We start from the raw sequence: 57,671 nt of genomic DNA on the forward strand, positions 1-57,671 counted from the left end.
ATAGCCATCTAAAATAAAAAATACCGCCAAAACAATTGCGATGATAATAAACCAAAATACTTCCATAATTAATGTGTTTGATGTTTAGGTCCTTGATGAATTGTTTTTCCAACCAATACTAAAAATAAGATACCGAGTAACAGGTATAAGGCTACAAATCCTAAAAGGGTAAATAAGGTATTTCCTGATGAAACTGTTGGCGATATTCCGTCACTTGTTTTTAATAATCCGTAGACTAAATACGGCTGTCTTCCGAGTTCGGCAGTGTACCAGCCTGTAATATTTGCGATATAAGGAAAAGGAACTAAGAACAATATTGTCCATAATAAGGGCTTAAAAGTGTATAATTTTTTTCGATATAAAAAGAAAACTGCCAATCCCATAATACCGATAAAAATCGTTCCTAAACCAACCATAATATGATACGAATAATAAAGCGCAGGAACATTGTCGGGTAATTCTTCTTTTTTAAATTTATCCATTCCTGGCACTTGTTTGTCCCATTCTTGATAGGTTAAAAAGCTTAAAATATTAGGAACTGCAATTTTATTATCGAGTTTTTTTTCGACCATATTGGGTTGTCCGATTAAAACAATTTCGGCACCAGCTTCTTCGGTTTCAAAAATCCCTTCCATCGCCGCAAAAGATGCAGGCTGATATTTCGCAACATTTTTAGCGTTTAAATCTCCCGTAGGGAATGCTAATAATAAACTGGCAATAAATCCAAAAATAACGCCTGTTTTTAAAAATAATTTACCGTATTCTATATTTTTATTCCTCAAAATATAAAAAGCACCAATACTTGCCACCACAAAAGCAGAAGTGGTAACAGAAGCAACTTGATTGTGTAAAAAAGCAGGCAATAACCAAGGATTTGTAAATAAATCGCCAAAATTTTCTAGGACGAATTTTCCATTTGCTAAAACTTCATGCCCTACGGGATGTTGCATCCAAGCGTTGGTAGCTAAAATAAACCAGCCACTTGCCCAAGAACCTAAAAAGACTAAAAAAGCGGTTAAAAGATGGAGTTTTTGCCCCATTAATTTTTCACCAAAAATAAAAAGTGCTAAAAAGGAAGATTCTAAAAAGAACGAAAACATACCTTCCATTGCTAAGGTTTGCCCGATAATTCCACCTGTTAATTCTGAAAATTTTGCCCAGTTAGTACCAAATTGAAATTCCATCGGAATTCCTGTAACCACGCCCATGGTAAAATTCACAGCAAATATTTTCATTAAAAATTTTGCCGCATTGTTATATTTTTCAATATTATTTTTTAAGTATTTCCACTTAAAATACACGATTAGTAAGGATAATCCCATCGTTAATTGTGGGAATATATAATGAAACGTGATTGTAAATGCAAATTGCAATCGGTCGTAAAATAGCATATCTTCCATCGGAAAGTAAATTTTTAAACAAATTTAATCCATATTTTTAGATATTTATGTCACATTTGTCACATAATTTTTTAGGTATGCCGTCTGAGAAATAAATCAAAATATTTTAGCATGAATAAAGGGTTTTAATAGTGCTTAATTTTATTATTTTGTTTGGTAAAAAGTGTCTTCATTCCATTTTGAAGGGTTATTTATAATGTAATCTGAAATGTTGTGGTATGCTTTATTGTTGCGAATAATATGATCGTGATAATTGGGTTGCCATGAGAAATTAACAGTTGTTTTTCGTGCATTTACTGTTACACCTGTTTTAAATCCACGTATTATGGATGCCAAATTTTTTGATTGTGATCCGAATTTATTACTCGGGTTCGCAATGCATTTATTACTGGGATCCGCAATGCATTTATTGGTTGTAGAGACGCAATACATTTATTGGTTGTAGAGACGCAATACATTGCGTCTCTACGGGTGGTATTATAACTGTTTTTACCAATGGTTATTATGGCATGAAAATGATTCGGCATAACAATATATTCGCCTGTTTGTAAATTCATATCAGGACGCATTTCAAATGTTTTTATCCATTGTGTTTCAACAATTTTTCCTATTTCTGATAAGATCATTTTTCCATTGATAATATCACCAAAAAAACATTCCTTGTTTTTACAGCAAATCGTAACAAAATAAATAGCATTGGAACCGTAATCTCAACCTTTCAATCTATTGGATTCTATGCGATATTTTCCTTTGAATTTTGTCATTTTATATCGTTTATTGCTGGTAGAGACGCAATGCATTGCGTCTCTACGTTGTGCGTTTGTGCATTCTATTTCAATAATATCACAAAAAATACGTTTGTTTTACATCAAATATAATAGATTTCAAATAAAATTTAAACCCCAAATCCAAAACCCCCAACATAAAAAACCAACCAAAATTTTCAACCGCTATTTCTAAATCAGATGGTATCTTTGCGGTTCATTTATATTTATGGCAATTAATACACTTTTAATAACACCACCTTTCACACAATTAAATACGGCATATCCCGCAACGGCGTACATCAAAGGATTTTTAAATTCTAAAGATGTAAAGGCTACGCAAATGGATTTAAGCATCGAGCTTTTTACCGCTGTATTTGCCAAAGAATTTATAGACGCTATTTTTAAGCAAGCCGAAATGCTTGGCAATAACGATTTTCCGTTGGTAGGAAATCAGCAAGAAAATTATATAGATAAAGTAGATTTTGTGATGAATTATTTGCGAGCGCAAGAAGTTACGGCGGCGTATCAAATAGTGCATAAAGATTTTTTACCCCACGGACACCGACGCATCAAATTAGCGAAAGATTTAACCACCGAATTTGGTAAATTAGGAATTTTAGACAAAGCAAAACATATTGCAACCTTATTTATCGAAGAATTGGGCGATTTTATAAATGCCAATGTCGATGAGTTTTTTTCATTCACACGCTACGCCGAGCAATTAGGGCGGTCAGCATCTAGTTTTGATACTATTGATGAGTTTCTAACCTACGAAACTACTTTAATTGAAGATGAAATGCTGTATCTTTTAGATGAAAAAATAAAAGAGCAAATAACATCAGAAACACCCGAAAAACCGTATGATTTAATTTGTTTTACCGTGCCATTTCCAGGGAATTTATTTTCCGCTTTGCGATGCGCTCAATTTATAAAACAAGAATATCCAAAGATTAAAATAGCGATGGGCGGCGGATATTGTAACACTGAATTAAGGCGTTTATCCGATCCTCGAATTTTTAATTTTGTCGATTTTATTACGTTGGATGATGGGGAATCTCCATTGTTAAGAATCACCGAATTTTTAGATGGAAAAATAAATGAAGATGCTTTAGAAAGAACTTTTATCTGTAGAAATAATGAAGTTATTTATGCCAATAAAATTCCAAATACGATATTTCATCATCGAAATTTACCAGCTCCGAGTTACATCGGCTTGCCGACAAATAAATATTTATCGTTTTTAGATGTAATGAATCCAATGCACAGAATGTGGTCGGACGGAAAGTGGAATAAACTCACCATTTCCCACGGATGCTATTGGAAACAATGTTCTTTTTGTGATGTTACGTTGGATTATATCGGTAATTACGAAAACACAACGGCAGATGATTTGGTGAATAAAATTGAAAAAATAATATCAGAAACAGGCGTTACAGGATTTCATTTTGTAGATGAAGCAGCGCCGCCAAAAATGCTAAAAGCTTTAGCAAATAAATTACTAGAACGAAAAATATTTATTACCTGGTGGACAAATATTCGTTTCGAAAAAACCTTTACACCTGAGATTTGTTCGTTGTTATCAAAATCGGGATGTATTGCGGTAACAGGCGGTTTAGAAGTGGCTTCCGATAGGTTATTGGCTAGAATGAAAAAAGGCGTAGATATTGGACAAGTGGCACGAGTAACCAAAGCTTTTTCTGATGAAAATATTATGGTGCATGCCTATTTAATGTTTGGTTTTCCTACTGAAACCGATCAAGAAACTATTGATTCGCTAGAGGTTGTGCGTCAATTATTTCAACATAATTGTATTCAATCGGCTTTTTGGCATCAGTTTGCTTGTACAAGTCATAGTCCCGTAGGAAAAAACCCTGATGCTTTTGAAATTAAAATTACAGGACCAGAATTTAAAGGGTTTGCTGAAAATGATTTGTATCATGAAGATCCAACAGGGGCGGAGCATCATTTGTATAGTCAAGGATTAAATACGGCGTTAAATAACTACTTAAATTACAAAGGATTTGAGATTCCTTTACAAGATTATTTTGATTTTAAAGTGTTAAAAACAACGCAAAAACCGAATTTAATTCAAGGTTTTTTGAATGTGTAAAAGTTTAATTTTGATAAAATCATAAACAAAAAAATCATGTTACTTTTACGGTAACATGATTTTTAAGATTTAAATATAGTTGAATGTTAAAATCATAAAATTAAGGCTATTTATTTTTGATAAAAGCATCAATATTATCATAAATAGCAGGGATTATTTCTTTTCCAGATTTGTCAATAAATCCATATTTAGTTTGACGAAGTTTATTGGTTACTGAAACCTTTGCCCAACCTTTTTTGTAGATATCAAACATACCGATTTCTGTATATTTAATTCGTACAATGGTGTTTCCTTTATTATTGATAAAACCACTTTTATCTTTAATTCGAACTAACGCCCATCCTTTTCGATATACGTCAAAAGCTTGGATTTCGTCAAATTTAGTATTGATAACTTTTTTACCATTATTATTAATAAATCCTAGATAACCGTTTTCTTTTATGATAGCCCATTTTTTTTGGAACATTCCAAATTTACCGATAGAATCATAAACGGCTTCTACGACTTCATTTCCATATTTATCAATAAATCCAAATTTATTATCAAGATTTACTTTTGCCCAACTTTTTCTTTCCTGATTATAGGGTGCTATTGTATCATATTTTGGAGGTGCAATTTCGATTCCTTTACTGTTTACGACTCCGTAAAATTCTTTATTTTTGACAATGAAAAAGTCTTGAGCATTGGCATAAAAACTTGTTAAAATGATAAAAACTACTGTTACTTTAAATTTCATGATATTAATTTAGGGGGTTAAAAAAAAACGCAAATATACGCTGTTTTACTCGTTAAATAAATTTTTAAAGATGTTAAGGTATTAAGTTTTGTGTGATTTTTTTGATATAAAATAAGGAGTATAAATACAGTGAAAAAGGCATCTATAATGATTATAATAATGCCTTTTATTGAATTATAAAATATTTTGTGTACGTTTAAGAGCCTGTTTAAATTTCATCAAAAAAAATTTTTATAGCAGGAAAACAGAAAATCGAATCCGTCAAACTGAATTTATTTCAGTTTCACATCCTGATTTGCCGTAGTTCTTTCCTTTTTTTTGATGATTCTTGTCAATTCGAGTGATTTTAATGACTAAAAGGAATTAAAATTGTATCGAGAATTTGAATTCTTTTATATTAATGAATTTTATACTAAAAAAGTTCTCGATACAATTTTTTTGAAGGAAAAAAATCACTCGAACTGACAGTTTCTTTAATTTTTAAACAGGCTCTAAATAATTGCAAATTATCCTTTTATCGTTTCAGGATTGTAGCCTAAATACGGAACTTTTTTCTCGACAAAAATAATTCCATAGTTTTCTAACTCCTTTAAAATTGGTTGATATACTTCTTTTTTAATTGGTAATTGTACACCAGGCGTTGTAATATCGCCATTTAAAATGCGTAAAGTTGCCATCGCCACAGGCAATCCGACCGTTTTTGCCATAGCGGTATAAGTTTGATCATCACCTTTAATAACCATACTGCTTTCTATCTGATATTTTTGCTTATCAAGCTCATATCCAAATTTATGTTGCATCACAATCATATCTTTATCATCGGCTTCAAGCGTCCATTTTTCAGAAAGTATCTTTTGAAGTATTTGTGCAGGCGTTGCATTTTTGAGTCCTGTTTTTTTAGTCGGATTAAAAATATCTAACTCTAAGAATTTATCCCACATGATATCATCTTGTTCAATTTTAAGGTAAGAACGGAATTTTAATTCGACAGAATCGGTAGGAGAGTAGGCTAAAAATAAGTTCGTAAAATCACGATAACTTAAATTTTCAGAATTTTCAATAGTATAAGAATCATCGGTCATTCCTAATTGAACAAAGACATTCCAAGCTCTTGAAAAACCAACTTTTCGAATCGTTCCACGATACATTGTTGGTACATTTTCTAAATTATAAATACTTCTATATTGTAAGGAATCTCGATTTGCATACGCTTCGAATTTACCATAACCATCAATGGTTAAAAATTCGGTTCGTCTAAATAATTTATGATACGGAATGTATTTATAGGTGTTCTCTTGAATAAACATCGCCGCACCTCCTTGTCCTGCTAATACTACGTTTCTAGGATTCCAAGTGAATTTATAATTCCATAAATTGGTATCACTTTCAGGAGCAACTAAACCACCACAAAATGATTCAAAAAGCAACATTTTACCACCTTTTTCATGAATTTCATCAATAATTTGCATCGCACTCATGTGATCAACTCCAGGATCTAAACCAATTTCGTTCATAAAAACCAAACCTTTTGCTTTTACATCAGTATCTAAGGCTTTCATTTCATCCGAAATATAAGAAGCTGTTACCAAATGTTTTCCATAGATAACACAATCTTTAGCAACTTCGATATGAAAACGAGCAGGTAACATCGATATAACAATATCTGAATTTTGAACCGCTTGCGAACGTTGATCCGCATTAAAAACATCTAATTGTACTGCCGTTGCATTTTTATGATTATTGATAATTGCTTCTGCATTTGTAAGCGAAAGATCACCAATGGTAATGTGTAAATTTTCTGAAGTTGATTTATCTAATAAATATTTTATAAGAGATGAACTAGATCTACCAGCGCCGATAATTAATATATTTCTCATATATAATGTGTTTTTGTTTTCTTAAATTTGAAATCACAATATCCGCAAAATAAATTACAATAAATCAAAATAAAGTTTAAAATTAAACAAAATCAATCAAAATGTATAAAAATTTAACAATTACGGCTGTGTTCGGCGTTATTGCAGTCGTTTTAGGAGCCTTTGGCGCACATGCTTTAAAATCGAAATTAAGCCCGGAAGCCTTACAAAGTTTTGAAACTGCTGTTCGATATCAATTTATACACGTGCTCGTTTTACTTTTTATAAACACGTTTCAGGAGTTCAGTTTGCAACAAAAAAATAGGATTAGTCGCTTTTTTATAGCAGGAATTGTGCTTTTTTCAGGTTCCATTTATTTAATTCAACTCGCTGGAATATCGGCAAAATCGATTTGGTTTATCACACCTTTAGGAGGTGTTTTATTAATAATAGGTTGGTCTTTAATGATTTTTGAGTTTATCAAAAAGATATCAAAAAAAACTATTTAATTTAGAAAAAAATAATAAAAAAATAATAAAAAAAATCAATAAGTAAGCAGTTTACGCAAAAAATCCTATTTTTGTGTGAACTTAACACAACTAAATTATTTTAAGATGACAAATCTTGATAAGAAAACGATATCATTAGAGAACTTAGGAATTAAGGACGCGATGGTTCGTTATCAGTTAACTTCAGACGAGTTACACGATATAACGATTGAAAAAAAACAAGGAAAAACCACTGATTTTGGCGCATTAGCTGTTGAAACAGGTGAGTTTACAGGACGTTCACCAATGGACAGATTCATCGTAAAAGATGATATTACAAAAGATGAGGTTTGGTGGGGAGATATCAATATTCCTTTTGATTCAGCAAAATTTGATAAATTATATGATAAAGTAACAGCGTATCTTTCAGGGAAAGAGGTTTTTGTACGTGATAGTTATGCTTGTGCCGATGAAGATTACAAGCTAAATATTAGAGTCGTAAACGAATATCCTTGGAGCAATATGTTTGCTTACAACATGTTTTTACGCCCAACGGTTGAAGAATTAAAAGATTTTTCTCCAGAATGGACGGTTGTAAATGCTCCAGGTTTTATGGCAGATCCTGCGGTTGACGGAACACGTCAGCACAACTTTGCTATTTTAAACTTCGAGAAAAAAATTGCTTTAATTGGTGGAACTGGATATACTGGTGAAATTAAAAAAGGAATTTTTTCTGCTTTAAACTTTATTTTACCTGTCTTTAAAAATACGTTGCCAATGCACTGTTCGGCAAATGTTGGTAAAGATGGTGATACCGCTATTTTCTTCGGATTATCAGGAACTGGAAAAACAACGTTATCTACTGACCCTAATCGTAGTTTAATTGGAGACGATGAACACGGTTGGACATCAGAAAATACCGTTTTTAATTTTGAAGGAGGTTGTTACGCTAAAGTAATTGACTTATCTCAAGAAAAAGAACCAGAAATTTATGCCGCGATTAAAAAAGGAGCAATTCTTGAAAATATCGTAATGGACGAAAACGGTAAGGTTGATTTTAACGATACCTCTATTACACAAAATACCCGTGTAAGTTATCCGATACATCATATTGAAAACATTCAAACGCCATCAACAGGGAAAAATCCGAAGAATATCTTTTTCTTAACTGCCGATGCTTTTGGAGTATTACCTCCGATATCTAAATTAACACCAGGACAAGCAGCCTATCATTTTATCTCAGGATATACCGCAAAAGTTGCAGGAACGGAAGCAGGAGTTACCGAGCCATTACCAAGTTTTTCAGCGTGTTTTGGAGCACCATTTATGCCATTACATCCAACGCGTTATGCAGAAATGTTAAGCGAAAAAATGAAAGAAACAGGTGTAAATGTTTGGTTGATAAATACTGGTTGGACAGCAGGTCCTTACGGAATTGGTCATCGAATGAAATTAAAATACACTCGTGCAATGATTAATGCCGCATTAAACGGAGATTTAGGGGAAGTAAAGAATGAAAATTATCATACACATTCTGTATTTGGATTGGCACAACCAAGAAAATGTCCAGGAGTTCCTACCGAATTATTAAGCCAACGTCAAGCTTGGAATAATGATGAAGAATATTATAAAACAGCAAACAAATTAGCAGATTCATTTAGAAAAAACTTTAAACAGTTTGAAGAAAATGCAAACGCTGAAATTTTAGCAGGAGGACCAACTCTATAATCTTTTTTATTCTAAAAAAAGATTCATGAAATATTAAAAAAAGCATCCGAAAGGATGCTTTTTTTATGCCTAAATACTGTCTATTTTTGTTGTATTAAATTGTTAAATTAAATTTTTTAACGAAACTAAAAAAGATGATTGTAAAAGGAAATATTGTCGATATACAAAATAATCGAATTTATAAAGGACAAATTCAGATTGAAAATGGTAAAATAAAAAGTATTCAAGAAATAAATCATTCAATCATAAATATAAAAGAAAATAATTTTGAAAATTATATTATTCCTGGTTTTGTCGATGCTCATATTCATATTGAAAGTTCGATGTTAGTGCCATCAGAATTTGCTAAAATTGCAGTTACTCACGGTACGGTTGCAACGGTTTCTGATCCGCATGAAATCGCCAATGTATTAGGTGTAAAAGGCGTTGATTTTATGATTGAAAACGGAAAAAAAGTCCCGTTAAAATTTAATTTCGGAGCGCCAAGTTGTGTGCCAGCAACCTCTTTTGAAAGTGCTGGAGCAATTATAGATTCCGAAGACATTAAATTGATGATGCAAAACCCAGATATTAAATATTTAGCTGAAATGATGAATTATCCAGGCGTGTTATTTGATGATGCTGAGGTTTTGAAAAAAATTCAGCATGCAAAAGATAATAATAAACCTGTTGATGGTCATGCGCCAGGTTTACGAGGTGATGATGTTTCAAAATATATTTCCGCAGGAATAACCACGGACCACGAATGTTTTTCTTATGATGAAGCTTTAGAAAAACTTCAAAAAGGCATGAAAGTAATTATTCGTGAAGGAAGTGCTGCTAAAAACTTTGAGGCTTTAATTGATTTATTACCAAATCATTTTGAAAATATGATGTTTTGTTCTGATGATAAACATCCTGATGATTTATTAGTAGGACACATCAACGAATTGTGTGAACGTGCCGTTTCAAAAGGAATTGATGTTTTTAAAGTGTTAAAAGTTGCCTGTATAAATCCTGTAAAACATTATAATTTAGATGTTGGTTTATTACAAAAAGGTGATGCTGCTGATTTTATCATCGTTGAAAATTTAAAGAATTTTAAGGTATTACAAACGTATATAAATGGTGAATTAGTTGCTGAAAATGGAAAATCGTTTGTAAAATCGGTAGCTTTTGAGGTGTTGAATAATTTTAATACAGATAAAAAAATTATTGCTGATTTTGAGTTTAAATCATCCGCAGAAAAAATAAGAGTTATTGAAGCCTTAGATGGCGAATTAGTAACGAATCAAATTGAAGTAAATTCTTTAATTAAAGATGGAAACTTAGTATCAAACACTCAAAACGATGTGTTAAAAATGACGGTTGTAAATCGGTATAAAAATGCCAAACCATCGATAGCATTTATTAAAAACTTCGGATTAAAAGAAGGCGCAATTGCAAGTTCCGTTGGACACGATTCTCATAATATTATCGCTATCGGTGTTTCTGATGAAGCAATTTGCAAGGCAGTAAATTTATTAATCGAAAATAAAGGCGGAATTTGTGCGGTAACAACATCCGAAGAAAAAATAGTTTCCTTACCCGTAGCAGGAATTATGTCTGATAAATCAGCCGTAGAAATTGGAAAATCATATGCCGAATTAGATGCGATGGCAAAACAAATGGGAAGCAAATTAAGAGCGCCTTATATGAGTTTATCGTTTATGGCATTATTGGTTATTCCGTCGTTAAAATTATCAGATAAAGGTTTATTTGATGGAAATACGTTTAAATTTACATCATTAGAAGTTGGATAAATTTACCGAATAATAATTGATTAGTTTTGTATTTACAGAAATTGTTATAAAATTTGAAGACAGAAAAAATAATATTAGGCGTTGATCCAGGAACGAGCATCATGGGTTTTGGAATTATAAAAGTGGTAGGAAAAAAAATGGAATTTGTTCAAATGAACGAGTTAATTTTAAAAAAATACGACAATCATTATATAAAATTACGCTTGATATTTGAGCGAACACTCGAGTTAATAGACACCTATCATCCTGATGAAATAGCGTTAGAAGCACCCTTTTTTGGTAAAAATGTACAATCGATGTTAAAGCTAGGACGCGCTCAAGGTGTAGCGATGGCAGCAGCATTATCACGAGATATTCCCGTAACAGAATATGCGCCTTTGAAAATAAAAATGGCAATCACAGGAAGCGGAAAAGCAAGTAAAGAACAAGTCGCTTTAATGCTGAAATCATTATTAAATTTAAAAACATTACCCAAAAATTTAGACGCAACCGACGGTTTAGCAGCTGCAGTTTGTCATCATTATAATTCAGGAAAAGTGGTAGGCGGTAAAAATTACTCAGGCTGGGCTTCGTTTGTGAGTCAGAATGAAAAACGTGTTAAAAAATAGATAAAAGATGAGTTTAAGTGATTTACCAATTGGAAAAAACGGAGTAGACCTTTTTAATTTTGAACATTATGCTAAAAAGGTTCAAAAAATAATTCAAAATAATTCCAATAATTCTGAACCTTTAACTATCGGTATTTATGGTAAATGGGGAGAAGGTAAAACATCATTTTTAAATTTAATTGACAAGGGAATTGATTCAGGAGAAAAAGAAGAAGGACAAAAAGGTATTTTAAAATATCATTTTAATCCTTGGAGATATAGCACCGAAGAAGAAATGCTTTTTGATTTTTTTGATGGACTTTCTAAAATGATGTTTGTAAATAAAGATACTACACTTCAAAAAGTAGGAAAACAGCTTCTAAAATATAGTAGATATACAAAAGCCGTTAAGCTTTCTGCATCTGTAGGGTTTTCTTCAAATAAAGCGGGAGCTACGTTTGATGTAAGCGAAATAATGAAAGCTTTAGGTGAAGATTTTATAGGTAAGGAAGTTACATTAGAATCTTTAATTCAAAATATAAACGATAAATTAAAGGCTTCTAAATATAAAATAGTGGTGTTTATTGATGATATTGACCGCCTTGATAAAGATGAAATATATACTATTTTAAAGCTGATAAAATTAAATGCGAATTTTAATAATTTTGTATATATCGTTGCTTTAGATGAAAATCATGTTGCTAAGGCAATAGGGCAACGTTATGGTGTAGATACCAAAGATGGAGAATTATTTTTAGAAAAAATCATTAATATTCCAATTCATTTACCAAAAATTGAATCAGCAGATTTTAAACAATTTTTTGAAATAAAGCTAAAAGAAGTATTTGATAATTTAGGTTTTTCAGATGAAAATGATAATGAAAAAGAAGCTTTTTCAGAGATAATAAGAGAATTTAGAGTACAATATTTTAAAAATGGTAGAGAAATAATACGAGTTCTTAATAGTTTTTTTGTGGGTGCTTTTGCTATTGGTGAAGAAGTTAATTTAAGAGATTTATTTTGGATTGAATATTTGAAGGTTACGGATAATATTGCTTTTAATGTTATAAAAAAATATGATTCACCTAATATAGAAGAAGAATTAATTACTAATAGTACTATAATTAAGTATTCAACAGATATTTTAAATAAAGATGAAATATTCAAAGAGTATTCCAAAGAAATTCTGGTAATATTATTTTCAGAGTCTAAAGGTTTTATGACGAGAGTAAAATCTAATAATGGTAAAAATGCTATTGAAATTTCAAAGTTTAATTTAAAAATTAATCATCCTAATCATTTTGATAAATATTTTTCATATCATACAATTGGTAAAGTTTCTGAAATTAATAAGAAATTAATAATTCAGAATATAATTGATGAAAATAAAGATGAGTTAAAAATGAATTTTATTGATTTAAGAAATAAAGATAATTTAAAAATTCATCGTTTTTACAGTGTTATAGAAGATTTAATTAATGATGAAAATATAAATTACCTGTTTTTTTATGATTTTTTATTTTCAAATTTAGATTTATTATCCGAAAGTGAGAAAGACAGTTTTGGGGCAACGTATCAATCAAAAATGATAAAGTTAGTAGCTTTTAATTTGGAGAAAAATAATAGTACTAATGATGATATTATTCAATTAGCAAAAAAGCTAAGTATTAACCAATCATGTTATTTTACGAAGGCAATATATATCAACATAGAAGTGAAAAATAAATTAGAGGAGCTGATTGTAAAAAGAGTAAAACAAGAATATATAGGTAAACCAAAACCTTTTTTTTATGATTTTATAGGTAAGGATTTTCACGGTTATACTATTATGTCATATTGGAATAAGAATGAAGAAGATTTATTTATTGAATATATTGATAATAATATTAAATGTTTTGATAATGTATTAAAATTGATAAGAAATTTTCCTAATTGTGGTAATGATTCCTATGGTGAGTTAAAAAAAGAAAATTTTGTTTCTGTAAAAGACTTAATAGATGTTGATATGATTTATGCTAGAATTAAAGAATATGAACCTGAATTAATAAATAAAATAGATGTAAATTATAAAGTTCCTTACTCTTTAAAACATAGTTTTTCTGAATTAGAAAACGTAGAGCAATTTATTTATCACTATAAAAAAGACAAAAATTTAATAAACTAATTTGGCAGGAATCTACATACATATACCGTTTTGTAAACAAGCATGTTTTTATTGCGATTTTCATTTTTCGACTTCTTTAAAAAAGAAAGACGAACTAATTTCGTGTTTAATAATAGAATTAGAAATCCGAAAAAAAGAATTACAAAACGAAATAATTGAAACTATTTATTTTGGTGGTGGAACTCCTTCGTTATTATCATCCGAAGAAATAACAAGCTTACTAAATGCGATTTATAAGCATTATAAAGTTATCGAAAATCCTGAAATTACACTAGAGGCAAATCCTGATGATTTATCCGAAGAAAAAATTTTAGAACTCGCAAATTCGCCAATTAACAGATTAAGTATTGGAGTGCAATCTTTTTTTGAAGAAGATTTAAAAAGTATGAATCGTGCGCATAATTCAAAAGAAGCAAAAGAATGTTTATCAATAGCAACTCGTTATTTTGATAATATTACGGTCGATTTAATTTATGGCGTTCCGAATATGAGTAATCAACGATGGAAAGAAAATTTGCAAATTGCTTTCGATTTTGGTGTTAATCATATTTCGAGTTACGCCTTAACTGTTGAGCCAAAAACGGTTTTAGATAGCTTTGTTAAAAATGGAAAATATCCCGAACCTGACGAAACAGAAGCCAAAGAACATTTTGATATTTTAGTAGCAGAAACCGCTAAAAATGGATTTGTACATTACGAAATATCAAATTTTGGAAAACCTGCTTATTTTTCAAAACATAATACATCGTATTGGTTGGGTAAAAAATATATCGGAATTGGTCCTTCGGCACATTCGTTTAGCAAAACACATCGCAGTTGGAATGTTGCCAATAATGCAAAATATATAAAGGAATTACAAGAAGGAAAGCTATCTAATGAAACAGAGAAATTATCTGAAGAAGACCAATTTAATGAATATTTAATGACGGGTTTACGAACTATTTGGGGTGTTTCATTAGATGAAATTAAAGCTTCTTTTAAAGATGATTTTAAAGAAGAATTATTAAAATCATCAAAGAAATTTATTGAGGAAGGTTTGTTAATTATCGAAAATAATACACTTAAAACAACTCCAAAAGGAAAGTTTTTAGCAGATGGTTTAGCATCAGAATTATTTAGAATTAAATAAAAAATATGATTGCAGAAATAACACATAAATCAGAAAAATATAAAATAGATTTAGCAAAACCTTTAGATATTTCAATTGCAATTGATGTATCAAAAGAAAGTGTAAATGCTTGGTATATTGATGATCCAAAAATTACGCCTGTGGTTGCTGAAAATTGGGTCGGAAGCGTTGAAAAAGGTGCCGTTGTAAATTTTAATACGATTAATTTTAACCCGCATTCACACATTACACATACCGAATGTGTAGGACATATTACCAAAAAAGTACATTCTGTAAATGAACATTTAAAAAAATTTTTCTTTTTGGCTGAAGTGATAAGTATTTATCCGAAGAAATTAGAAAATGGCGATTTTGTGATAACAAAAAAGCAATTAGAAAAAGTTTTAAAAGATAAAAAAATAGAAGCCATAATTATTAGAACTTTACCAAATATATCTGATAAAAAACAACGCCGATATTCAAATACAAATCCGCCATATTTATTAGAAGAAGGAGCGATTTATCTGAAAGAAAAAAATATTAAGCATTTATTAATCGATTTGCCTTCGGTCGATAAAGAAAAGGATGCGGGTAAATTATTGGCTCATAATGCTTTTTGGAATACAGGAAATAAAAAGAATAATGAAAGTGAAATCCGCTTTGAAGCAACAATTACAGAATTTATTTATGTCGATAATTCCATAGAAGATGGCGCTTATTTCTTAAATTTAATGATTGCTCCTTTCGAAAACGACGCCACACCAAGTAAGCCTGTTTTATATAAAATAAAATAGAATCAACTAAAATAAAAAACAAGCGAATTGTAAAAGCTATTCTTTTTTTTAATAGCTTTACATCTTTAATTTCTTATTTACTTATAGAATTTTTTAAAAATCCGAGTAACTATAATTATGAAAATTTATACGACATATAAAGATTATGAATATGCTGATACCAGTATGTTTAGGACTTTTTATGTAATATGATTTTTTAAGTATAAATAGATCAATTAAAAAAAGTCCGACTTCACAGTCGGACTTTTTTCCTTTTAGATAAATTTCAACAATAAAAAATAACGCATCAAATTAATATATTATGAGAAAATTGTATTTTAACTACCTGAATACTTTTAAAGGACTTTCAAGAGAAGTTTGGTGGTTGGCGCTAATCACCTTAATTAACAGAGCAGGTACGATGGTTATTCCATTTTTATCGTTGTATTTAATTAAAAGTTTAGATTTTACCTTAAAAGATGTTGGCTGGATTATGACCTGTTTTGGATTAGGTTCTGTCCTTGGTTCTTGGGTTGGTGGAAAATTAACCGATAAAATCGGCTTTTATAAAGTGATGAAAGCAAGTTTATTATTAACAGGTTTCTTTTTTATCGCCCTGCAATTTGTAACTTCTTTTATAGGATTTTGTATCGGAATTTTTTTAGTAATGTTAGTTGCTGATGCCTTTAGACCCGCGATGTTTGTAGCGTTAAATGCGTATAGTAAACCTGAAAATAAAACACGTTCGGTAACCTTAATTCGATTGGCAATTAATTTAGGGTTCTCCGCAGGACCTGCTTTAGGTGGATTAATTATCACTTCTTTAAGTTACAGTGGTTTGTTTTGGGTCGATGGAATTACCTGTATTTCTGCCACTTTTTTATTGATGAATGTCTTAAATCCGAAGAAAGTAACGCCTTTAGATGAACTAAAAGTAGCAAATCCAGTATCTATTTTTAAAGACAATGCTTTTTGGATATTTTTTGTAGGAATGTTCATTTTTGCATTCGTATTTTTGCAGTTATTCTCAACAATTCCGTTGTATTATAAAGATGCACATCATTTATCAGAATTACAAATTGGTTTGTTAATGGCAATGAATGGTTTTATTATTTTTGCGTTAGAAATGCCCCTAATTAAATGGTTGGAAGAAAGTAAATATTCAAACACATTTTTAATTTTTATAGGATTATTATTAATGGGGTTAAGTTTTTTTGTATTAAATTTAACAAGTTGGTCTGGTATTTTGGTGTTAGGAATGTTATTTATGACCGTAGGTGAAATGATTGCGTTTCCTTTTTCAAATGCTTTTGTTATCAATAGTGCAAAAAAAGGAAATCAAGGAGAATATATGGCGTATTATAGTATGGCATTTTCCTTAGCACATATTTTTGGACACAATTCAGGAATGCGATTAATTGATGCGTATGGTTTTGATACGACTTGGGGTATCATGACGATTATCGCTGTTGTTGGCTTGGTAATTTTTTTACTATTGATGCGTGTTCTTAAAAAATCTGCCTTGGCAAATTAATTGCCTAAAAGAAATATTTATATTTGAATTTAAAATATCACTATAAAATATCACTATAAAATATCATTATAAAAATGAATATACAAAACGCCCAAAAAGAAGTCGATAATTGGATTAAAAATCATGGAGTTCGATATTTTAACGAACTTACAAACATGGCACAATTAACAGAAGAAGTAGGCGAAGTTGCTCGAATTATTGCCCGTCGTTATGGAGAACAAAGCGAAAAAGAAAGCGATAAAAATAAAGATTTAGGCGAAGAATTAGCCGATGTTATGTTTGTTGTTTTATGTTTGGCAAATCAAACGGGAATTAATTTGCAAGATGCTTTTGATAAAAAATTAGATATCAAAACAAAACGAGATCATGACCGTCATCATAATAACGAAAAATTAAAATAATTAAATACAAATAAATATAAATGAGTTTAAGTAAAAATATACAAAAAGGAAGTTTTTGGATTAATGTACTGAAAGTTAGTGTGCCTTTTTTAGTTTTTGTAACCTTATTTTCATTGCTGGTAAATAGTGGAAGTGCGTTGTTTTCTGGGGATTTTGAAACCGTAAATACAATTAATTTTTCACAAGGAAAATGGCAACGTTTTTGGCTAACAAAAGTAACGGTTAGTGTTTTATATGCCATTTATGTGGTGAATAAAAAAACAAAGTAATCGTAAAAAAATCGTAAAATAAACGAACTACGCTAGCACTAACACTAACTATAATAAGGTTTTTAAAAACCAAGTTTACAGATGAATTTAGAACTTAGTATCCCAAGAAAAAATAAAATTAATACTGAAATTATTATTTCAGGTTCAAAAAGTGAGTCGAATCGATTGTTGATTTTACAACAATTATTTCCAAGTATCACTATTGAAAATTTATCAGATTCTGATGATACACATCATTTACAAGATGCTTTATCCAAAGAAAATAACGCAACTGAAATTGCCGATATCGGACATGCAGGAACAGCAATGCGTTTTTTAACCGCCTTTTTTGCTACGCAAGAAGGAGTTATCAAAATATTACAAGGCTCGGAGCGAATGCACAATCGACCTATAAAAATTTTGGTTGATGCACTTCGTGATTTAGATGCCGATATTCAATATCTTGATAAAGAAGGGTATCCGCCGATAAAAATTACAGGTAAAAAAATAGAAAAAGATACCGTTACTATTGATGGAAATGTAAGTAGTCAATATATTTCAGCATTGATGTTAATTGCTCCTAGTCTAAAAAACGGACTCACAATTGAATTAAATGGGACAATAACTTCCGTTCCATATATTAAAATGACGCTCTCTTTGTTGCATAAAATAGGTGTTGTTGCAATATTTGAAAAAAATAGCATTAAAATAAATGCTTTAGAAACTGTTTCAGAACAAAATATTGTTGTAGAATCGGATTGGAGTTCCGCTTCTTATTTTTATTCGATAATTGCTCTGAGTGAAATTGGCGCATCTGTAACGTTATCGGCTTATAAAAAAGAGAGCTTACAAGGCGATAATTGCTTGGCTGAAATTTACAAACATTTTGGCGTTACAACGATTTTTAAAGAAAATATGATTGTCTTAACCAAGCATGAAAAACATAGTAACGCTATTTTATCCGAAGATTTAAAAAATGCACCTGATATTGCACAAACTATCGCTGTTACTTGCTTCGGATTAGGAATTGCTTGTGATTTAACAGGACTTCATACTCTGAAAATTAAAGAAACTGATCGTCTAGAAGCACTCAAAAATGAACTAACCAAATTAGGCGCAAATATTAGTGTAACGAATAATAGTTTGCATTTAAAAGTAGCAAATACTATTAATAGAAATATTAAAATTGCAACCTATAATGACCATCGAATGGCAATGGCTTTTGCACCGTTAGCACTCAAAACAACCCTCGTTATTTTGGAAGCTGAGGTGGTTTCTAAATCGTACCGAAACTTTTGGCAAGACATGCAACAAGTAGGTTTAGAAATGATTAAAGAAAAATAAAGAACGAATCACTTGACAAGGCGTATCTCGAAATTGTATATTTGCATACGTAATAAAAAAATAGTAATGAAATTATCAAATTTTAGTTTTGAATTACCAGAAGAATTATTAGCAGAATATCCTTCAGAACATAGAGATGAAGCACGTTTAATGGTGCTACATAGAGATACTCAAAAAATTGAACACAAATTATTTAAAGATGTAATCAATTATTTTGATGAAGGTGATGTGCTGATGTTAAACAATACCAAAGTTTTTCCTGCTCGTATGTACGGGAATAAGGAAAAAACAGGCGCTCGTATTGAAGTATTTTTACTACGTGAACTAAATGCGGAAAATCGTTTGTGGGACGTTTTAGTAGATCCTGCAAGGAAAATCCGTATTGGAAATAAATTGTTTTTCGGAGATGATGAAAGCTTAGTTGCCGAAGTTATTGACAATACCACTTCAAGAGGAAGAACCTTACGTTTTTTATACGATGGACCTTACGAAGAATTTAGAGAAAAATTATTAAAATTAGGTGAAACACCTTTGCCTAAATATATTAAACGTGAGGTAGAAGATTCTGATGAAGATCGTTATCAAACTATCTATGCCAAAGAAGAAGGAGCAGTAGCTGCACCAGCTGCAGGATTGCACTTTTCAAAGCATTTAATGAAACGTTTAGAAATTAAAGGAGTCGATTTCGCTGAAACTACTCTACACGTAGGTTTAGGTACTTTTAATCCTGTTGAAGTAGAGGATTTATCGAAACATAAAATGGATTCTGAAAAAATTAAAGTATCCAAAGAAAGTGCCGAAATGGTAAACAATGCACTTGCTAATAAAAAAAGAGTGTGTGCCGTTGGAACTACTGTTATGAGAGCTGTAGAATCTTCAATCACTTCGAAACGAAAATTAAAAGAATTTGAAGGTTGGACTAATAAATTTATTTTTCCTCCTTTTGATTTTAGCGTGGCAAACTGTATGATTACTAATTTTCATACGCCAAAATCTACCTTAATGATGACCGCTTCTGCCTTTGCAGGACACGATTTTTTAATGGAAGCGTATCAAGAAGCAATTAAAGAAAAATATAAATTTCACTCGTATGGAGATGCGATGTTAATTTTATAATTAAATAACCAACTATTAATCGCCAAACCTCACAAGGATACTTGTGAGGTTTTGTGTATTTTTGCACCCGATGGAAGTAAAGAAAAAAGACATACGCGCATTATCAAAAGAAGAACTTCGTGATTTTTTTGTTACTAATGGAGATAAAGCATTTAGAGGAAATCAGGTATATGAATGGTTATGGACAAAATCTGCCCATTCTTTTGATGATATGACAAGCTTATCAAAAGATACACGTCAGATGCTTGACCAAAACTTTGTAATTAACCATATCAAAGTGGATACCATGCAACGAAGTAAAGACGGAACGGTAAAAAATGCAGTTCGTTTACACGATGGATTGGTGGTAGAATCGGTTTTGATACCTACAAAAACAAGAACGACAGCCTGTGTTTCGAGTCAAGTTGGTTGTAGCTTAGATTGCCGATTTTGTGCAACATCACGCTTAAAAAGAATGCGAAATCTAAATCCTGATGAAATTTACGACCAAGTAGCAGCGATTAATAAAGAGAGTTTATTATATCATAATAGAAAACTGTCGAATATCGTTTTTATGGGAATGGGAGAGCCTTTGATGAATTATAATAACGTGATTAAATCCATAGAAAAAATAACGTCTCCAGAAGGTTTAGGAATGTCGCCTAAGCGTATTACGGTATCAACTTCAGGTGTGCCAAAAATCATCAAAAAAATGGCAGATGATGATGTTAAATTTAATTTAGCTGTTTCATTACATTCTGCTATTGATGCCGTTCGTACCTCAATAATGCCTTTTAACGCTACGTTTCCGTTAAAAGATTTGAAAGAATCATTAGAATATTGGTACGAAAAAACACAACGAATGATTACTTATGAATATGTCGTTTGGGGAGGAATTAATGATAAAAAAGAGGATATCAATGCTTTAATTCAGTTTTGTAAATATGTGCCTTGTAAGGTGAATTTAATTGAATATAATCCGATTGATGATGGCGAATTTCAACAAGCAAGCCCAGAGGCAATTAATAATTATATTTCTAATTTAGAAATGCACGATATTGTGGTAAATGTTCGTCGTTCACGAGGAAAAGATATTGATGCTGCTTGCGGACAATTAGCGAATAAATCATAATAAATACAGCTATTTTAGTTAAAGTCTAAAATATGTTGATAAAGATAGTCGTATTATAAAACGTCTTATTATTTAGAATAATAAGACGTTTTTTTATTTTTAATTAAAAGTTTTAGTGGCTATTTTTTGACCAACTTTATACGTGATTTCTTTTTTTAAGTCTCCAGCTAAATCGTAATGTTTCCAAACACCATCTTTATTATTATTGCTATAATTACCTTCTATGGAAATTGAAACTGCTTCATTGTATTTTTTATAAAGTCCATGTTTAGTATTGTTTGCGTATGTTATTACTTGTGCTAAACGTCCTTTTTTAGGTTCGAAAAACTCCCATAAACCGTGTTTGTATTTTTTGAAATAAGTTCCTTTTTTTACTAAGATACCATTATTATTATATATTTCAACAGTTGCATTGTCTGATTTTCCAATTCTTTTTACGACTTCTTTTTTATTTCCATTTTCAAAGTAAGATTCTAAATTAATCGGTTTTCCATTTTCATAAAATCGTTTTATTAACAGTACATTATTTACGTTATATTTAAAATAATCTCCCGTTAATTTACCTTTTTGATACGTACCAGATTCTTTAATATTTCCATTGATGTGATATTTTTTATAGGTATAATCTTCGGGATTTACATATGATTTTTCAAAAAATATAGTTCCATTTTCATCTTTTTTGTACCAATTTCCAGTAGGTTTTCCAGCATCATATTCTTCTAATATGATGTTTCCATTACTATATTTTCGAAACCATTTACCGTGTTTTTTATTATTCTTATAAAATTCTGATATTGTTTTTTCACCTTCTTTATTGTAACGAATATACTCACCATCGATACGTCCATTTTTATATTTTTTTTGATATTGTAAGATGCTGTTTTTGTGATATCTTTTTTCGGTATATTCGTTATTTGAGGTATATTTTTTTTCCCATTTTAAATCACCTTCTTCATTTTTTTCAAACCAATTTCCAAAATATTGATTATTTTTATATTCCTTACGATTTTTAATCGTTCCATTTTTATGGAAATTTTTTAAAACATAATTTTCAGGACTACTATATTTTTTTTCCCAAATAAGGTTGTCATTATTTTTAGCAAACCAAGTTCCTTTAGGAACTCCGTTTTTATATTCTTTTTGGCTTACTATATTTTTTTCTGGGTTCATTTTTGAAGTAAAACGCTCCCAAAAAACACCATTCTTAACATCATCTTTATAATTTTCAACGCCAATTTCTTCACCTTTTTTATTATAGGTTGTCCATTTTCCATTTTTATTTCCAACAATATATGTACCTTTTCGTTTGATAGATTTATCAGTATAATAAATGGTAAAGTCACCATCTTTAAGGCTGTTTTTATAATTTATTTCAGAATATAAAACGCCATCACTATCGTAATTTAATTTTGAATTTGAAATTAAACCATTCGTAAATGTAATTTTAGAATAAGCGCCATTGCGTTCTGCTATTTTAAAATCGCCATCTAAAGTTTCTCCTTTTAAATTTTTATAAATAGTTTCTTTTCCAAATTTTTGAATATCAACATCTCTCCAAAGCATTGTTTTTTGAGAAAAAATGGCATTTTGAGATATAAAAAAAAGAAGTAAGAAGTTGAATACTTTATTCATAGTATTTTAGTGGTAAAAAAATTAAATTATTGAGTGTGAAATTATTGTTTTTATCATTATTATTCTAGTACTTTTACTTTTAAATTAATTTTTTTATTGAAATATGAAGCCTGTAGAACAAATTAAACTTCCTATTCAAAATGAAATGGAACTCTTTGAAACAAAGTTTAAAGATTCGATGTTGTCAAAAGTTCCATTATTAAATAGAATTACGTATTATATCGTTCGAAGAAAAGGGAAACAAATGCGTCCGATGTTTGTTTTTTTAGTTGCCAAAATGGTTTCTGATGGTGGTTTTGATGAACGAACTTACAGAGGTGCATCCGTAGTTGAATTAATTCATACGGCAACTTTAGTGCATGACGATGTCGTGGATGATAGTAATCGCCGTCGCGGATTTTTCTCTGTAAATGCTCTTTGGAAAAATAAAATTGCCGTTTTAGTAGGCGATTTTTTACTCTCAAAAGGTTTGTTACTTTCTATTGATAATGAAGATTTTGATATCTTAAAATTGATTTCTATCGCTGTTCGAGAAATGAGCGAAGGGGAGTTGCTTCAAATAGAAAAAGCACGAAAATTAGATATTACTGAAGAAGTTTATTTTGAAATTATCCGCCAGAAAACAGCCACTTTAATTGCGGCTTGTTGTGGAATTGGAGCGGCATCGGTAGGAGCAAATACTGAAATTGTGCAGCAAATGCGAAAGTTTGGCGAATATATAGGAATCGCTTTTCAAATTAAAGATGATTTGTTTGATTATACTGAAGAAAAAATAGGAAAGCCAACAGGAATTGATATCAAAGAACAAAAAATGACGCTTCCGTTAATTTATACGTTAAATAATTGTTCTAAAAAAGAAAAATCTTGGTTGATAAATTCGGTAAAAAAATACAATACGGATAAAAAACGTGTTAAAGAAGTTATTAGTTTTGTTAATAAAAATGGTGGGTTAGAATACGCATCTACTAAAATGGAAGGGTATAAAAATAAGGCATTGGCGATATTAGAAAACTTTCCAGCATCTGCCTATAAAGATTCTTTAAAGTTAATGATTGATTACGTTGTTGAACGAAAAATATAATGAGATAATACGTCTTATCTATTATCGTCATGCTGAATTTATTTCAGCATCGCATCAATAGGAGAAATGGCAAATCAGGATGACATCAAAAATCATATAAAAGTAAAAACCTCGAAAAAATTAATTTTCGAGGTTTTTTTATGCTTGTCTGTGGCGACTCGCCACCATTACATCATTCCTGGCATACCACCACCCATTGGAGGCATAGCAGCAGCTTCTTCTTTAATATCAATTAAAGCACATTCGGTAGTTAAAATCATTCCTGCAACAGATGCTGCATTTTCTAAAGCTACACGCGTTACTTTTTTAGGATCGATAATTCCAGCTTCTAACATATCTACATATATTTCAGCTTTAGCATCATAACCAAAATCTTTTTTCCCTTCTAAAACTTTATTGATAACAACAGAACCTTCGCCACCTGCATTTTCAACAATCGTTCTTAAAGGCGCTTCAATGGCTTTATTTACAATTTGGATTCCTGTAGTTTCGTCTAAATTATCGGTAGTTAATGATTTTAAAACCTTTTTAGCACGAACTAAAGCAACACCACCACCAGCAACAATACCTTCTTCTACAGCAGCACGAGTTGCATGTAAAGCATCATCAACACGATCTTTCTTTTCTTTCATTTCAACTTCAGAAGCAGCACCAACATATAAAACGGCAACACCACCCGCTAATTTCGCTAAACGTTCTTGTAGTTTTTCACGATCGTAATCAGAAGTAGTTGTTTCAATTTGAGCTTTAATCTGATTTACACGCGCTTTAATTTGCGTTTCATCACCAGCACCATTAATAATAGTTGTATTGTCTTTGTCGATAGTTACTGTTTCAGCAGTTCCTAATAAATCTAAGGTTGCATTTTCTAATGAAAATCCTCTTTCTTCAGAAATAACAGTTCCGCCAGTTAAGATAGCGATATCTTCTAACATTGCTTTTCTACGATCACCAAAACCTGGTGCTTTTACAGCAGCAATTTTTAAACCACCACGTAATTTATTAACTACTAAAGTTGCTAATGCTTGTCCGTCAACATCTTCAGCAATAATTAATAAAGGTCTTCCAGCTTGAGAAACAGGTTCTAATATTGGAAGAATTTCTTGTAAGTTTGAAATCTTTTTATCAAATAATAAAATATAAGGATTCTCTAAAGTAGCAATCATTTTATCGGCATCGGTAACAAAATATGGCGATAAATAACCTCTATCGAATTGCATACCTTCCACAACGTCCACATACGTTTCCATTCCTTTGGCTTCTTCGACAGTAATTACCCCTTCTTTACCAACTTTACCAAAAGCTTTAGCGATTAAATCACCAATAACTTTATCATTATTTGCAGAAATAGAGGCTACTTGTTGTATTTTTTCTGATGAATTACCAACTTCTTTTGCTTGTTTTGCTAAATCTTTAGTAATTGCACTAACTGCTTTATCAATACCACGTTTTAAATCCATAGGATTCGCGCCCGCAGCAACATTTTTTAATCCTTCTTGTACAATAGCTTGTGCTAATACAGTTGCTGTTGTAGTTCCGTCACCCGCTAAATCGTTGGTTTTAGAGGCTACTTCTTTCACCATTTGAGCTCCCATATTTTCTAAAGGATCTTCTAATTCAATTTCTTTAGCAACGGTAACACCATCTTTTGTAACATGAGGAGCACCGAAAGCTTTTGAAATAATTACATTACGTCCTTTAGGACCTAAGGTTACTTTTACTGCATTTGCTAATGCATCTACGCCACGTTTTAAACCGTTACGAGCATCTACATCAAATTTTATATCTTTTGCCATTTTTAGATTTTTTTATTTATGAATAATAAACTTATCGTAATAAATTTGATTAAATAATTGCGAAAATATCGCTTTCTCTCATTATTAAATAATCTTTTCCTTTATGTTTTAAGTCAGTACCAGCATACTTTCCGTATAAAACAGTATCACCAACTTTTACGGTTAAAGGTTGTTTTTTTGTTCCATTTCCTACGGCAACAACAGTTCCTTTTTGAGGTTTTTCCTTTGCGTTATCAGGAATAATAAGTCCAGATGCGGTAGTTGTTTCTGCGGCAGCGGCTTTTATAAGAACTCTATCTGCTAAAGGTTTTATTTTTAATCCCATTTTGTATAAATTATGATTAACGATTTGTTTTACTGTTTATTTTTGTATTTATTTTTAATGCTTATAAATAGTCAGAAATTATGCCATTAAAAAAATTATGACATTTTTTCTAAATTCCTTAAAATTAAGCATAAAAAAAATGCCAACGTGTCATTTACGTTGGCATTTTATATTTTATATCGAATTGATTATTGTACGCTATCTTTTGTTGCAGGTGTTGCAGGAGGTGTAGGCGTTGTTACTTCTACATTTTCTAAAGCACTATCTAGTTGCGGTGCATCTGCAGATGTTCCTCTAGGAATTGCAAAATTTGAAATTAAAATTAAAGCAAACATACTAATTGCTAAAGTCCACGTAGATTTGTCTAAAAAACTATTGGTATTTTGTACGCCTCCAATGTTTTGAGCTCCAGCTCCAAAAGAAGAAGATAATCCGCCACCTTTAGGGTTTTGAACCATAACAATTAAGATTAATGCTATTGCAACAATCAATATTAATACTAGAAGTAACGTATATGTTGTCATTATTTATTTTTTTTGATTTATTTTTTCTTGATTTTGCATTCTTTTATTGGTCTGCAAAGTAACTACTTTTTTCTGAATATTTCAAACTTAATCTTTTATAAGCTTTATTTAAACCTTTTATTTGAAATAATTAGTTAATTTTATAGCTGTTTGATGATTTTTTTTACCATTTAGCAACCGATTCATTAAAAATATCTTGTGTTATTCTTTCTAAAATAGTATTTAAAGCTGTTTCAAGTACGGCACCTGTTAATTGTTGCGTAGCGCCATAATCATAGTAAAAAGAAAAGCGTTTTTCAAAATCATCTTTTTCGGTTAATTTATTTTCAAAAATTACGTTTACGGTAATTGTTAGCCTGTTTTGTGCGGCTTTTTGGTCGGAAGTAGCACTCATCGGATTAATTCGATAATCAACAATTTCACCAGAAAAATGCAATTCTCCATTGGTATTTACCAGCGTTAAATTTGTTTGACGTGTAAATAAATCTTGTAAATCTTGGGTAAATTTTTGGCTCAATGTTGGTTCAATTAAAGGTGCTTGATTTGCAAAAAAATCAACCTGAATTGTTTTTGCATTTCCTGTATTTCCACCTGTAAATGAATAGGCACCACAGCCTATCAGTATAAATAATGTGATTATCGAAAGTAAGAAAATATAGCTATTATTTTTCATGAGTTACTATTGATTATAAGTCGTATTGTTTTATTTTTCGATATAAAGTTCGTTCAGAAATCCCTAATTCTTTGGCGGCTAATTTTCGTTTATTGCTGTTTTTTTCTAAGGATTTACGAATCATTTCAATTTCTTTTTCTTGTAATGATAAATTTTCATCTTCTTCAATGGTTTCAGCATATTCGTAATTATTTTCAGCATTTTTTATGGAAGCTGTTGTTGCTGTTTGTTGAATTTGGACAACTTCAAAATTTTCATTTTTGGGTTGTTTTTGTTCTTGATAAATACGTTCAATTAAACCATGATTTTCTTCTTTTACTTCTTCGGAATTTCCATTTTGCATTAAATCGAGCGTTAATTTTTTCAAATCATTGATATCATTTCGCATATCGAACAAAATTTTATACATAATATCTCGTTCGTTTGCAAAATCGGAATTACCATTTTGTTTGTCGATAATTGCGGGTAAGTTTCCATTATTTTTAGGAAGATATTGTACTAATTTTTCGGCAGTAATGAGTCTACTTTCTTCTACTACGGAAATTTGTTCTGCTAAGTTTCTTAATTGACGAATATTTCCTGGAAAACGATAATTCAATAATATTTTGATCGCATTATCATTTAAACGAATTGTTGGCATTCGATATTTTTGAGCAAAATCCGAAGCAAATTTTCTAAATAATAAATGAATATCTTCTCCTCGTTCTCGCAGAGGTGGTAATTCAATATCAATGGTACTTAATCTATAATATAAATCTTCTCTAAATTTTTCTTTAGAAATGGCAAGTTGCATATTCACGTTGGTTGCGGCAACAATACGAACGGTTGTTTTTTGCACCTGTGATGATCCTACTTTTAAAAATTCGCCATTTTCTAAAACACGTAATAAACGAACTTGGGTTGTTAAGGGTAATTCGCCTACTTCATCTAAAAAAATAGTTCCTCCATCGGCAACTTCAAAATAGCCTTTACGAGCGGTTGTTGCTCCTGTAAAAGCGCCTTTTTCGTGTCCGAATAATTCACTGTCAATAGTTCCTTCAGGAATTGCGCCACAATTTACAGCAATATATTTAGCGTGTTTCCTGTGCGATAATTGATGAATTATTTTAGGGATACTTTCTTTTCCAACCCCACTTTCTCCGATTACTAAAACTGAAATATCTGTAGGCGCTACACGAATCGCTTTTTCAATAGCACGATTCAATTGTGTGTCGTTACCAATAATTCCAAAACGTTGTTTTATAGCCTGTAAATTTTCCATGTTTTATGTATTGCAAAGTTTTTATAGCGCGTTAAAACTTATTTTTTAAGCTTTTTAAGCTGATTTTAATTGTTATCAGAATATCCAATAGCAGTTCCTTTTAAGGTTGCTGAGGTACAATCTTCAACTTTAACATTAACAAAATCACCTAATTTATAAGTACCTTTATCAAAAACAATAACGGTATTTTGTGTGTTCCTAGCTTTCCATTGATTTGGGTCTTTTTTAGAAGTTCCTTCAATTAGAAATTCTTCAATTTTACCTAAATGTTGTTGTGTTCTGTATAAGCTGTGTTCTTGTTGTAGATCGATAATTTCTTGTAATCGGCGTTTTTTAATTTCCTGCGGAACATCGTCAGGCATTTTATTTGCTGCTAAAGTTCCGGGTCTTTCAGAATAGGCAAACATAAAACCGAAATCATATTTTACGTATCGCATTAATGCTAATGTATCTTGATGATCTTGTTCTGTTTCGCCACAAAAACCTGTAATCATGTCTTGTGATAAAGACATTTCAGGAATTATTTTGAAGATATTATCGACTAATTCCATATATTCTTCACGTGTATGCTGACGGTTCATGGCTTTTAGCATATTGTTACTACCACTTTGCACAGGCAAATGAATGTATTTACAAATGTTTTTATGTTTTGCCATAATATGGATAACATCTAAACTCATATCCTGCGGATTAGAGGTTGCAAAACGGAATCTCATTTTAGGAAATTCTGTGGCTGCCATGTCTAATAATTGGGCAAAATCAACGGCGGTAGCTTGTGCCATTTCGGTAGCTTTTTTAAAATCTTTTTTCAATCCGCCACCGTACCATAAATAACTATCTACATTTTGTCCTAATAATGTAATTTCTTTAAAATTCTGGTCATGCATTGATTTAATTTCTTCCAAAACACTCTTCGGATCTCGACTTCGCTCACGTCCACGAGTAAACGGAACTACGCAAAAAGTACACATATTATCGCAACCACGAGTAATGGATACAAATGCTGAAACTCCGTTCGAATTTAAACGAACAGGCGCCACATCGCCATAGGTTTCTTCTTTAGATAAAATAACGTTTATAGCATCTCTACCTGCATCAATTTCTTCTAATAGATTTGGTAAATCTCGGTAGGCATCAGGTCCTACAACTAAATCAACGATTTTTTCTTCTTCTAAAAATTTTTCTTTTAAACGCTCTGCCATACAGCCTAAAACACCAACTTTCATAGTTGGATTTACTTTTTTAACAGCATTGTATTTTTGTAAACGTTTACGAATGGTTGTTTCTGCTTTTTCTCGAATCGAGCAAGTATTTACTAAAACCAAATCAGCTTCTTCCAAAACTTGCGTGGTATTAAAACCTTGTTCGGCTAAAATAGCAGCTACAATTTCGCTGTCGTTCATGTTCATTTGACAACCGTAACTCTCTATAAATAATTTTTTAGAATTTTCGTTTTTATGTGTTGTTACAAGTGCCTGTCCTTGTATTTTTTCATCGATAACCTTCTCTGTATGCTCCATATTGATAATAAAAATGATGGCAAAGATACAACCAAAATATCAACCTTATGACAAATTGGCAGAATTTTATGGTTTCTTAAAACACCTTTAATACTTCTTTAAAATTTCTTTAACACTTCTTTTTAATGCTAAAATCAAACAAAAAGTTTTTATTTAAAAAAAACATTCTACTTTTGCAAAATAAAAGCATGGATGAATAATTTGAATAAAATGAATCATCAAATGTAAAAGAGATACTTGAAAAGAGAGTTGAAAAGAAATAATTGAAAAGAAATAATTGAAAATAATATGGCAAAGAATTTAGTTATAGTTGAGTCACCTGCAAAGGCAAAAACGATTGAAAAATTCCTAGGAAAAGATTTTCAAGTAGCATCAAGCTATGGTCATATTGCAGATTTGCCATCAAAAGAATTAGGAATTGATGTAGAAGGCGATTTTAGCCCAAAATATATCGTTTCTGATGATAAAAAATCAGTTGTTAAAAAATTACAAACCCTAGCTAAAAAAGCCGAAACAGTTTGGCTTGCAAGTGATGAAGATAGAGAAGGAGAAGCAATCGCTTGGCATTTAAAAGAACAATTAAAATTAAATGATGATAATACAAAACGTATTGTTTTTCATGAAATTACTAAAAATGCCATTCTAAAAGCAGTAGATAATCCAAGAGATATCGACTATAATATGGTAAACGCACAACAAGCACGTAGAGTTTTAGACAGGCTTGTTGGATACGAATTATCACCAGTTTTATGGCGAAAAGTAAAAGGAGGTTTGTCGGCAGGAAGAGTGCAATCGGTAGCGGTTCGTCTAATTGTTGAACGTGAACGAAGTATTCTTGATTTTAAAGCAACCACACATTATAAAGTAATTGCACAGTTCGCTAACGATAAAGGAAAAACATTTAAAGCAACGATTCCAAAGAATTTTGCCTCTAAAAAATCCGCAGAAAATTTCTTGAAATCATGTGCAAATGCCGATTTTTCAATCGCTGATTTAACCAAAAAACCAGCGAAAAAATCGCCAGCAGCACCTTTTACAACATCAACATTACAACAAGAAGCATCTCGTAAATTAGGATTTCCAGTAGGAAAAACAATGCAAGTCGCACAGCGTTTATACGAAGCAGGTTTAATTACCTACATGAGAACCGATAGCTTAAATTTATCCGAAGATGCTAGAAATGCAGCCGAAGAAGAAATAAGTAATTATTACGGAAAAGAATATAGCAAACAACGTGTTTTTAAAACCAAGGCAAAAGGTGCACAAGAAGCACACGAAGCTATTCGTCCTACAAATATGAAAACCCACAGTATTGATACTGAATACGATCAAACCAGATTGTACGATTTAATATGGAAAAGAACACTCGCTTCTCAAATGAGCGACGCACAATTAGAACGTACCAATGTGAAAATTGCTAATTCTGAAAATGATAAAATTTTTACCGCAAACGGTGAAATGATCAAGTTTGATGGTTTCTTAAAAGTGTATCTAGAAGGAACAGATAACGAAGAAGAAGAACAAGCAGGAATGTTGCCAAATTTAAAAAATGGCGAAAACTTACACTATAATTTTATCAATGCAACACAGCGTTTTACCAGTTCACCATATCGTTTTACAGAAGCATCTTTAGTAAAACAATTGGAAGAATTAGGAATTGGAAGACCATCAACCTATGCACCAACAATTTCTACCGTACAACGTAGAGGATATGTTGAAAAAGGAGAAAATGAAGGCGTAGAACGAAACTATGAACAACTAATTTTATCAAAAGGAATTGTTGAAAGCCAACTTTTAACAGAAAAAACAGGCTCCAATAAAAATAAATTAGTACCAACCGATATTGGAAATATTGTCAACGATTTCTTAGTGGCAAATTTTTCAAATATCCTAGACTTTGGCTTTACCGCTAATGTTGAAAATTCATTCGATGATATTTCTGAAGGAAATAAAGATTGGATCGAAATGATAAAAGAATTTTACACGAACTTCCATAAAACAGTCGAAGACGTAAAAGAAAATGCCGAAAGAGAAAGCGGAGAACGTATTTTAGGAAAACATCCTGAATCAGGAAAAACAATTTTAGTGCGTTTAGGAAAATTTGGCCCAATTGCTCAAATCGGTGCGCCAGATGATGAGGAAAAACAATTCGCATCGTTAAATAAAGAACAACATTTAGGAACAATTACGCTTGAAGAAGCTTTAGAATTATTCTTACTTCCTAAAAAATTAGGCGTTTATGAAGATGAAGAAGTAATCGTATCGAACGGACGTTTTGGTCCTTATATCAAGTTTGGAACCATGTTTGTTTCCTTGGATAAAGGAGAAAATCCGATGGAGGTAGATTTGCCAAGAGCTCAAGAATTAATCGTTGCAAAGCAAAAAGCAGATGCACCAATTTATTTTTATGAAGAATTGCCCGTGCAAAAAGGTGTAGGACGTTTCGGACCTTATTTAAAATGGAATTCAATTTTTATCAACGTAAATAAAAAATACGATTTCGATAATCTTTCAGATGCCGATATTATTGAACTAATAGAAGCTAAAAAACAAAAAGAAATCGATAAAGTACTTCATAATTGGGAAGATGTCGAAATTCGTGTGGAAAAAGCGCGTTGGGGACGTTTTAATGTTATCAAAGGTAAAATTAAAGTAGAATTGCCTAAAACTACCGAAATTGAAAAGATGACCAAAGAAGAAGCTATCAAAATAATTGAAGCAAAAACACCTAAAAAAAGAGTCGCCAAAAAGAAACCAGCCACAAAAACTACCAAAAAAGTAGTCAAAAAAAAAGTAGTCAAGAAAAAATAAACTAAATATTCAAAAAAATAGTTAGTATATTGCAAACATCTTAACCCCCCTAAGAAAAAATAATGGATTTCAATTTTTTTACGCCTATAGAAGATTCTTTAGTTGCACATTTAATGGCGCAGTCTACAAAATCTATTGGCCGAAATATTGACATACACTCCAAAAATAATGGATTTCCAGATTTAAAAGGAGTAAATATCGCCATCTTAGGAATAAAAGAAGGTCGAGGAGCTCCTGATAACAAAGGATGTGGCGATGATTTACAATATATTCGTCAAAAATTATATCAACTATTTCCTGGTAATTGGGAAACTAAAATAGCCGATTTAGGAGATATTGCACAAGGGGATACCCTTAAAGACTCTTATTTTGCAGTGAAATCTTCTGTTGAATATTTGTTAAAACAAAAAATAATTCCCATATTAATAGGAGGTAGTCAAGATATCACATACGCAAATTATAGAGGATACGATTCTTTAGGGCAAACCGTAAATTTAGTATCCGTAGATAGTAAGTTCGATTTAGGTGCCATGAATGAAAATTTGCGCTCTAGTTCTTTTTTAAGTAAAATTATCATGGAACAACCGAATAATTTATTTAATTATTGTAATATAGGGTATCAAACATATTTTAATTCGCAAGAAGAAATTGAACTGCTAGATAAATTATATTTTGACGCCTTTCGATTAGGAGAAGTAAAAGATGTAACTTTAGTAGAACCAATAATGAGAGATGCTGATATTGTAAGTATCGATATCGGAGCTGTTAGGCAAGCAGAAGCTCCAGCAAATAAAAAAGCCGCTCCAAACGGATTTTATGGCGAAGAAATTTGTGCCATTACAAGATATGCCGGAATTAGCGATAAAGTAAGTTCTTTTGGTATTTATGAATATAATAGTACCTTCGACTCGAACTATCAAACAGCAAGCTTAATTGCTCAAATGATTTGGTATTTTATAGAAGGTGTTAATGCTAGAGCGAAAGATTATCCGTTTGTATCAAAAGAAAATTATCATAAATTTACCGTATTGTTAAATGATGATGATCCTATAAATTTTTACAAAAGCGATAAAAGTGGGCGTTGGTGGATGGAAATAAATATTATTTCTAATAATAAACATAAAAGACATACGTTAATACCTTGTAGTTATAAAGATTATCAACAAGCATTGCAACGAAAAATGCCCGATAGATGGTATAAAGCATTACAAAAAATGATTTAAAAATAGAAGGTTTTCTGAAAAGTTTTTAAAAAAGTTTTTGAAAAAAACACAACGGTAATTGTTTTTTAATGAAAAATATAATAGGTTTACGACCTCTTTTATAAGAAAGATGAATATGAAAAAAGTAGTACTATTTACATTGTTAGTGTCTCTAATTTACGCTTGTGGTTCAAGTGGCGACAGAGGTGAGTTAGTAGGAGATAAGTCTAATAGAAAATGGTTTGCAGAAAAACCATTTGGAATGGCTAAAATTCCTGGTGGCTCTTTTACAATGGGAAAACAGGATGAAGACCCGTTAGGTGCCATGAACGCACCCACTAAAACGGTTACCGTACAGCCGTTTTATATGGACGAATCTGAAATAACAAATAGTGAATACAAGCAATTTGTGTTTTGGGTAAGAGATTCTATTACTAGAACAAAATTAGCATATCAAGCTGAATTTGCTTCAGGTGGTGGCGAAGATTCTGAAAGTACTGGTAAAAATGCAGAAGGGATTCAATTATATGCCTTTGCTTCAACCGATACCGTAAACGAATCTCCTTATGCAAAATATATGCGTGAAAATTATTACGAACTAGGAGAAGGATTAGATTCTTTAAAACCCCTAAACTGGGAAGAAGAACTAGCTTGGGAACAACAAGAATATCCTGACGCAGATTACGTAGAAGTGATGGATTCTTTATATCTTAAAAAAGACGAATCGTTAAACGGAATAAGAACATTTAATACCAAGTTTTTAAATTACAGATATTACTGGTTTGATAATGAACAAGCCGCTAAAACAGGTAAGAATAGAAAAGATTTTATGAAAGATGAGGTAATTAATGTGTATCCAGATACTACTGTTTGGATTAAAGATTTTAACTACTCTTATAATGATCCAATGCACCAAGAGTATTTTGCTCATAAAGCCTATGAAGACTATCCAGTAGTTGGAGTTACTTGGAATCAAGCAAAAGCATTTTGTCATTGGAGAACACAAACTAAAAATAATTTTCAACGATCTAAAAAGAAATTAGGGTTAGTTCCTTCTTTTAGATTACCTACCGAAGCAGAATGGGAATACGCCGCCCGTGGTGGTTTAAATTTTGGTAAATATCCTTGGGGTGGACCAAGTACTACAAGTGATAGAGGTTGTTTTTTAGCAAACTTTAAACCTGTACGTGGAGATTATGCCGCTGATGGTGCTTTATATACTGTGGAAGCAAATTCTTTTAATCCAAATGAATATGGATTGTTTAATATGGCAGGTAATGTTTCTGAATGGACAAATACTGCCTATAATCAAATGTCTTACTACATGGGATCGACTATGAACCCGAACGTGGAAATTAAAGAAAATAGAAGGAAAATTATCCGTGGAGGTTCTTGGAAAGATGTAGCATACTTTTTAGAAGTAAGTTCTCGTGATTGGGAATATGCAGATACCGCAAGAAGTTATATCGGATTTAGAACCGTACAAGATTATTTAGGTACAAGCAAAAATAAATAAACAAGAATAATAACAATAATAATAAATAATCCCCAAAAACAAACAATCAAATTATGGCACAGTCAAGAACAAAAAAGAAATTAACCAACATGGCGTATGGTTTAGGAGCATCTGTAGTAATACTAGGAGCTTTATTCAAAATTATGCACTTTAAAATCGGTCCTTTAACAGGAGGGGTAATGTTAACTGCAGGTTTGGTGGTAGAAGCACTTATTTTTGCAATGTCTGCATTTGAACCGATTGAAGAAGAATTAGATTGGTCTAAAGTATATCCTGAATTAGCAGGAGGTGAAGCGTCTGTGAAAAAAAGTAAAAAAGTTGAAGCAGCACCAGAACAAGTACAGAGTATGTTATCTGAAAAATTAGATAATATCTTAAAAGAAGCAAAATTAGATGCAACTTTAATTTCTAGCTTAGGAGACAGTATTAAAAATTTCCAAGGTGCAGCAGAAGGATTAACAGCAACTTCTACAACAGTATCTTCAACAAATCAATATAACGAGCAAATGTCTATGGCTGCTGCTAAATTAGAATCTTTAAACGGATTATATACTACGCAAGTTGAAAACGCTAGCAAGCAATCTGAATTAAATTCTTCTTTAGTTGAAAATTCTCAACGTTTACAAGAACAAATGCAATCATTAGCAACTAACTTATCTTCTTTAAACGGAGTATATGGAGGAATGTTAACGGCAATGTCAACTAAATAATTAATTAGTTTATCTAATTTTTATTAACTAAACAAACTAATTAAAATGGCAGGAGGAAAACAGTCACCAAGGCAAAGAATGGTAAACTTAATGTACCTTGTATTTATATCGATGTTAGCGATGAATATGAGTAAAGAAGTTTTATCTGCTTTTGGATTAATGAATGAAAAACTTTCGGAATCTAATGTTAGAGCTACCGAAAAAAATGCAGCAGCATATGCAACTTTAGCTGAAAAAGCAAGTCAGCAAGCAAAGCAATATGGTGAGGCAAAAAAGAAAACAGATGCGCTTAAAGTAAGTGCAGATAATCTTTTTTCTTACATTGCTGATTTGAAAACTAAAATGACCAGCGAGGTAAAAAAAGAAGATATGAAGAAATATGAATCTATGGACAAGTCAGGGTTCTTAGATCAATATTTTTTTGCTAGCGGGAAAATAACCCCTAAAGGAAAAGAATTTGTAGATAATATAAATAATTTTAGAAATCAATCGTTAGCTACTTTAGGAGATTCTGAATTATCAAAAGTAGTTGCTGCTCGTTTTAGCACTAATGATGTTAAAGGACAAGATGGTGTTACTAAAAAATGGTTAAGCTATAATTTTGAAGGATTTCCTTTAATTGCATCTTTAACAAAATTAACACAAATTCAAGCAGATATTAAAACTACAGAAGCAGATGCTTTAACAGCCTTATTACAAGGAGAGTTAGAAAGTGCTGTATCTATGAGTAATTATGATGCAATGATTGTTTTTGAGAAAAACGCATATTATCCAGGAGAAAAATTATCAGGGAAAATCGTTTTAGGTAAAAATGATCCAAATTTAACAGCTGAAAAAGTTATCTTAAACGGTAAAGAAATGGCTGCTGATAAAATTCAAGCAGGACAAGTTATTTTAGATGGACCAGCAGGTTCAGTAGGAGATAAAGAATTAAAAGGAGAATTTCAATTTAAGCAAGGAGATTCTATCGTTACTATTCCTATTTTAGGAGGGTATTCAGTAATTCCTAAACCGAATGAAGCAGTTGTTTCAGCAGATAAAATGAATGTTGTATATCGTGGATTATCAAATCCTTTAACAATCTCTGTACCAGGAGTTTCAGGAAATAAAGTTTCTGCATCAGCACCAGGTTTAAGAAGAGTAAAAGGAGATAGTTATATGATGAGTCCAGGTAGTGGAAATGAAGTAACTATTAGAGTTTCTGCAACATTACCAGGAGGAGGAAAAATTAGTACTCCTAAAAAATATAGAATTAAAGACATACCACCAGCTGTTGGTATGGTAAGAGGTCAATACGGTACTGTAAAAATGCCAAAAGCAAGTTTAGCTAGAATTAGTATTGCTGCTGGTTTACCAGATTTCTTATTTGATTTAAAATTAAATGTAGCTAGTTTTAAAATTAAAGTTCCAGGTCAGGTAACAATTCCTGTGTCTGGTAGAACTTTAAATGCTAGAGCAAAACAAGCACTTGCAAAGGCTAGAAGAAATGATGTAATTACTATTTATGATATTAAAGCATCTGTTTCTGGATCGAACTATAAGATCAAGAAAGTATTGCCTGTAAGTATTGAAATTACGAATTAATAAGTAAAAAATTTAAAGTATGAATTGGAAGCGTTTTTATATGGTTTTATTTGCCCTTGTAACTACAAGTTATGTAGGTGCTCAAGCTAACCTCTTAAATTCTAAAAAGGTCGAAGAGATTGGATTTAAATCGGAAGCCCAAATTGCTTCAGAAGATGACAAACCACTTCCTTATGGCTATATTAGCGATAGAGATGTGTTATGGTCTAAAGTGGTGTGGGAATATGTTGATATAAATCAAAAAATCAATTTACCTTATTATTATCCAGTTGATACTACAAATGCAGGTTTAACAAGACGTTCATTATTTGATACTTTATTAAAAGGTATTAAAAATGGTGAAATTACAGAGGTGTATAGCGATTCTTATTTTACAACTAAAATAGGAATGGAGGAAATTCAATCAATGACCTACAACGAACGTGATGATGGTTATGGAAACATGGATCCTTATTCTGTACAATCTGCTGATATTAAAGGATACTTGTTAAAAGGGCTTTGGTATTTTGATAAACGAGGAGGAGAATTAAAGTACCGTATGTTAGCGTTATCGCCGATGGGACCAGATGTTCAAGTTCTTGGAGTAGAAGGAATTGATGATTCGGAAAGCGCATATGAATTATTCTGGGTCTTTTTTCCAGATGCCAGAGAAACATTACACGCCTCTAAGGTTTTTAACCCTATAAATTCAGCAAAACCGTTGTCGTATGATAACTTGTTAAATGCTAGAAGATTTAATTCAACAGTAGTAAAAGAAGAGAATATTTATGGAGATAGATCTATTAAAGATTATGTTCGAGGAAATTCTTTATTTCAATTACTAGAAGCTGATAGAATTAAAGAAGGTATCCGTGATCGTGAAATGGATATGTGGAATTATTAATGCTATAAAATCTAATAAAACTTTATAGTTTATAAAATTAAAAAGAGTTTGCAATAGCAAGCTCTTTTTTTTTGCGATAAATAATACTATTTTTGTTCTATGAATATTGAGGTAGATTATATTATTGTAGGTTTAGGATTGGCAGGAATTGCTTTTACAGAGCAATTATTAAAAGAAAATAAAACATTTGTAATTTTTGAAAACAACTCACAAACCTCTTCTTTGGTTGCTGGAGGTGTTTATAATCCTGTTATTTTAAAGCGTTTTAATGCGGTTTGGAATGGACATCAGCAAATACAAACGGCACTTCCTTTGTATAAAAAATTAGAAAAAAAATTAAACATCAAACTTGATTATAAGTTCTCAATAAAAAAAGCTTTTACAAGTATTGCTGATGAAAACAATTGGTTTTTAGCCTTAGATAAACCAACACTATTAAACTATATGAATCCTAAAATCAACAAAGAAAAAATAAACGGCATTGTTGGCGATTTTGGCTTTGGAACACTTGATAACACAGGGCGTATAGATACTACTTTATTGGTGAAATCATACCGAAAATATATTCAAAGTTTAGGCTGTTTATTTTTATCGTCATTTGAATATGATGCTTTACATATTTCAGATGATATTGTAAAATATCAACATATAAAAGCCAAAAAAATAGTTTTTTGTGAAGGTTTTGGAATTACAAAAAATCCATTTTTTAATTATCTACCTTTAAATGAAGTGAAAGGAGAATCAATAAATATTCATGCTCCTGAATTGGATATTGATTTTTTATTAAAAGCCAGTATTTTTGTAATGCCATTAGGAAATGATTGCTATAAAGTAGGAGCAACCTTTAATTGGACGGATAAAACCTGTAATCCAACGCAAGAAGCTCGTCAGGAATTAGAAGATAAACTGAAAAAAATAATTACGGTTCCTTATAGCGTTATCAGTCATACCGCAGGTATTAGACCTACGGTAAACGATAGAAGACCCATGGCTGGTGTTCATCCAAAACACAATGCGTTAGTCGTTTTAAACGGGCTAGGAACACGTGGCGTAATGATTGGACCAACGGTTGCTAAAAATTTATTTAATCACTTAGAAAAAGGAGAAAAATTAGATAAAGAAGTTGATATTAAAAGATTTATGTAATTTTATCTTGATTTTTTTGCTGATTTTTCGTTGATTTTTTAATTAATTTTTTAGCTCTTGTTTTTTGTCATCTAATTTTTTTTCATTCAGTCTTTTGTCATTTAATTTTTTGGCATTTTTATCATAACTAATAAAAATATTGATCCAAATAATTCTTGATAAACGCAAGGTAAATGGCGTAAGAAGTAAAGAAACAACTACAATAGCAATAAAACTTTGTAAAATAGTTAATCCGATAAATACTTTTGAAATAATAAAAATTGCCACAAATAAAGCAACAGCTAATCCGTAATTTACATACATCGCACCAAAGAAAAAAGAAGGTTCCATCATGTATTTTAAATTACATTTTGGACAATTGTCGTGTAATTGTGTGATTTTTGAAGGATTTAAGGTCATTTTATGCTTAAAAAAATCCCCTTCATGACATTGCGGACATTTCCCATTAAAAATACTATATAATTTGCTTCCTTTTTTAAACATAATCAATTATAAATTTACATACTTTTGCAAAGGTAAATTTTTTATCATCATTTATACGTAACAATTATTACATTTATGCTAAACGTACACAATTTATCGGTCTCTTTTATGGGAACTGATTTGTTTTCAGGAATTACTTTCAAGTTAAATAAAGGAGATAGAATTGGATTGATAGGAAAGAATGGGGCAGGAAAATCAACCTTATTAAAAGTACTTTCTAAAGATATTGAAACCAGTGGTGGTACGATGGCTTTTGATAAAGATGTCCGTATGGGATTTTTACGCCAAGATATTGATTTCGTAGAAGGAAGAACTATTTTAGAAGAAGCATATCAGGCTTTTGAAGAAATCAAAGAAATCGAATTAAAGTTAGATGATATTAATAATCAACTAGTGACTAGAACCGATTATGAAAGCGAAATTTATAGTCAGTTAATTCATGATTTAACCGATTTAACCGAACGATACGAGCTTTTAGGAGGTTATAATTATCAAGGAGATACTGAGAAAATTCTACAAGGTTTAGGGTTTCAACGGGAAGATTTTGATAAATTAACCAGTACTTTTTCAGGAGGATGGAGAATGCGTATCGAACTTGCAAAACTATTATTGCAAGACAACGATATTTTACTATTAGATGAACCTACCAATCACTTGGATATTGAATCAATTATTTGGTTAGAAAATTTCTTAAAATCATATTCGGGTGCAATTGTGTTAGTTTCACACGATAAAATGTTTTTAGATAACGTAACGAACAGAACTATTGAAATTTCATTAGGACAAATTTACGATTACAAAAAACCGTATTCTGAATTTTTAGTTTTAAGAGCAGAAATCAAAGAAAAACAGTTACAAGCTCAAAAGAATCAAGAGAAAGAGATTAAGCAAAAGCAACATTTAATCAATAAATTTAAGGCAAAAGCAAGTAAAGCTTCGATGGCGCAATCGCTAATGAAACAACTTGATAAAGTCCAATTGATTGAAGTTGATGGCGATGATAATGCGGCGATGAATGTTCGTTTTAATATCTCAAAAGAACCTGGTAAAATTATTGTAGAAGCTGATGGATTATGTAAAAGTTATGGCGATAAGCATGTTTTACAAGATGTTGACTTAATGATTGAACGTAACAGTAAAATTGCTTTTGTAGGTCAAAACGGACAAGGGAAATCTACGTTGGCAAAAATGATGGTTGGTGAAATTCCATTTATCGGAAACCTAAAATTAGGGCATAATGTTGAAATAGGCTATTTTGCACAAAATCAATCCGAAGAATTACCACCAGAAAAAACAGTGTTAGAAATCATGGAAGATGCCGCTTCTGACACGAACAGAATGCGTGTTAGAGATATGTTAGGTTCTTTCTTATTTGGTGGCGATGCTGTTGATAAAAAAGCAAAAGTACTATCAGGAGGCGAGCGTAACCGATTAGCATTATGTAAATTATTATTATCACCATTTAATGTTTTGGTGATGGATGAGCCTACAAATCACTTGGATATTGCCTCGAAAACAGTATTGAAAACAGCTCTTAATAATTTTGATGGAACGCTAATTGTAGTATCTCACGATAGAGATTTTTTACAAGGATTAACATCAACCGTTTACGGATTTAAAGATAAAGAAATTAAAGAATATTTAGGTGATATTGATTATTTCTTAGAGCAGCATAAGATGGAAAATCTTAGAGAAGCTGAAAAAAGAACGGTTGTTAAAGTTGAAAAACCAACGGAGAAAAAAGAAGCACATCAATTATCAAGAGAGCAAGAAAAGGAATTAAAAAAACTTAAAAATAAGTTATCTAAAACAGAATCTGAAATAGCAAATTTAGAATCTGAAATCGCTAAAATAGATTTAGAACTGGCAAATAATTATGACGAAGTTTCAGCACGTCCTAATTTTTTTGAAAAATATAAAGCCAAAAAAGCATCCTTAGAAAATTTAATGGCTGATTGGGAAAAAATAGAAGAACAGGTTTCTAATTTTTAAACCCTAGTTTTCAGTTTAATATTTTGTTTTTAACGATATTATAATCAAAAAAAACCTACTTATAAGAATCTTAAATGATTTTAGTGAGTAGGTTTTTTTTATGAAAATCGAATCCATCAAACTGAATTTATTTCAGTTTCGCATCCTGATTTGCCACAGTTCTTAGCCTTGTGCGATGCTGAAATAAATTCAGCATGACGATAGTTTAATTTTTAAACAGGCTCTTACTTAATCCTCAACAACGGATGATTTAAACCACCAACTTCATTTTTAATAACTTCATATTTATCAATATTTTCAAAAAGACGTGTCAGGTTTTTAAAACCATAACTTCTCGGATCAAAACTTGGATCAATTTTTCGAATATTTACGCCTAAAGTAGAAATATAGGCATTTTCCTCTTCGTTAGTTGAAATATCAAAAGCCTTATCAATTGTTTTTAAATCTTCTCTTGAAAGCCTTACTTTTTCTGAGTGTTCTTTACTCTTTAAACTCGTATTTTGTTTTGCTGATTTTAATTTGATAGTTCCATTTTGAGTATTTTGCTCATTTTGTTCGCTTTGTTCATTTTTTAAATTTTCGGTAAATGTGAAAACTTCACAAGATTTTACAAAAGCTGCTGGTGTTTTTTTCTCGCCAATTCCCATCACAAAAAGTCCTTCTTCTCGAATGCGTTTTGCAAGTCCTGTATAATCGCTATCGCTAGAAACAATGCAAAAACCTTCGGTGTTTTTTCCGTGTAAAATATCCATAGCGTCAATAATTAAGGAACCATCTGTAGAATTTTTTCCCGTAGTATATGAAAATTTCTGAATCGGGCTGATAGAATGTTGATTGATAATTGCCTTCCAACTATTCATTTGTGGCGTTGTCCAATCACCATAAATTCTTCGGATGGTTGCTTTTCCGTATTTGGAAACTTCTTCAATAATTTCCTTTAATAACTTTGGTTGTGCATTATCTCCGTCAATAAGTACAGCGATATTAAATTTTTTTTCCATCTTTATTAAGATATTTAGAAATCTGAATTATAATTTATAAAGCAAACAAGTTCGTGTTTTTTTATTGTAAAATCAAGTTTAAAATACACGTTAATTAATTGATAAATCTAGTATTTTTGTCAAAATAATTTTGCGGTGCTCAATACAAATGAAAATACAGACGAAAACACAAACGAAACTATAAACGAAAACTCTTTTTTTACAAAAACTTTTATCAGTGAAAATGAACAAATAATTCTTCCTATTTTAAAAGAAAAAAATATTGAATTATATATTAAACGAGAGGATAAAATTCATCCGTTTGTATCAGGAAATAAATTCCGAAAACTGAAATACAATATTTTAGAAGCTAAAAATCAGCAAAAAAAAACCTTGCTAACCTTCGGAGGAGCTTTTTCAAATCATATTGTAGCAACTGCTGTCGCTGGAAATTTAGCAGGTTTCAAAACTATTGGAATTATCCGTGGCGATGAATTAGCTAAAAATATTCAAAAAACACTCCAAGGAAATAAAAGCTTACAAGAAGCGCATCAAAATGGCATGGAATTTAAGTTTATTTCCCGAGAAATGTATCGAAATAAAACATCCGAAGAATTTATACAAGAATTGAAAAATGAATTTGGAGATTTTTATTTAATCCCCGAAGGTGGAACAAATCCCTTGGCAATTAAAGGATGTGAAAAAATATTAACAGAAAAAGATTGTAAATTCGATTATATTTGTACCGCAATCGGAACGGGAGGAACTATTGTTGGATTGATAAAATCAGCCAAAAAACATCAGAAAATAATCGGTTTTCCCGCTTTAAAAGGCGATTTTTTACAACAAGAAATACAAGAATTAATCAAAAATAATAAAATTAACGAAAATTGGACGCTAAAAACAACCTATCATTTTGGCGGATATGCAAAATATAATCAAGAATTAATTCGTTTTATAAACGCGTTTAAAACACAAACAAATATCCTATTAGACCCAATTTATACTGCCAAAATGCTATTCGGAATTTTAGAGATGATAAAGAATAATCAGTTTAAAAATAATTCTAAAATTTTAGCAATTCATACAGGAGGTTTACAAGGAATTACAGGAATAAATCAAAAATTAAAGCATCAAAATAAAGAATTAATTACAACTTAATGACTCTAAAATCAATTTTTTACATCGCAATAGCAACCACTTTTTTAGTAAGTTGTGGCTCAAATAAAAATGTAGTTTCTAAAAAAAGAAAAAAAGTAGTACTACAACAAAAAGAAATAACACCCGAAATTTTTCAGTTAGAACAAGTCAAAAAACCACTGAAAACAACGGTAAATCATACAGAAGCATATATTCAAAAATTTGCACCAATCGCTGTTAAAAAAATGCACGAACACAAAATTCCTGCCAGTATTACCTTGGCACAAGGTGTTTTAGAATCGGGAAGTGGAAGAAGTGCGTTGGCAATTCGCTCGAATAATCACTTCGGAATTAAATGCCATAGAGGTTGGCAAGGAAAAAGTGTAACGCATGATGATGACGAAATCGGAGAGTGTTTTCGAAAATATAAATATCCGCAAACTTCCTACGAAGATCATTCGCAGTTTTTAATTTCTAGAAGCCGTTATGCAAGCTTATTTAACTTAGGACACACCAATTATAAAGGCTGGGCATACGGATTAAGAAAGGCTGGATATGCCACCGATAAACGCTATCCGCAGAAATTAATAGGAATTATTAAGAAATATAATTTATCAAAATATGATAAAATTAAAAATCCTGCACAAGAAACTAAAAATATAAGCTCAAAAGTTGCGTATCATAGTGTTCAAAAAGGAGATACCTTATATTCAATTGCTAGAAAATATCAAATATCGGTGAGTCAATTGAAAAAAATGAATAAACTTAAAAATAATAGTATCAGTATTGGTGAAAAACTAGAACTTAACTAATTTTTTTTTATGTGTGCATATGATATAAATAATAGGTATTACGAATCTGATATTGAAAAATTAGGCTATCCTATTCAAGAAATATCTTTTATTGACGAACACGAATTTGTCTATATCGATAATTATTTATTTGATTGTAAAGGTAAATTGATTAAAGAATATAAATATACGATAAATAATTGTTGCATTTTAACGAATGAACCTTTCGATAATGGAGTAACTTTTGTTGTAAATGATTCTACAAAAGAGCACGATGAGAAAAAATATGCGCTAATGGATTTTCAAGGAAATATCATTACAGAATTTTTTGATGGTATTGATGAAGGTTGGGTTGATGATCGCTTTATCGCTGTAGAAAAAAATAAAAAATGGGGTTTTATTGACAAATCTGGAAAGCAAATAATTGATTTTATTTTTGATTGGAGAGCTTGGGATTATGAATGGATTAACGATAGCTCTATTTATGAAAAAGTTCGTATAGATAGAGAAGATAGTACGTTTAATGTTGGTCTTTTTACTTTTACAGGATTACTTGCTTTAGAACCAATTTATAAAACAATAGAAATTAATTCTAAATTTTCTTATTTTGAGAATAATCAGGATAGAGTATCAGCATTAATTAATGACGAAATATTTGCTACGGATTTTGACGGGAATCATTATAAATGGACACATCACAGTGGTCTTGAAAAACTAGAAAAAGACTTTAAAATTTAAGAAATCCAAAATAATGAAAATTATAAAAACGATAAACGGAAAAACACCTCAAATTCCTGCAGATTGTTATGTAGCAGAAAACGCTACAGTTGTAGGCGATGTGCAAATGGGAAAACAATGCAGTGTCTGGTTTAACGCCGTAATTAGAGGCGATGTGCATTATATAAAAATGGGCGATAAAGTGAATATTCAAGATGGTGCAATAGTGCATGCAACCTACAAAAAATCGCCAACAACTATTGGAAATAATGTGTCGGTTGGGCATAATGCGATTGTACATGGTTGCACGATTCACGACAATGTTTTAATAGGAATGGGAAGCATTATTATGGATGATTGTGTCGTAGAATCAAATTCTATTATTGCGGCAGGCGCTGTGGTTACTAAGAATACACGTGTTGAAAGTGGTAGTATTTATGCAGGTGTTCCAGCGAAAAAAGTGAAAGATATTTCAAAAGAATTAATTTCAGGAGAAATTGATAGAATTGCCAATAATTATGTAGAATATTCAAGTTGGTTCAAAGAGGAAATAGAGGAATAGTAAAATAATTTAAATAAAAATTATAAAAATAAAAAGCCCTATTTTAGAAATAAATTAGGGCTTTTTGAAACTAAGTATTCGTGATTTTTATCCTTTTTTTTGCTGATTTAAATGTTTTTTATTCTTTCTTCCGTTATGTTTTTTTCGATGATTCATTTTCTCAAATCGTTCGTATTGTTTTTTATTTAAAATACGTTTCATCTTTGCTTTAAAAGCAATCTGTGTATTTAGATGGTCATTTTTTTTATCGAAAATTTCATTAGCAGATAATTCATTTCTTTTTTCACCACTTTTTTTAATCGCTTTTCTTTTTTGATGATTTTCCTTTCGTTTAGCAATTTTATCGGCTAATAAAGGTGTTATTTCACGTTGTTGAGATGCTGTTAAATCTAGCTTTAGCGCCATTTTTTTAACGGCTAACGTTGTTTTTTGAGCTACTGTTAATTTTTCATTTTCTTTATTTGCATGATTTCTTTTTCCATGTTGAGCCTGTGTTGTTAATGTAAATCCGATAGCAAATACGAGTACTGTTATTATTTTTTTCATTTTATAAAATTTAAGTTTTTAAGTAATTGTTTACGTTATCTATGACGTTATTTTTTATAAAAAGTTTAATCTGATGCTCTTAATTTAACATTAATTTACAATTTTTTTCAATCCTGATTTTTTAATCAAGCCATTTACAGAGTATTTTTTTTACATTTAAAAGTGTTTCTTTGCTGATGTTTTCATTTTCAAGATGTTCCATAATTTTTTTAGGAATACTACTTGCGGGAATCATTAATTCATGTCCTTTTTTGGTTAGTTGCACAAGTACAATTCGTTCATCTTTTTTAGAACGGTTTCTTTTTAAAAGTCCATTTGCTTCCATTCTTTTGAGCAAGGGTGTTAAAGTATTCGATTCTAAAAATAATTTTTGAGAAATAGTATTTACTGAAACAGTATCTTTTTCCCATAAAACTAGCATCACTAAATATTGGGTATATGTTAGTTTTAAATCATCTAAATAAGGTTTGTATAATTTGATAATTAATCGAGAAGTTGCATAAATAGGAAAGCAAAATTGATTTGATAATTTTAATTGTTCGGCGATCATTAATATTGATTTTTTAAGCTATTTTTTTATTGTTTCCTGTTTTGCCACGCTTTCCAAGCTCCTGTACTCCACAATGCCCAAATCACTAAAATTGGTTGAAATAAAAGACGAATAAAACGTGCTTTATCAGAATCTAAGCTTCGAAAATCGACTTTATTAATATATTGTGCAATATTTCCAGGGAATATCAGTACAAAAAAGATAGCAAGTGCCCAACCAACATACGATTTATATTTTGTTAAAAATACCATGGAAAGTCCTAAAATTAATTCGACAATACCCGATAAAATTACGACTAAATTTTTATCCAAAGGAACCCAGTTAGGCACTTGAGCTTGCCATTCTACTCGTAAAAAAGTTAAATGACCTATCGAAGCGAGTATCATAAAAACTCCTATAATAATTCTAAAAACATCTTGAGTTTTACTTGTTGTAATTGATTTTTCCATTTTTTTTATTGTTTTTTATTTTAAAAATATTAATTAATTTTTTGAAAATTGATGTAAAAAATAATTTAAATCTTGCAAAATTAAATCGTTTACGATGTAAATGTACTATTTATATTAGATTAATTCTTTTTATTGGCTTATTTTTAGTCTTTTTTATCTTTTCTAAATAGATTTATTGTAAATAAATATAATTCAAATTTCTAATAAAATGACAAAAAACAATAAAATTAACCTCTTGATTATTATTGCTTTAGGGCTGTTTATTGGCGGTTTTTATATGATGAAAACCACTTCTTTGAAATTAGATTATGTATTTGGTGATAAAATAGATAGTTTACATGGCGTTGTGGTGTATTATAACGGGCAAGTAGGAACTGTAAAAGGGCGAAATCGTGCTAAAGATGGATATAATATTGGGTTAAAATATCAATGTGTAGAATTTGTAAAACGCTATTATTATGAATATTTGCATCATAAAATGCCTAATAGTTACGGACATGCAAAAGATTTTTTCAACAAAAAAATAAAAGATGGAAACTTAAATAAGGCTCGAAATTTAATACAATTTACCAATGCGAGTAGGTCGAAACCTAAAGTAAATGATTTGTTGGTTTATGGAGGAACTATTTATAATAAGTATGGTCATGTTTCAATTGTATCAAAAGTAAATGATGGTAAAATTGAAATTATACAGCAAAATCCAGGTGTTTTAGGCAAATCGAGAGTAGCATTTGGTTTAAAAAAAGAAAATAATAGGTGGAAAATTAAAAATAATCAAATTTTAGGTTGGTTAAGGATGCGGTAGTTCTTTTTAGATACATCTTTTTTGAAGCTATTTCCCGCTTTGCGCACTCGCTCTTTTTTTGAAGAAAAATCAAAAAAAGGAGCTCAAACAATTGCTTCAATCGGGGCTAAGCCTATTTATGAAGTTTTATTAATAACACCATATTTTTTTAATTTTAATTTATTTTCGTCATTAAAATAATTAAAATCACTAGAATTATCAAAAATTATCAGAGCCTGTTTAAATTTTATTCCAAAAATTTTTGTAACATCAAAATAGTATGGCAAGGGGTTAAAACCCCTTGTTTTAAAAATAAAAATGCGTCAAACTGAATTTATTTCAGTTTCTTATCCTGATTTGACACAGTTTTTAGCTTTTTTTTTTGTGATTTTAACAAGGGGTTTTAACCCCTTGCCGTCATTTTTGCCACTATATTTTTTTCAGATGAAATTTAAACAGGCTCTCAAAAAAATAATTTGGATATTTTTTAATTTAAAACAAAAAAACCTGAACAACTAAATGTTCAGGTTTTTGCGGTGGTGCCTCCAGGAATCGAACCAGGGACACAAGGATTTTCAGTCCTTTGCTCTACCAACTGAGCTAAGGCACCGTTGTGCTTATATAAAAGTAACAAATAAAGTTAGCAATTTTGCAATTGAAAAAATTATTGTGGTGCCTCCAGGAATCGAACCAGGGACACAAGGATTTTCAGTCCTTTGCTCTACCAACTGAGCTAAGGCACCAGTTTGCTACTTTCGTTTAGCGGGTGCAAATATACAACACTTTTTCACTTATCCAAATTTTTTGAACATGTTTTTATTAAAAAAATCTAATGTAACTTTGAAATCTAAAAAAATACGACCATGAATTTAAGTATCGATATCGGAAATACAAGAGCTAAATTAGCTGTTTTTCAAGATGATAACATTATCGATTTTATTGCTTTTGATACTTCTGAACTTATAAAAATTATCAAAAAAATAATTTCAAAATATACAATTTCAGCAAGTATTATAGCGTCAGTAGCTACGATTTCAGAAAAAATATCCGAAGAACTAAAAAAGTTGTTAAATCCTATTTATGTAACGAATCAAACAAAAGTACCGTTTATAAATCGTTACGGAACACCAAAAACTTTAGGCGTTGATAGAATCGCGCTCGCAGCTGCCGCCGTGAAAAATTATCCGAAGAAAAATGTGCTCGTTATTGATGCGGGAACCTGCATTACTTTTGATTTTATCAATCATAAAAAAGAATATTTAGGAGGCGCAATTTCTTTAGGAATCGAAATGAGATACAAGGCTTTACACACTTTTACCGCCAAATTACCATTGTTAGAACCAAAAGAAGTTGACGATTTTATTGGATTTAATACAAATACTTCCATACATTCGGGCGTTGTTAATGGCGTATGCCAAGAAATAAATGGCGTTATCAATCAATATAAAAAAAAGTATCCAGATTTAACAGTTGTTTTAACAGGAGGAAACACCTTTTTCTTGGCTAAACAATTAAAAAGTGGCATATTTGCCAATCCAAATTTTGTTTTGGAAGGATTACATACTGTTTTGACACATAATTTAACGAATGATTAAGAAATTTATAATAGTAGTACTCGTATTTAGTGCAATTTCAATTACCGCACAAACAAACAGCGCATCGCCCTATTCTTACTTTGGAATCGGTGAAAATTTTGAAGAAGTAACCGTAGAACAAGCAACTATGGGAGGAATTGGAGTCGCTTTAAAAGATACGCATCATTTAAATTTTATCAATCCAGCAGCCAACGCTTCCTTAAAAGTCGCTACTTATGGAATTGGTACAAATTCAAATTTTTTAACACTTGAAAAAGAAAATACCTCGCAAACAGGAAGCTCAACAAGTTTACGATATGTCGCTCTAGGATTTCCCCTAGGCAAAAAAGCAGGTCTTTCCGTAGGATTACAACCATTCTCATCCGTAGGATATTCATTATTGGATACTCAAAATGAAAATAATATCACCTCATTTAAAGGCGAAGGAGGAACTAATAAAATATACGCTAGTTTTGGAATTGATGTCGTTAAAGGACTTTCTGTAGGAATACAAGCAGGATATGTTTTTGGAAATCTAGAAAATAATATTTTAAACCAACAAGCAAACATCACTTCTGCTACAAAATATCAAGAAAAAGTAAGCATAAGAGGAGAAGAATTTAAATTTGGTGCACAATATCAAACCGTATTAAGAAATAAAATAAACCTATACACTGGAGCCGCAATTACCTTGAAAAATGGGCTATCAGTAAAAGGAAATAAAAAAATGTATGCTTTAAATGTAACCACATCAGGACAAGAAATAGAACGACAAATACACTTCGATAAAGCCATCGATGGAGAAATAACAACGCCGTTAAAAACTGTTTTTGGGATCGGATTAGGAGCTATCAATAAATGGTATATAGGAATTAATCAAGAATTTAAAAGCGCATTAAGTACACATAATTCAGCAATCGCAAACGGAAATGATTACAAATATGATGATGCAAGTAAATTCTCAATAGGAGGATATTATATCCCTAAAATAAATTCGCTATCAAGCTACTGGGATAGAGTTACCTATAGAGCCGGACTGCGTTTCGAAGATACAGGACTCTTAATACAAAATAATACTGATTTTACAACTATAAGAGACTTTGGCATAAATGTTGGACTAGGATTGCCATTGCCAAGACAATTATCAAATATTAATATCGGATTTGAATACGGGCAAAAAGGAACAACCAACTACAACTTAATAAAAGAAAAATATTTTAACGTTCGATTAAGCTTATCTTTGAATAGTACGAAGTGGTTTCATAAAAGAAAAATAGATTAACATAAAAAAAACCAAAAATAATTAAGATGAAAAAAATTACGTATTTACTAACAGGATTATTTTTGTTTGTAGCCACAAGCGGTGTCAAGGCACAAGCAAGTCAAGAATGTAACATAAAATACAATCTTTTTAAAGGAGACACAAAAACAGCAAAATATGATGCTGCAAAAACAAATCTAGAATATCTTTTAACAAATTGCCCTAAATTATCGGTTAATATCTATAAATACGGTGCTAAAATTGCTGAAAAAACTAAAGATCCTGTATTAGCTAAAAGAATTTATGAAGCTAGATTAATAAATTTTCCTGTAAAAGGTGCCGCGAAAGCACATAGTGATTATGCTACGTATTTAATCAAAAATAATTTAGCGACTGATGATGAGGTTTTTGTATATTTGAAAAAAGCATACGACGTTTCTCCTAAAGATATGGGTGTGAAGAATATCTTTAGATATTTTGAAACTATTGCAGAAAAAAATAAAGATACAAATCCGCAAAAAGTTTTTGATACCTATGATGATGTAATGGAATCTGTTAATGAAAAATTAGAAGATTACAATAAAAAATTAGCAAAATTACAAGTAAAAGATTCTTTAGGAACAATCAGTGCTAGAGAAAAAAGAAATGTAAAAGCATATACAACAAACTCAACTTCTTTAGGAATGGTTGAAGGTGGTTTAGATGCCATGATTTCTAAAATTGCAACTTGTGAACGATTAATCCCTATTTATACCAGAGATTATGAAGATAAAAAAACAGATGGAGTTTGGTTGAAAAGAGCCGTTTCAAGAATGTATAATAAAGGATGTCAAACAGATCCTTTGTTTGAAAAATTAGCACAATCGTATGCTGAAACAACACAATCTTCTGATGCATACAATTTCTTAGCAGGAGTATTAGCTAAAAATGGTGATAAAAGTGGTGCTAGTGAAATGAGAAAAAAAGCATTCGATTTAGAATCTGATCCATTCAAAAAAGCAAAGTATAAATTAAGAGAAGCACAAAGTACTGGCGGAAGTAGCGCTAGAGCTTTAGCATATGAAGCTTTAAAATATAACCCAAATATGGGGAAAGCATATTTATTTATCGCAAGTTTATATCAGAGAAGTGCTAATTCTTGTGGTAGTGATGAATTTGAAAAAAGAATGGTGTATGTAGCGGCTTTAAACAAAGCTTTAAAAGCGAGTAAAGTAGATCCAGGATGTGGGGCTGGTAGATATATTTCTAGTTACACGAAAAATATGCCATCAAAAAAATTAATTTTCCAAAAAGGTGCTACCTCAGGAGCAACACATAAAATTGGATGTTGGATTGGTGAAACTGTTCGTATTCCATAATAAATTTTGATGAAACAAAATATCACAAATACATGCAAAAGCATTGTTGCCATTCTTATGGTAACAATGCTTTTTTCATGCGTAAACTCCAAAAAAGAAGTAAGAGATTTTTTAGCCGATAAAAATATGCCCGTTGGAATGGCTAAAAATATCTATCATATTAAAAAAGATTCAGGTATTATTACTTCAAAAACAAAAGCGCCTATTTTTTATGATTTTTCAAATCGTAAAGAACATCCGTATAGTGAATTTCCAAAAGGAATTACCATTATTTCTATTGATGAAAAAGCAAAAGATTCGACATCAATAAAAGGAAATTATGCGATTACATATCGTAAAACTGCCGTTTCTGAAATTAAAGGAAATGTAGTAATTACCAACTATAAAGCAAATACCAAATTAGAAACGAATCAGTTATTTTGGGATCAAAAAGAACATTACTTTTTTACCGAAAATGGCTTCAGATTAACAACGTTACAAGATACTATTAATGGTTTCGGTTTTGAATCAAAAGAAAATTTAACCAAATGGATTGCCAAAGATATTACAGGAAATATGGAAGCAACAATCAACGAAAATCAAAAATAAGACACAAAAAATCAATATAAAAATCAACACAAAAATTAACACAAAAATCAATAATAAAATGACTACTTTTTGGAAATATTTACAGTACGGATACCTCGTTATTGGTGTGATTTTTTTTATAGAAGGAATTTTAAAATTTAATTCCGATAGACAAGAAGCATTTATTCTGTTCGGTTTTGCTATCTTTATAACGTTAATTTTCTTTTTTAAACGACACTTTAGACGAAAAGTATCCGCAAGAAATCAACAAAAAACCAACAAAAAAAAATAGCCAAAAAAGAAATAGCTAAAAATAAATAATCAACATAATTAAGAAGATTAAAAATAAATAATGGAGTTCGAAATTAGTGTAATTTTTGCCGCAATATTATTTTCTGCCTTTTTTTCAGGAATGGAAATCGCCTTTATTTCTGCCAATAAATTACATATTGAGCTAGAGAAAAAAAGAGCAGGTTTTTTACCTAAAATTTTAGCAATACTTACTGAAAAATCATCAAAATTTATTACCACAATGTTGGTGGGAAACAATGTTGCCTTGGTAATTTATAGTTATTTTATGGGGCAATTATTAATGAATTGGTTTCAAATGGCATTGCCAACCAATATTATTTTTATAAATTATTTATTAGATGATTTAAGCTTATTAACACAAACAATAATATCGACCCTAATTATATTAGTTACAGCCGAATTTTTACCTAAAACAATTTTTAGAATCTATGCCAATGAAATGCTTAAATTCTTTGCACTTCCTGCCTATGTTTTTTATTTATTATTTTATGGAATTACTTGGGTAATTACTAAAATTTCCGATTTTTTTCTGTTTCTATTTTTTAGAATACGAGAAAATGAAACCAAAACAGAGTTCAGTAAAGAGGAATTAGGAAACTATATTTCAGAGCAATTAGACAAAGGAAATGATGCTGAAATAATTGATTCTGAAATTCAAATTTTTCAAAATGCCTTGGAATTTCACAAGGTAAAAGCACGAGAAATTATGGTGCCTCGTACCGAAATCATGGCGATTGATATCGAAGAATCTATAGAAAATCTTAAAAATGTTTTTATAACCACAGGATTGTCAAGAATATTAGTCTACAAAAATTCGTTAGACGATATTTTAGGATACATAAATGCATTTGAATTATTTAAAAATCCGACCTCTATTAAAGCAATACATTTAGAAGTTGATTTTGTGCCAGAATCCATGATTATTAATGACGTTTTAAACGGATTAATGAAAAAAAGAAAAAGTATTGCCGTTGTTGTTGATGAATATGGCGGAACTTCAGGAATTATTACTGTTGAAGATGTCGTGGAAGAATTGTTCGGCGAAATCGAAGATGAACACGATAGTCAGGAATTATTAGAAGAACAAATTAATGCGGAAGAATTTAATTTTTCAGCACGTTTAGAAGTCAATTATCTAAATGAAGAATACGATTTAAATATTCCCAAAGAAGATGCTTATGAAACATTAGGCGGTTTTATAATCAATCATACCGAAACCATACCCGATGAAGGAACTATTTTACATATCGATAATTTTTATCTAAAAATACTCAAAGTAAGTGCCACTAAAATTGATGATTTATACTTAAAAGTAACGGATAAAGAAACTTAAAAATAGTGTTACTTCAAAAACAGCATCAAAAAACATTGCTTTATATAATGCGAAATTGTATTTTCGCTCACTGTTAATAAAATAAATAACGTATGGCAATTTTATCGAAAATTAGAGAACGTTCAATGTTCTTAATTCTTGTAATAGGTTTAGCACTTTTTGCTTTTGTATTAGACCCTTCTACAATATCAGATTTTTTTAGTGCAAGTAAAGTAAATGAAATTGGTGAAGTAAATGGAGAAACTATCTCACGCCAAGAATTTGCAGAAGCTTTAGATGCTTATAAAACACAAACAGGAAATCGTGTTTCTGAAATGCAAGCGGCGAAAACTGTTTGGAGCAATTTAGTACGACAAAAAGTTTATAAAACTCAGCTAGAAGAAGCAGGAATTACTGTGGGAGATGCGGATATTATGAATACTTTATATGAAACCGAGTTTATAAAAAATGACCCAAGATTTCAAACATCGGGGATGTTAGATAAAAGTAAACTGAAAGAGTTTTTAGCAACAATTAAAGAAGAAAATGGAGCGGATTGGAGAAATTGGCAAAATTATATGACTTCTTTAAAAGATAATCTTGAGAAAACCGCGTACGATAACCTTGTCGCTGCTGGTTTAGGAGCATCCTTAAAAGAAGGAGAAACACAATATTTAACAGAAAATACCAAAATTTCGGGTAAATATGTATATGTTCCGTACACTTCAATTAAAGATGATGAAGTAAAAATAGGACAAAGTGATATTCAAAAATATATCAGTAAGCATTCGCAAGATTTTCAAGTAGAGGCTTCAAGAGATATTAATTTTGTAAAGTTTGATATTAAACCAACAATTGAAGACGAAAACACACTGAAAGCACAAATTGCAAGGTTAATTGACGATTCAGTTACCAAAGGAAATATTGCTGTAAAAGGATTAAAAAACACTACAAATTACGCTGATTTTTTATCAGAAAATGATTCAGATATTACCTTAGATACGAATTATAAATTTAAATCTCAAGTACCACAAGTTGTTGCTGAGCAAATTTTTAAAGGTAAAGAAGGTGATGTTTTTGGTCCTTATAAAGATGCTGGACATTTTAAATTATCAAAAATAACAAAAATTACTCAACTACCAGATTCGGTACAAGCAAGTCATATTTTAATTCCTTTTATAGGTGCTTCTAGCGCCGATGCTACGGTAACTCAAACGGAAGAAAGTGCCAAAAAAACTGCCGATAGTTTATTAGCTGTTGTAAAGGAAAGTAAAGGAAATAAAGCTAAATTTACTGCTTTAGTAAAAGAATTTTCTTCGGATAAAGGTTCTGTTGAAAAAGGAGGTTTCTACGATTGGTTTACCTATAACACGATGGTTCCTTCTTTTAGAGATTTTGTTTTTGAAGGAGAGAAAGGAGCGGTAAGTGTTGTGAAATCAGCATTTGGATTTCATGTAATTAAAATTGATGGTCAAAAGAATTTTCAGCCAGTTGTTAAATTAGCAACATTTGGTCGTCAAATTCAACCATCAGAAAGCACTGAAGATGCTGTTTTTAAAAATGCAGAAACTTTTGCTTTAGCATTAACAAATTCAAAAAACTTTGAAGAAGTTGTAAAAGAACAAAAATTAACATCTCAAACAGCTGTTGGATTACAATCTTTAGATGAAACAGTTTCTGGAATAGGAAAAGAAAGAGAAATCATTACGTGGGCTTTTGATAAAGAAGTTGAAAAAGGAATGTCTAAACGTTTTGATATCGAAGGTGGATATGTAGTTGCTATTTTAACAGGAAAAACAGCAAAAGGATTAATGCCTGCTGAAAAAGCAACCGCAAAAGTACGTCCTATTTTAATGAATGAAAGAAAAGCTACTTTAATTCAAGCTAAAATTAAAGGAACTACTTTAAATGAAATAGCAAAATCAGTTTCCGTAACTGTTAAAAATGCGACGGATGTAAACTTACAATCTCCAACAATTTCTGGCGTAGGATACGAACCAAAAGTAGTAGGGGCAATGCTGAATGCGAAAGAAAATACCGTGATTAAAAATGTAATAGGTGATAAAGGCGTTTTTGCTTTTGAAGTAACAGCTAAAAAATTACCAACAACATTACCAAACTACGATTCTTATAGAAAACGTTTGGCAAATCAAAGAAAAAATAAAACATTCCAAATGTATGAAGCAATTAAAAAATCTTCAGATATTAAAGACAATATGAGTTCTTTTTACGGAATCTAAAAACTAAATAAAATATATTAAAAAGCCAAACGACTTCGTTTGGCTTTTTTTTTGTGCTTTTTTTTAATTTAAAAGGATTGACTATTGCTTGATTATAATTAAAATAGTAGTTTTGTGTCTTATTAAGATTTAATAAA

52 protein-coding genes and 2 tRNA genes (1 of these 54 only partly in view) are annotated in these 57,671 nt (G+C 30.8%); 34 read left to right on the top strand and 20 right to left on the bottom strand.

All coding sequences use genetic code 11. From position 1 onward, the window contains the following. The 4 genes from cydB to L0U72_RS01385 form a co-directional block, all read right to left on the bottom strand. A protein-coding gene (gene cydB / locus L0U72_RS01370; RefSeq protein ID WP_233898211.1) for a cytochrome d ubiquinol oxidase subunit II crosses the window boundary here: on the bottom strand, positions 1 to 66 show its start. It extends 1,008 nt beyond the left edge of the window; only the first 66 of its 1,074 coding nucleotides appear in the window; its start codon is at positions 64 to 66; its stop codon lies beyond the left edge, outside the window. Between the two features lie 2 nt (positions 67 to 68). Further along, entirely contained in the window at positions 69 to 1,400 is a 1,332-nt protein-coding gene (locus L0U72_RS01375; RefSeq protein ID WP_233898212.1) for a cytochrome ubiquinol oxidase subunit I, read from the bottom strand. Positions 1,401 to 1,544: 144 nt separating this feature from the next. Then, on the bottom strand, positions 1,545 to 1,736 hold the full coding sequence (locus L0U72_RS01380) for a transposase (protein WP_233898213.1): 192 nt from the start codon (positions 1,734 to 1,736) through the stop codon (positions 1,545 to 1,547). Beyond that, positions 1,724 to 2,026, bottom strand: a complete 303-nt coding sequence (locus L0U72_RS01385; protein WP_233898214.1) for a hypothetical protein — start codon at positions 2,024 to 2,026, stop codon at positions 1,724 to 1,726. The genes L0U72_RS01380 and L0U72_RS01385 overlap by 13 nt, the downstream gene beginning before the upstream one ends. A gap of 367 nt (positions 2,027 to 2,393) precedes the next feature. Between L0U72_RS01385 and L0U72_RS01390 the strand changes: the two genes are divergently transcribed. Then, complete coding sequence (locus L0U72_RS01390; protein WP_233898215.1) at positions 2,394 to 4,277, top strand: B12-binding domain-containing radical SAM protein; 1,884 nt, start codon at positions 2,394 to 2,396, stop codon at positions 4,275 to 4,277. Between the two features lie 106 nt (positions 4,278 to 4,383). Here the strand turns inward: L0U72_RS01390 and L0U72_RS01395 are convergent, their stop codons facing one another. Together L0U72_RS01395 and L0U72_RS01400 are read right to left on the bottom strand one after the other, a co-directional pair. Next, complete coding sequence (locus tag L0U72_RS01395) at positions 4,384 to 5,013, bottom strand: WG repeat-containing protein (RefSeq protein WP_193699628.1); 630 nt, start codon at positions 5,011 to 5,013, stop codon at positions 4,384 to 4,386. A gap of 506 nt (positions 5,014 to 5,519) precedes the next feature. Next, the gene (locus L0U72_RS01400; RefSeq protein WP_233896918.1) at positions 5,520 to 6,890 is read right to left on the bottom strand and encodes a saccharopine dehydrogenase family protein; all 1,371 of its coding nucleotides are present in this window, start codon (positions 6,888 to 6,890) and stop codon (positions 5,520 to 5,522) included. Positions 6,891 to 6,991: 101 nt separating this feature from the next. Here L0U72_RS01400 and L0U72_RS01405 point away from each other — a divergent pair, with 101 nt between their 5' ends. The 13 genes from L0U72_RS01405 to rlmN all read left to right on the top strand — a co-directional run bounded on the left by L0U72_RS01405 (position 6,992) and on the right by rlmN (position 21,252). Next, positions 6,992 to 7,378, top strand: a complete 387-nt coding sequence (locus L0U72_RS01405; protein WP_101917998.1) for a DUF423 domain-containing protein — start codon at positions 6,992 to 6,994, stop codon at positions 7,376 to 7,378. Between the two features lie 105 nt (positions 7,379 to 7,483). After that, positions 7,484 to 9,085 (top strand): phosphoenolpyruvate carboxykinase (ATP), encoded by a 1,602-nt coding sequence (gene pckA / locus L0U72_RS01410; protein WP_233898216.1) that lies wholly within the window; start codon positions 7,484 to 7,486, stop codon positions 9,083 to 9,085. Positions 9,086 to 9,219: 134 nt separating this feature from the next. Continuing rightward, on the top strand, positions 9,220 to 10,866 hold the full coding sequence (gene ade / locus L0U72_RS01415) for an adenine deaminase (protein ID WP_233898217.1): 1,647 nt from the start codon (positions 9,220 to 9,222) through the stop codon (positions 10,864 to 10,866). Positions 10,867 to 10,919: 53 nt separating this feature from the next. Further along, entirely contained in the window at positions 10,920 to 11,474 is a 555-nt protein-coding gene (ruvC, locus tag L0U72_RS01420) for a crossover junction endodeoxyribonuclease RuvC (protein ID WP_101917995.1), read from the top strand. Between the two features lie 7 nt (positions 11,475 to 11,481). Then, the gene (locus L0U72_RS01425; RefSeq protein WP_233898218.1) at positions 11,482 to 13,617 is read left to right on the top strand and encodes a KAP family P-loop NTPase fold protein; all 2,136 of its coding nucleotides are present in this window, start codon (positions 11,482 to 11,484) and stop codon (positions 13,615 to 13,617) included. Position 13,618: 1 nt separating this feature from the next. After that, entirely contained in the window at positions 13,619 to 14,746 is a 1,128-nt protein-coding gene (gene hemW, locus L0U72_RS01430) for a radical SAM family heme chaperone HemW (protein WP_233898219.1), read from the top strand. 5 nt (positions 14,747 to 14,751) lie between these two features. Continuing rightward, positions 14,752 to 15,519: a cyclase family protein gene (locus tag L0U72_RS01435; protein ID WP_233898220.1), complete on the top strand. Its 768-nt coding sequence runs from the start codon at positions 14,752 to 14,754 to the stop codon at positions 15,517 to 15,519. A 301-nt stretch (positions 15,520 to 15,820) separates the two neighbouring features. Beyond that, positions 15,821 to 17,032 carry an MDR family MFS transporter gene (locus L0U72_RS01440; RefSeq protein ID WP_233883885.1) on the top strand — a complete coding sequence of 404 codons (1,212 nt, stop codon included), beginning with the start codon at positions 15,821 to 15,823 and terminating at the stop codon, positions 17,030 to 17,032. Between the two features lie 74 nt (positions 17,033 to 17,106). Beyond that, positions 17,107 to 17,433 carry a nucleotide pyrophosphohydrolase gene (locus tag L0U72_RS01445; RefSeq protein ID WP_101931313.1) on the top strand — a complete coding sequence of 109 codons (327 nt, stop codon included), beginning with the start codon at positions 17,107 to 17,109 and terminating at the stop codon, positions 17,431 to 17,433. Positions 17,434 to 17,453: 20 nt separating this feature from the next. Further along, positions 17,454 to 17,702 (top strand): hypothetical protein, encoded by a 249-nt coding sequence (locus tag L0U72_RS01450; RefSeq protein ID WP_101917989.1) that lies wholly within the window; start codon positions 17,454 to 17,456, stop codon positions 17,700 to 17,702. An 81-nt stretch (positions 17,703 to 17,783) separates the two neighbouring features. Then, a complete protein-coding gene (locus L0U72_RS01455; protein ID WP_233898221.1) occupies positions 17,784 to 19,025 on the top strand; it encodes a 3-phosphoshikimate 1-carboxyvinyltransferase in 1,242 nt (413 codons plus the stop codon). A gap of 66 nt (positions 19,026 to 19,091) precedes the next feature. Then, positions 19,092 to 20,141, top strand: coding sequence for a tRNA preQ1(34) S-adenosylmethionine ribosyltransferase-isomerase QueA (gene queA, locus L0U72_RS01460; protein ID WP_233883890.1), 1,050 nt, complete (start codon positions 19,092 to 19,094; stop codon positions 20,139 to 20,141). 70 nt (positions 20,142 to 20,211) lie between these two features. Continuing rightward, positions 20,212 to 21,252 carry a 23S rRNA (adenine(2503)-C(2))-methyltransferase RlmN gene (gene rlmN, locus L0U72_RS01465; RefSeq protein ID WP_233883895.1) on the top strand — a complete coding sequence of 347 codons (1,041 nt, stop codon included), beginning with the start codon at positions 20,212 to 20,214 and terminating at the stop codon, positions 21,250 to 21,252. Between the two features lie 99 nt (positions 21,253 to 21,351). Here the strand turns inward: rlmN and L0U72_RS01470 are convergent, their stop codons facing one another. Next, positions 21,352 to 22,884: a toxin-antitoxin system YwqK family antitoxin gene (locus tag L0U72_RS01470; protein WP_233898222.1), complete on the bottom strand. Its 1,533-nt coding sequence runs from the start codon at positions 22,882 to 22,884 to the stop codon at positions 21,352 to 21,354. Positions 22,885 to 22,987: 103 nt separating this feature from the next. On the opposite strand from L0U72_RS01470, the gene L0U72_RS01475 reads away from it, so the two are divergent. Further along, positions 22,988 to 23,965 carry a polyprenyl synthetase family protein gene (locus L0U72_RS01475; protein ID WP_233898223.1) on the top strand — a complete coding sequence of 326 codons (978 nt, stop codon included), beginning with the start codon at positions 22,988 to 22,990 and terminating at the stop codon, positions 23,963 to 23,965. A gap of 167 nt (positions 23,966 to 24,132) precedes the next feature. On the opposite strand, the gene groL is transcribed toward L0U72_RS01475, so the two are convergent. The 6 genes from groL to miaB form a co-directional block, all read right to left on the bottom strand. Beyond that, on the bottom strand, positions 24,133 to 25,761 hold the full coding sequence (gene groL / locus L0U72_RS01480; protein WP_101917983.1) for a chaperonin GroEL: 1,629 nt from the start codon (positions 25,759 to 25,761) through the stop codon (positions 24,133 to 24,135). Positions 25,762 to 25,810: 49 nt separating this feature from the next. Continuing rightward, positions 25,811 to 26,086 (bottom strand): co-chaperone GroES, encoded by a 276-nt coding sequence (locus tag L0U72_RS01485; protein ID WP_101917982.1) that lies wholly within the window; start codon positions 26,084 to 26,086, stop codon positions 25,811 to 25,813. 188 nt (positions 26,087 to 26,274) lie between these two features. Beyond that, entirely contained in the window at positions 26,275 to 26,610 is a 336-nt protein-coding gene (gene secG, locus L0U72_RS01490; RefSeq protein ID WP_101917981.1) for a preprotein translocase subunit SecG, read from the bottom strand. A 163-nt stretch (positions 26,611 to 26,773) separates the two neighbouring features. Further along, positions 26,774 to 27,283: an LptE family protein gene (locus tag L0U72_RS01495; protein WP_101917980.1), complete on the bottom strand. Its 510-nt coding sequence runs from the start codon at positions 27,281 to 27,283 to the stop codon at positions 26,774 to 26,776. A gap of 13 nt (positions 27,284 to 27,296) precedes the next feature. Next, a complete protein-coding gene (locus tag L0U72_RS01500) occupies positions 27,297 to 28,544 on the bottom strand; it encodes a sigma 54-interacting transcriptional regulator (protein ID WP_233883899.1) in 1,248 nt (415 codons plus the stop codon). Positions 28,545 to 28,609: 65 nt separating this feature from the next. Continuing rightward, entirely contained in the window at positions 28,610 to 30,064 is a 1,455-nt protein-coding gene (gene miaB, locus L0U72_RS01505) for a tRNA (N6-isopentenyl adenosine(37)-C2)-methylthiotransferase MiaB (RefSeq protein WP_233898224.1), read from the bottom strand. 288 nt (positions 30,065 to 30,352) lie between these two features. On the opposite strand from miaB, the gene topA reads away from it, so the two are divergent. From topA to L0U72_RS01540, 7 genes are all read left to right on the top strand, one after another. Further along, a complete protein-coding gene (gene topA, locus L0U72_RS01510) occupies positions 30,353 to 32,875 on the top strand; it encodes a type I DNA topoisomerase (RefSeq protein WP_233861216.1) in 2,523 nt (840 codons plus the stop codon). Positions 32,876 to 32,937: 62 nt separating this feature from the next. Then, on the top strand, positions 32,938 to 34,098 hold the full coding sequence (locus tag L0U72_RS01515; protein ID WP_101917976.1) for a formimidoylglutamase: 1,161 nt from the start codon (positions 32,938 to 32,940) through the stop codon (positions 34,096 to 34,098). Between the two features lie 115 nt (positions 34,099 to 34,213). Next, positions 34,214 to 35,593, top strand: a complete 1,380-nt coding sequence (gene porK, locus L0U72_RS01520; RefSeq protein ID WP_101918221.1) for a T9SS ring complex lipoprotein PorK/GldK — start codon at positions 34,214 to 34,216, stop codon at positions 35,591 to 35,593. A gap of 53 nt (positions 35,594 to 35,646) precedes the next feature. Then, a complete protein-coding gene (gene porL / locus L0U72_RS01525; protein WP_101917975.1) occupies positions 35,647 to 36,303 on the top strand; it encodes a type IX secretion system motor protein PorL/GldL in 657 nt (218 codons plus the stop codon). 45 nt (positions 36,304 to 36,348) lie between these two features. Further along, a complete protein-coding gene (gene porM, locus L0U72_RS01530; protein WP_233883901.1) occupies positions 36,349 to 37,887 on the top strand; it encodes a type IX secretion system motor protein PorM/GldM in 1,539 nt (512 codons plus the stop codon). A gap of 19 nt (positions 37,888 to 37,906) precedes the next feature. Further along, the gene (porN, locus tag L0U72_RS01535; protein ID WP_101917973.1) at positions 37,907 to 38,770 is read left to right on the top strand and encodes a type IX secretion system ring subunit PorN/GldN; all 864 of its coding nucleotides are present in this window, start codon (positions 37,907 to 37,909) and stop codon (positions 38,768 to 38,770) included. 99 nt (positions 38,771 to 38,869) lie between these two features. Beyond that, the gene (locus tag L0U72_RS01540) at positions 38,870 to 39,916 is read left to right on the top strand and encodes an NAD(P)/FAD-dependent oxidoreductase (RefSeq protein WP_262909531.1); all 1,047 of its coding nucleotides are present in this window, start codon (positions 38,870 to 38,872) and stop codon (positions 39,914 to 39,916) included. Between the two features lie 42 nt (positions 39,917 to 39,958). Here the strand turns inward: L0U72_RS01540 and L0U72_RS01545 are convergent, their stop codons facing one another. Beyond that, positions 39,959 to 40,399, bottom strand: a complete 441-nt coding sequence (locus tag L0U72_RS01545; RefSeq protein WP_233896936.1) for a DUF983 domain-containing protein — start codon at positions 40,397 to 40,399, stop codon at positions 39,959 to 39,961. A 75-nt stretch (positions 40,400 to 40,474) separates the two neighbouring features. Between L0U72_RS01545 and L0U72_RS01550 the strand changes: the two genes are divergently transcribed. Then, positions 40,475 to 42,391, top strand: a complete 1,917-nt coding sequence (locus L0U72_RS01550) for an ABC-F family ATP-binding cassette domain-containing protein (protein WP_233896937.1) — start codon at positions 40,475 to 40,477, stop codon at positions 42,389 to 42,391. A 224-nt stretch (positions 42,392 to 42,615) separates the two neighbouring features. Here the strand turns inward: L0U72_RS01550 and L0U72_RS01555 are convergent, their stop codons facing one another. Further along, the gene (locus tag L0U72_RS01555) at positions 42,616 to 43,392 is read right to left on the bottom strand and encodes an NYN domain-containing protein (protein WP_233898225.1); all 777 of its coding nucleotides are present in this window, start codon (positions 43,390 to 43,392) and stop codon (positions 42,616 to 42,618) included. A gap of 213 nt (positions 43,393 to 43,605) precedes the next feature. Here L0U72_RS01555 and L0U72_RS01560 point away from each other — a divergent pair, with 213 nt between their 5' ends. Genes L0U72_RS01560 through L0U72_RS01575 form a run of 4 tightly spaced genes read left to right on the top strand, consistent with a single transcriptional unit; the run spans position 43,606 to position 46,581 of the window. After that, positions 43,606 to 44,532 (top strand): 1-aminocyclopropane-1-carboxylate deaminase/D-cysteine desulfhydrase, encoded by a 927-nt coding sequence (locus L0U72_RS01560; RefSeq protein WP_233898472.1) that lies wholly within the window; start codon positions 43,606 to 43,608, stop codon positions 44,530 to 44,532. Continuing rightward, positions 44,532 to 45,323, top strand: coding sequence for a glucosaminidase domain-containing protein (locus L0U72_RS01565; protein WP_233898226.1), 792 nt, complete (start codon positions 44,532 to 44,534; stop codon positions 45,321 to 45,323). Before L0U72_RS01560 ends, L0U72_RS01565 begins: the two co-directional genes overlap by 1 nt. Before the next feature lie 9 nt (positions 45,324 to 45,332). Next, the gene (locus L0U72_RS01570; RefSeq protein WP_233896939.1) at positions 45,333 to 46,040 is read left to right on the top strand and encodes a hypothetical protein; all 708 of its coding nucleotides are present in this window, start codon (positions 45,333 to 45,335) and stop codon (positions 46,038 to 46,040) included. A 13-nt stretch (positions 46,041 to 46,053) separates the two neighbouring features. Then, positions 46,054 to 46,581 (top strand): gamma carbonic anhydrase family protein, encoded by a 528-nt coding sequence (locus L0U72_RS01575; protein ID WP_233898227.1) that lies wholly within the window; start codon positions 46,054 to 46,056, stop codon positions 46,579 to 46,581. Between the two features lie 87 nt (positions 46,582 to 46,668). Here the strand turns inward: L0U72_RS01575 and L0U72_RS01580 are convergent, their stop codons facing one another. The 3 genes from L0U72_RS01580 to L0U72_RS01590 all read right to left on the bottom strand — a co-directional run bounded on the left by L0U72_RS01580 (position 46,669) and on the right by L0U72_RS01590 (position 48,126). Beyond that, positions 46,669 to 47,127, bottom strand: a complete 459-nt coding sequence (locus L0U72_RS01580) for a hypothetical protein (RefSeq protein WP_233898228.1) — start codon at positions 47,125 to 47,127, stop codon at positions 46,669 to 46,671. Between the two features lie 121 nt (positions 47,128 to 47,248). Further along, positions 47,249 to 47,677: a MarR family winged helix-turn-helix transcriptional regulator gene (locus tag L0U72_RS01585; protein WP_233896942.1), complete on the bottom strand. Its 429-nt coding sequence runs from the start codon at positions 47,675 to 47,677 to the stop codon at positions 47,249 to 47,251. A gap of 26 nt (positions 47,678 to 47,703) precedes the next feature. After that, positions 47,704 to 48,126, bottom strand: coding sequence for a DoxX family protein (locus L0U72_RS01590; protein WP_233898229.1), 423 nt, complete (start codon positions 48,124 to 48,126; stop codon positions 47,704 to 47,706). Positions 48,127 to 48,334: 208 nt separating this feature from the next. On the opposite strand from L0U72_RS01590, the gene L0U72_RS01595 reads away from it, so the two are divergent. Beyond that, the gene (locus L0U72_RS01595) at positions 48,335 to 48,931 is read left to right on the top strand and encodes a CHAP domain-containing protein (RefSeq protein WP_233898230.1); all 597 of its coding nucleotides are present in this window, start codon (positions 48,335 to 48,337) and stop codon (positions 48,929 to 48,931) included. A gap of 516 nt (positions 48,932 to 49,447) precedes the next feature. On the opposite strand, the gene L0U72_RS01600 is transcribed toward L0U72_RS01595, so the two are convergent. After that, positions 49,448 to 49,520: transfer RNA gene (locus L0U72_RS01600), tRNA-Phe, on the bottom strand. Positions 49,521 to 49,580: 60 nt separating this feature from the next. Further along, positions 49,581 to 49,653 (bottom strand) — tRNA-Phe (locus tag L0U72_RS01605). A 120-nt stretch (positions 49,654 to 49,773) separates the two neighbouring features. Between L0U72_RS01605 and L0U72_RS01610 the strand changes: the two genes are divergently transcribed. The 6 genes from L0U72_RS01610 to L0U72_RS01635 all read left to right on the top strand — a co-directional run bounded on the left by L0U72_RS01610 (position 49,774) and on the right by L0U72_RS01635 (position 57,534). After that, positions 49,774 to 50,505: a type III pantothenate kinase gene (locus L0U72_RS01610; protein ID WP_101917961.1), complete on the top strand. Its 732-nt coding sequence runs from the start codon at positions 49,774 to 49,776 to the stop codon at positions 50,503 to 50,505. Then, a complete protein-coding gene (locus L0U72_RS01615) occupies positions 50,498 to 51,766 on the top strand; it encodes a hypothetical protein (RefSeq protein WP_193699639.1) in 1,269 nt (422 codons plus the stop codon). Before L0U72_RS01610 ends, L0U72_RS01615 begins: the two co-directional genes overlap by 8 nt. Positions 51,767 to 51,792: 26 nt before the next feature. Further along, on the top strand, positions 51,793 to 53,103 hold the full coding sequence (locus L0U72_RS01620; protein ID WP_233883912.1) for a hypothetical protein: 1,311 nt from the start codon (positions 51,793 to 51,795) through the stop codon (positions 53,101 to 53,103). A 9-nt stretch (positions 53,104 to 53,112) separates the two neighbouring features. Continuing rightward, entirely contained in the window at positions 53,113 to 53,691 is a 579-nt protein-coding gene (gene lptC / locus L0U72_RS01625) for an LPS export ABC transporter periplasmic protein LptC (protein WP_233896949.1), read from the top strand. A gap of 331 nt (positions 53,692 to 54,022) precedes the next feature. After that, on the top strand, positions 54,023 to 55,315 hold the full coding sequence (locus L0U72_RS01630) for a hemolysin family protein (RefSeq protein ID WP_101917957.1): 1,293 nt from the start codon (positions 54,023 to 54,025) through the stop codon (positions 55,313 to 55,315). A 92-nt stretch (positions 55,316 to 55,407) separates the two neighbouring features. Next, positions 55,408 to 57,534 (top strand): peptidylprolyl isomerase, encoded by a 2,127-nt coding sequence (locus tag L0U72_RS01635; RefSeq protein WP_233898231.1) that lies wholly within the window; start codon positions 55,408 to 55,410, stop codon positions 57,532 to 57,534. The last annotated feature ends 137 nt before the right edge of the window (positions 57,535 to 57,671 follow it).

Origin of the sequence: Tenacibaculum piscium (assembly GCF_021390755.1) — a bacterium.
In the GTDB taxonomy this organism is placed as follows: domain Bacteria; phylum Bacteroidota; class Bacteroidia; order Flavobacteriales; family Flavobacteriaceae; genus Polaribacter; species Polaribacter piscius.

Coding starts and splice junctions, on each gene's coding strand:
- L0U72_RS01375 (WP_233898212.1), bottom strand. CDS start 1,400: ATGGAAGATATGCTATTTTACGACCGATTGCAATTTGCATTTACAATC.
- L0U72_RS01385 (WP_233898214.1), bottom strand. CDS start 2,026: ATGATCTTATCAGAAATAGGAAAAATTGTTGAAACACAATGGATAAAA.
- L0U72_RS01390 (WP_233898215.1), top strand. CDS start 2,394: ATGGCAATTAATACACTTTTAATAACACCACCTTTCACACAATTAAAT.
- L0U72_RS01395 (WP_193699628.1), bottom strand. CDS start 5,013: ATGAAATTTAAAGTAACAGTAGTTTTTATCATTTTAACAAGTTTTTAT.
- L0U72_RS01400 (WP_233896918.1), bottom strand. CDS start 6,890: ATGAGAAATATATTAATTATCGGCGCTGGTAGATCTAGTTCATCTCTT.
- L0U72_RS01405 (WP_101917998.1), top strand. CDS start 6,992: ATGTATAAAAATTTAACAATTACGGCTGTGTTCGGCGTTATTGCAGTC.
- pckA (WP_233898216.1), top strand. CDS start 7,484: ATGACAAATCTTGATAAGAAAACGATATCATTAGAGAACTTAGGAATT.
- ade (WP_233898217.1), top strand. CDS start 9,220: ATGATTGTAAAAGGAAATATTGTCGATATACAAAATAATCGAATTTAT.
- L0U72_RS01425 (WP_233898218.1), top strand. CDS start 11,482: ATGAGTTTAAGTGATTTACCAATTGGAAAAAACGGAGTAGACCTTTTT.
- L0U72_RS01435 (WP_233898220.1), top strand. CDS start 14,752: ATGATTGCAGAAATAACACATAAATCAGAAAAATATAAAATAGATTTA.
- L0U72_RS01440 (WP_233883885.1), top strand. CDS start 15,821: ATGAGAAAATTGTATTTTAACTACCTGAATACTTTTAAAGGACTTTCA.
- L0U72_RS01445 (WP_101931313.1), top strand. CDS start 17,107: ATGAATATACAAAACGCCCAAAAAGAAGTCGATAATTGGATTAAAAAT.
- L0U72_RS01450 (WP_101917989.1), top strand. CDS start 17,454: ATGAGTTTAAGTAAAAATATACAAAAAGGAAGTTTTTGGATTAATGTA.
- L0U72_RS01455 (WP_233898221.1), top strand. CDS start 17,784: ATGAATTTAGAACTTAGTATCCCAAGAAAAAATAAAATTAATACTGAA.
- queA (WP_233883890.1), top strand. CDS start 19,092: ATGAAATTATCAAATTTTAGTTTTGAATTACCAGAAGAATTATTAGCA.
- rlmN (WP_233883895.1), top strand. CDS start 20,212: ATGGAAGTAAAGAAAAAAGACATACGCGCATTATCAAAAGAAGAACTT.
- L0U72_RS01470 (WP_233898222.1), bottom strand. CDS start 22,884: ATGAATAAAGTATTCAACTTCTTACTTCTTTTTTTTATATCTCAAAAT.
- L0U72_RS01475 (WP_233898223.1), top strand. CDS start 22,988: ATGAAGCCTGTAGAACAAATTAAACTTCCTATTCAAAATGAAATGGAA.
- groL (WP_101917983.1), bottom strand. CDS start 25,761: ATGGCAAAAGATATAAAATTTGATGTAGATGCTCGTAACGGTTTAAAA.
- L0U72_RS01485 (WP_101917982.1), bottom strand. CDS start 26,086: ATGGGATTAAAAATAAAACCTTTAGCAGATAGAGTTCTTATAAAAGCC.
- secG (WP_101917981.1), bottom strand. CDS start 26,610: ATGACAACATATACGTTACTTCTAGTATTAATATTGATTGTTGCAATA.
- L0U72_RS01495 (WP_101917980.1), bottom strand. CDS start 27,283: ATGAAAAATAATAGCTATATTTTCTTACTTTCGATAATCACATTATTT.
- L0U72_RS01500 (WP_233883899.1), bottom strand. CDS start 28,544: ATGGAAAATTTACAGGCTATAAAACAACGTTTTGGAATTATTGGTAAC.
- miaB (WP_233898224.1), bottom strand. CDS start 30,064: ATGGAGCATACAGAGAAGGTTATCGATGAAAAAATACAAGGACAGGCA.
- topA (WP_233861216.1), top strand. CDS start 30,353: ATGGCAAAGAATTTAGTTATAGTTGAGTCACCTGCAAAGGCAAAAACG.
- L0U72_RS01515 (WP_101917976.1), top strand. CDS start 32,938: ATGGATTTCAATTTTTTTACGCCTATAGAAGATTCTTTAGTTGCACAT.
- porK (WP_101918221.1), top strand. CDS start 34,214: ATGAAAAAAGTAGTACTATTTACATTGTTAGTGTCTCTAATTTACGCT.
- porL (WP_101917975.1), top strand. CDS start 35,647: ATGGCACAGTCAAGAACAAAAAAGAAATTAACCAACATGGCGTATGGT.
- porM (WP_233883901.1), top strand. CDS start 36,349: ATGGCAGGAGGAAAACAGTCACCAAGGCAAAGAATGGTAAACTTAATG.
- porN (WP_101917973.1), top strand. CDS start 37,907: ATGAATTGGAAGCGTTTTTATATGGTTTTATTTGCCCTTGTAACTACA.
- L0U72_RS01540 (WP_262909531.1), top strand. CDS start 38,870: ATGAATATTGAGGTAGATTATATTATTGTAGGTTTAGGATTGGCAGGA.
- L0U72_RS01545 (WP_233896936.1), bottom strand. CDS start 40,399: ATGTTTAAAAAAGGAAGCAAATTATATAGTATTTTTAATGGGAAATGT.
- L0U72_RS01550 (WP_233896937.1), top strand. CDS start 40,475: ATGCTAAACGTACACAATTTATCGGTCTCTTTTATGGGAACTGATTTG.
- L0U72_RS01555 (WP_233898225.1), bottom strand. CDS start 43,392: ATGGAAAAAAAATTTAATATCGCTGTACTTATTGACGGAGATAATGCA.
- L0U72_RS01565 (WP_233898226.1), top strand. CDS start 44,532: ATGACTCTAAAATCAATTTTTTACATCGCAATAGCAACCACTTTTTTA.
- L0U72_RS01570 (WP_233896939.1), top strand. CDS start 45,333: ATGTGTGCATATGATATAAATAATAGGTATTACGAATCTGATATTGAA.
- L0U72_RS01575 (WP_233898227.1), top strand. CDS start 46,054: ATGAAAATTATAAAAACGATAAACGGAAAAACACCTCAAATTCCTGCA.
- L0U72_RS01580 (WP_233898228.1), bottom strand. CDS start 47,127: ATGAAAAAAATAATAACAGTACTCGTATTTGCTATCGGATTTACATTA.
- L0U72_RS01585 (WP_233896942.1), bottom strand. CDS start 47,677: ATGATCGCCGAACAATTAAAATTATCAAATCAATTTTGCTTTCCTATT.
- L0U72_RS01590 (WP_233898229.1), bottom strand. CDS start 48,126: ATGGAAAAATCAATTACAACAAGTAAAACTCAAGATGTTTTTAGAATT.
- L0U72_RS01595 (WP_233898230.1), top strand. CDS start 48,335: ATGACAAAAAACAATAAAATTAACCTCTTGATTATTATTGCTTTAGGG.
- L0U72_RS01610 (WP_101917961.1), top strand. CDS start 49,774: ATGAATTTAAGTATCGATATCGGAAATACAAGAGCTAAATTAGCTGTT.
- L0U72_RS01615 (WP_193699639.1), top strand. CDS start 50,498: ATGATTAAGAAATTTATAATAGTAGTACTCGTATTTAGTGCAATTTCA.
- L0U72_RS01620 (WP_233883912.1), top strand. CDS start 51,793: ATGAAAAAAATTACGTATTTACTAACAGGATTATTTTTGTTTGTAGCC.
- lptC (WP_233896949.1), top strand. CDS start 53,113: ATGAAACAAAATATCACAAATACATGCAAAAGCATTGTTGCCATTCTT.
- L0U72_RS01630 (WP_101917957.1), top strand. CDS start 54,023: ATGGAGTTCGAAATTAGTGTAATTTTTGCCGCAATATTATTTTCTGCC.
- L0U72_RS01635 (WP_233898231.1), top strand. CDS start 55,408: ATGGCAATTTTATCGAAAATTAGAGAACGTTCAATGTTCTTAATTCTT.